The following is a 54842-nucleotide window of genomic DNA, read 5'->3' as shown; positions in this document are numbered from 1 at the left end:
ACTCGCGACCTCAACCTTGGCAAGGTTGCGCTCTACCAACTGAGCTACTCCCGCGCTGAGAGAAACAGAACTATACAGGCAGAATTTTTGCTTGTCAAATTAGGCCTTCAAAAAAATTTTTGCATATTTTGCGATCGTTGCAAAAATACGACATAAGTTAAGTTTCTTTTTATATTGTGATTAAGTAAGGAAGGTGTATATGTCTTTGTTTATTAAAGATTCTTTTAATGTTTTCCGATAACAAAAACTAATGCAAACTCAAGCCTAAAGACTTTCTCTAACTGTAAATTTTTGCAAAAACTCTTCAGAAATTTCTTCGTTAGACAGAGCAAAGAGAATATTGGCAGAAGACGAAATTTAGAAAATGCCGGGGCAGCGCAAAATGGAGCAGGTGTTCGCCTCCTTTTGATCTTCTGTGAAAAGATAACAAAAATGTATTGGGTGATAGCGGGGCAAAGAAACTGTCGAGATTTACCATTATGGTCTCTGGAATTGTGAAAGTTTTTCCCAAGAGCTGTCAGACGACAGGCTTCAAATTTGAATATGCCGCTTTTCCTGGTTAACATAACAAGCGGACTAACAAAAAGGAATTTGGATTGGCTTTAAAAGTATTTAACTTCAAATGCAAAAATGGGCATCTATTTGAAGCGATGATTCCAAGCGTTAAGGAGTTCGAAAAGCAACGGGACGCCGGTCTTTTCCTTTGTCCTTTTTGTGAGTGCAGAGAGGTAGAAAGAGTTCTTTCGGCCCCGCATGTTGCACGCAGCCGAAGCACTTCCGTCTCCGCCAGTGAAAAAGAAGCTCAAGAGCGTTTAGAAAGCTTGATTAAAGAAGTTGCCAAACAAATTGATTCGGCTGAGGATGTCGGAGAAAAGTTTGCCGCCGAAGCGAGAGCTATTCATTATGGTGACAGTCCCGAGCGCTCCATTAAGGGGACTGCGAAAACGGAAGAAGTCGTCGAATTGATTGAAGAAGGCGTTCCGATCGTCCCGTTGGGCGTAAAGAACGATCGGAAGGTTAATTGATAGTTTTGGTTTAAACGATGCTTTCAATTTGCTCGGATAAATCCAGCCACTGAAGTTCAAGTTCTTCCACTTCCGAGGCAAGCTCTCCTTGTTCTTTGATGGTTTTGCTGACAAGCGCGGAATCTTTTTGATAAAAATCTTCCTCAGCTAACTGGGCGTTGAGTTCTTTTAACTTCTTTGACTTTTTATCGAGAGCGGTTTCAACCTGTTTCAGCTGCTTTTGCAGAGGAGCTCTTAAAGCGGAAATGCGTGCTCTTTCTTCCGCTTCTAATTTTCGTTTCTCTTTTTTATTTACCGTAGGAGCTTCTTTGTCTTCGGAGGCGGATTCTTTGACTTTGTCCTTTTTGTCTTCAAGAACAATACGTGCGTAATCTTCCAAATCTCCTAAAAATTCACTGACCTGACCTTTATGAACAATCCATAAATCGTCACATACAGCTTTCAGAAGGTGCCGATCGTGAGAAACCAATAAGACCGCACCTTCGAAAGAGGACAAGGCTACGGTGAGAGCATCGCGAGTTTCCATATCCAAATGGTTGGTTGGCTCGTCAAGGACTAAAAGATTAGGTTTAGTCCACGCTATCAAGGCAAGGCAAAGACGGGCTTTTTCTCCTCCGGACATTGGACCGACAGGTCTGCAGGCCATCTCATTGCTGAACTTAAATCCCCCAAGATAGTTTCGCAGTTCTTGTTCTCTGACATTCGGTGCGATGCGGGTAAGATGCTGCAAAGGGGATTCTTCTTCTCTGAGCTGATCGAGCTGATGCTGTGCAAAGTACCCGATATTTAAGCCTGTTCCGTAGCGGATTTCTCCGGATATCGCCGCAAGTTCTCCGATAAGCGTTTTAATTAATGTAGATTTACCCGCTCCGTTGACGCCTAAAACGCCGATTCGGTCTTGAGGTTCAACCTTAACTTTGACATTAGTCAGAATTGGCTTGCCATCATAGCCGCAGTTCAACTCCTGTGCAAAGATGAGATGCTGAGGCATCTTCTCAGGTTCAGCAAAATTAAAGCGCCATTCATTGCTTCCTTTAATCGGCTCAATGGCTTGCAGCTTTTCCAGCATCTTGATACGGGATTGAGCCTGCTTGGCCTTGGTAGCCTTATAGCGGAAACGGTCGATAAACTTTTGCAGATGACTGGCGGTTTTTTCGTAAGCTTTGGCAGCCGCCGCTTGCTGTTTAATCTTTTCAGCTCTGATTCTCTCGTAATCGGAGAAGTTTCCCGAATAACGATGAATGGTGCCGTCTTCAATAGACCAAATTGTTTGGGAAATCCGATCTAAGAATTCTCTGTCATGGGAAATGACGACGATAGTGGTTTGTTGAGCCTTCAACCAACTTTCCAGCCAAATGACGGAGTCGATATCCAAGTGGTTGGTCGGTTCGTCAAGCAGCATTAACTCGGCCGGTGTAAGCAGAGCACGGGCTAAAGAAAGTCTGTTTCTCCAACCGCCTGAGAACTCTGACACCTTTCTTTCGGAGTCTTCGTCCTTGAATCCCAGACCGTGAAGAATTTCTTTTGCTCTGGCAACCACTGCTCCTTCGTTGATTTCAGTGTAAGCGGCTAGAGCTGAGGCGTAAGCTAAATCATCATGAGACTGTTCAGCCTTGGCTAAAGCACTTTTAGCTTCGATGAGAGGCTTATGTCCTTCAAGGACGTAATGCATGGCTTGCTGTTCAGGGTTTTCAATTCTCTGAGCAACGTGCGAAATGCGGTTGTATTCCGGAGTTGTGATGTCACCTGCTTCTGTGCCGATTTCTCCGAGAATGGCGGCAAATAATGTTGATTTGCCTGAACCGTTAGGTCCCACTAATCCGATTCTTTCTCCGGGGCTGCTGATGAGTGTTGCCCCGGAATAAAGGATTCTTGTTCCGCGGGCAACAGATACGTTTTGGAGTCTAAGCATTACGGAAGATCTTCCTTTCTGATCATGAATTCCTGATCATCGCCTCCGCTGGTGGGAAGCCATACAACATTTAATTCGGGCCATCTGTTTTCAAAAGCCTCTTTGCCGTCGCCGAGTTCTATGAACATTAAACCGCCGTCATTTAAATGTTCTTTAGCCTGCTCAAGGATAGTTTTAATTAAATCCATCCCGTCATCGCCCGCAACTAAAGCCAGCTCAGGTTCGTGTCGGTATTCACCGGGCAAATGCTCCATAGCTTCTGTGGTGACATAGGGAGGATTTGTGATGATAACGTCGTACTTTTTGCCGGCTAAGTTGGTAAATAAATCCGATTGAATAGGTCTTACAATACCTTCTAAACCGTAGTCGGCGATATTTTTTTCCGCAACTTCCAAAGCGCCTTCGCTGATATCAACCGCATCTACTTCAGCATTCGGGAAGCATTCGGAGGCGAGAATGGCAAGACATCCGGAGCCGGTGCACATATCTAATACGGAAGCAATTTCTTCAGGGTTCTGTACCCACGGCTGAAATTCTTCTTCAATTAATTCGGCAATAAAGCTTCTGGGAATTAGGACCCGATCATCTACAAAAAAACGATGGCCGGTCAGCCACCATTCTTTAGTTAGATAAGCGGTCGGTACCAGTTCATCGCATCTGCGGGATATCTGGTTGAGAATGAACTGCCTTTCGTCCTGAGTTAACGCTGCGTCTAAAAACTTATTTTCATATTCAAGTTCGATTCCCAAGGACCGGAGCACTAAAAAGCCTGCTTCGTCGTATGGATTGTCATATCCGTGAGCATAAGAGATGTTTGCTTTTGACAGTTGAGTTGCAGCGTACCTGACAAAATCTCTAATTGTTCTTAGAGGGGCAGTGTTTTCTAAATTCATTTTGAACTTACCGAAAAAAGATTGACAAGTGTTTGGTAATAGATTTCTGTCAGCTTCGGAATATCCTTTAAAGGAATGGATTCGTTCGCTTTATGGATGAGATTGTTGACAGGACCGAATTCAACGACTTCCGAACACCACCGACTGATGAAACGTGCGTCGCTGGTTCCTCCCGAAGTTGAAAGCGTTGGTTTTATGTCTTGAACCTTAGAGATGGCTTTTTCTAAGCATCCGGTTAATTTCTTTCCTTCCGTTTTAAAAGGAAAAGCGCTGTGTTCCCAAGAAATATCAGCGTTTTCTGTAAATTCTTTAATAATGCCATTAGCTTTATTTTCAATTTCTTGGCCGGAAGTTGCCGGGTTATAACGTAAATTAAAAACAAAACTGCAGGAACCGGGGACTATGTTGACGGCACCTGTTCCGGCAGTGATATTACTTACCTGGAAAGAAGTGGAGGGGAAGCCTTCGCAGCCCTGGTCCCACTGAGTTTGAGCAAGCTTGCTGATAATTTTGGACGCTGTATGAATTGAGTTTTCAACCTTTAACGGATAGGCGACGTGACCTTGTTCCCCATAAATAGTAACCCGGCAGTTGCAAGAGCCTCTGCGGCCGTTCTTAATGGTGTCGCCTAATTCTTTAGAGCAAGTCGGTTCTCCGACAATACAAAAGTCGGGCTGAATTCCTTCCTTCTTCAGTTCCTCGATGGCAAAAGCCGTTCCGTCTTTGCCGTCCCCTTCTTCATCACTTGTGAGAAGAAGGGCAATACGGCCTTCAAAGTTTGGAAAGTTTTTGACGAATTGCTTTGCAGCAGCTGCAAAGCAAACGTCAGAGGTTTTCATGTCCTGCGCGCCTCGAGCAACTAAGTTCCCGTCAACTTCTGTCGGAGCAAACGGGTCTGTATTCCAGCCGCAACCGGGAGGAACGACGTCAGTGTGACCGGCAAATAAAAACAATGGTCCGTCAGATCCATACCAACAGTAAAGATTGTCTGTTTTTCCACGGTGAATATTTTCTGATTCGAACCCGGCGTCACTAAGGAAACCGCTGATTAAGTTTTGACATCCTTTATCCTCCGGTGTGACGGAAGGACAAGAGAGGACTTCTTTCAAAAGCCGAAGGGTTAAGTTGTCTGAGGCGGCAGTCATGCTTAGTCTCTTAAAAGTTCGTTAATGCTGGTCTTGGCTCTTGTTTGGGCATCGACACGCTTAACGATGACGGCGCAGTTCAGGTTATATTTGCCGTCTTTGCTCGGGAGGCTTCCCGGGACAACAACGGAACCGGCAGGCACGCGGCCTCTGAAAATTTCGCCTGTAGTTCTGTCATAGATTTTCGTGCTTTGGCCGATAAACACACCCATAGAGATGACGGAGTTTTCTTCAACGATGACGCCTTCGACAATTTCACTGCGGGCACCGATGAAGCAGTTATCTTCAATAATAGTTGGGTTGGCCTGAAGAGGTTCCAGAACGCCGCCGATACCCACACCGCCGGAGAGATGGCAGTTTTTGCCGATTTGTGCACAAGAGCCTACGGTTGCCCAAGTGTCGACCATTGTGTTTTCACCGACGTATGCACCGATGTTGACATAAGACGGCATCAAAACAGCTCCCGGAGCAATGAAGCTGCCTTCGCGGGCGATAGCTCCCGGAACTACGCGGAAGCCGCCTTCCTTGAACATTCTTTCATTGTAAAGAGTAAATTTAAGAGGAACTTTGTCGAAATAAACAAACTCACCAGCTCTGGAAACACGGCTTGGATTCATTCTAAATTCAAGAAGAATGGCCTTTTTGATCCATTGGTTGACTTCCCACTTACCGTCAATCTTTTCGGCTACTCTTAATTTCCCCTTGTTCAAAGACTGAAGAACTTCATCTACAGCGTTGTGTACTTCGGGGCCTAAATGTTCCGGCTTGAGGTCAAAAGCGCGTTCGATAATGTCTTTTATATATTGCATTTTTACTCCTATATCTTAAATTCAGCGATTCGTTGCGTCGCTTCTTTCACTTCTTCAGTTGTCGCTACGAGTGCAATGCGCACGTATCCGGAGCCCGGATTGATGCCGTTTGCAAGTTCTCTTCCTAAAAAACTTCCCGGAAGAACCGTGATGCCTGCTTCCTCGTAGAGCCTCCTAGTAAAAACTTTATCATCTATTGGGGTCTTAGCCCAAAGATAAAATGAGGCATCCGGCATTTCTACTTCAAGGGTCTGCTGTACAAGCGGCAGACCGGCTTCAAATTTTTCACGGTAAAGACGTCTGTTTTCTTTAACGTGTTCTTCATCATTCCAAGCAATGATGCTTGCTTTTTGCAAAGGGCCGCTCATGGCGCAGCCGTGATAGGTTCGGTAAAGAAGATAGGGTTTCAAGAGCTTTGCATCCCCTGCCACGAATCCCGTTCTCATGCCCGGAATGTTTGAGCGCTTGGACAAACTTGAAAAAACCACCAACTTGTCAAAATCATCTCGGCCTAGAATCTTCGCGGCTTGTAGAGCTCCAAGCGGAGGATTATTTTCGTCAAAATAAATTTCCGAATAACATTCATCACTGGCGATAATGAAGTTGTATTTATCGGCCAATTCAAATAATTTTTTCCAATGAGCCAGGCCGAGGACTTTCCCAGTCGGGTTACTCGGGGAGCAAACAAAAACCAGTTGGGCGCTTTGGAGTTCTTCTTCAGAGGCAGAGGACTCTAAGTCCATCACAAAGTCGTTTTCAGCAGTTGTCGGGATATAAACGGGTTTGGCTCCTGCCATGATGGCCGCTCCCTCATAGATTTGATAGAAGGGGCACGGCATTAAAACCGTTGGGTTCTTGGAGGAGTCTATGGCTGCTTGAGTAAAAGAAAATAGAGCTTCTCGGGACCCGTTAACCGGCAGAATTTGAGTGGCCGGATTAAGTTTTACCCCATGCCGTCTCAAGTTCCAACTGGCAATTGCCTCCCGCAGTTCAGGCATTCCATTGGTGGAAGGATATTTTTCAAACAGTTCGAAGTTGTGGTAGAGCTCATTTAATACAGATGAAGGAGCCGGATGTTTTGGTTCTCCGATTGAAAGAGAAATATGTTTTTTGCCGGCAGGCAGCTGAGCTCCTTCCAATAATTTTTTTAATCGTGAAAAAGGATAAGGTCTGGTCAGCGCTAAATCTGGATTCATGGAAGTTCCTTGGGATTGAGAAATTGATTAACCTCTTGTCGGGTCGTTTGTTTCAAATTCAGGAAGTTCTACCATCGGTTGCGGGGCCCAACCGGGCTTGCGATGTTCAGCAACCACCGTGGTATAGATGCCGCCTCTGACCCACCATTTGGCTTTCAGTCTCATGTAGCGCGGCTGAAGAGCTTCAACTAAATCATCAAGAATTTTGTTGGTGATGGCTTCATGGAAAGCGCCTTCTTCACGGAAGCTCCAGATGTAAAGCTTAAGGGCTTTCAATTCAACGTTTTTCTTATCAGGAATGTAGTCAAGAAAAAGCGTTGCAAAATCAGGTTGCCCTGTCAAAGGACAGAGAGATGTAAATTCAGGAATCTCAATATGAATGAGGTAATCTCTGTTCGGCTGAGGGTTATCAAAAGTTTCTAGTGTTTTACTAGGTTGAGTAGGCATTAAAGGAACACTCCTATAAACAGCTCGGAGCCTTTCAAATAGAGAGGTTACAAGCAACAAACTATTAAACCTTTAAGTCTAAGCGAATTTTCTATTAGTGCCCAAAAGACTGAGAAAAATGAGTAAGAAGTTGGAAGAAGAAGTTCAATTGAGCAGGAATTCCTGATAGCCGACGTCAAAATCATTCGCCGCTTCAAACAAGGCTTTTTGAGACTTTCCAGACAATTAAAAATCTCGTATATGCTCATTTCCGGCCAACCCGCCAGTCGCTGTTTTTCTGCGGAAAGTCTGTATTTTCAGCCGGATACTGATAATTTTCTCGATATTAGGAAAATTTATCTAATTAATTCTGAAATTCATTACCACAACAGCACCTTTAAACAATAAAATATCCGATCCAGTAATGCATAAGATTTAAAGAGAAGGGAAATCGGATGAGCTTTGTTCTTGGGATGACATTGACCGCTATTTTGCTTATCGGCTGCGCGGGCGGTGGCATCTGGTATTGGTTGAAAATTAAAGAAGCCCCGAAAAAAATTAAGCAGGATAATTCACCTCTGGCGGGAAACAAAAAAGAGCCTTTCTTACGTTCTGAGAAAGAAAAAGAGATTCAGTCGGTACGCCAATCTCCGGAAGCGGCGAACCCTTCTTCCTCCCAGAGTCCCGTGAAAGATACTGTTCAGAAACCTACCGCTCCAGTGCAGGCTACTCCTTCTCCTGCGCCTGTTAAGCCGGCTAAACCTGAAGAAAAACCTACTGCGGATAAAGTCCCTGAGGTCTATTCTTTTGAAAAAACAGCCAAAGCTCTTGAAGAATCGAAAAAACAACAAATGCAGGCTCAGGCTGCAGCACGGGTTGACACTTCCGGTTCTGCGTTGGATTTTCAACAAAACAGTCTTCCGTTTGATGAGGTCTTAAGATTTGAAGAAGTTGAAAAAAACGGCTGTCCTTCTCATAATCCGATGCTTGAGGTTTCTTTCAAAATCCAGTTTAAGAACCCGGTTACCGGCAGTGCGCTTTTAAATGAGCTTCTTCCGCTGAAAAACCTCCAGCCGAAAGGCAATTATTGGGTTTACGGGTACGATTCTTACACCAAGAGCTGGTACGTCCCGGAAGCTATCGGCCTCTATTCTTCCATCATCATCTTTGTTCAGTTGGCTTCCTCCAGAGGCGTGGTAAGTGAAGTTTCCATTTCATCCGTTCTGCAGATTAAGCAGCGTTTGGAAATGATGTTTGACGGAAGCAGCGACGAAGTGGAACAGTCTTTGATTTCAAACAAATCAAAAAATCTTACTCATTTGCTTCAGCAATTTGGGGCTCAGATTTCCGTTACTTTACGCTCCCGCAACGAAGTCAGCTTGGATGAGTTTGAAAAAGTGGCAAGCGATTTAGGCATGAAACGTATTAATTCCAAACTATATGAAAAAGTTGGGGAGTTAGTGCAGACAGCTGACGGAAAGAGAAGCCATAACAGAAAAGGTGCGATTGCGGCAGCTTGGGTTTCACCGAACTACGTTGTTATTTCCTTATTCGTCGCTTTGATGACTCCGGAATCTCAGCCGCTTCGCTCTTTGATGATAGCTGCAAATGCTTTCGCTGCTCCTTTTGAAGCAGAAATCGTGGACAATCAGGGTTACCCAATAAACGGTCAGATTCTTACTACGGTCAAAAAAGAGATTGATAATTTCTACCAGCAAATGAGAGACAAGGGTCTAGAACCGGGAAGTCCGACTGCGCATAAATTACTGGCGTAGCGGAGTATTGGAAAAAACGTTAACCATAGAAGAAGCCTCACTCATTCGAAGTTGAAGGCTTCTTTTGTTAGGCAGATAGATTTTTGGGAATGAATATGAGCGCCAAAAAAGACTCAGCAAAAGATTTGGAAATTCAGAAGCGGATGGAGCAGCTGGCCGATGAAATTAATAAGCATAACCAGGCTTATTACGTCGATAACAACCCCACTATTTCTGATGAACTTTATGATTCTCTCTTTCAGGAATTAGTTAGGCTTGAACAGCAATATCCTCAATTTAAAACCTTATTTTCTCCGACGGAAAGAGTCGGAGCTGCCGTAAGAACTGAGGCAGTCAAGGTCAAACATAAGATACCTCTACTTTCCATTCACACGGAAACCGATTACACCGCCCAGGGTGCTTACGACTTTGACGGCCGCGTAAGAAGAGAGCTCGAATTGACGCCGCAAGATCCTCCTGTTGAATACGACTGCGAGCTTAAATTTGACGGTTTGGCTGTCAATATTCGTTATGAAAAGGGCATTTTGGTTCAAGCAACAACCCGCGGCGACGGATATGAGGGAGAAGATGTCACAGCCAATGTTCGTACCATCAAGACCCTTCCGCTGAAAGTTGAAAACTTCCCCGAAATTTTTGAGGTAAGAGGCGAAGTTATTCTCCATAAGTCAGAATTTAAGAGAATTAACGAAGAGCAGAAGGCAGAAGGGCAAAAGCTTTTTGCCAATCCTCGTAATGCGGCGGCAGGCTGCTTAAGACAGCTTGATCCTTCGGTTACCGCCAGAAGAAACCTATCTTTCTATGCCTATGGTTATGGAGAGGTTTCTGAAACGGTGGCCAATAAGCAATCAGAACTTTTGGACTACTTGAAATCTAAGGGATTCCCGGTTGCTGATACAAGAGTCCTAGCATATGGGCCGGAAGAACTTCAAAACTTTCATGTGAGAGTAGAAAAAATCAGAGATGATTTGCCTTTTGATATTGACGGAGTGGTTTACAAAGTCAACAGCTTTGCTTTGCAAAGATCTTTAGGCTTCGTATCTCGTGAACCTCGCTGGGCGTGTGCGCATAAGTATCCTCCCCAAGAGGTTCAAACAGTGGTTCAAGACATTACCATTCAAGTCGGCAGAACCGGCAAGCTCACGCCGGTTGCCCGTTTAAAACCGGTCTTTGTCGGAGGGACCACCATCAGCAACGCTTCTCTTCACAATGAAGAGTTCCTTCAAAACATGGGAGTGAAGATAGGAGATACGGTCGTCGTAAGACGCGCCGGCGATGTCATTCCGGAAATTGTCAGAGTCATTAAAGAGCTTCGTCCGGATAATGCCCGCGATTTTGTCATGCCTGAGTTCTGCCCGGTCTGTGGGTCTCATGCCTACAAAGAAGAAGGGGAAAAAGATAGGAAGTGTACGGGAGGTTTGTTCTGTCAAGCTCAACGTGTCCAGTCCATCCTTCACTTTGTCTCACGTAAAGCCATGGGTATAGACGGAATTGGAGAAAAACTGGCGGAACAATTAGTTGAGAAGGGCTGGGTAAAAAATATTTCCGATATTTACCGTTTGACTAAGGAGCAATTCGTCTCTTTAGACAGAATGGGAGAAAAGTCAGCAGATAATCTTCTAGCTTCCATTGAGAAATCGAAGAGTACTACCTTAGAAAAATTTCTATATGCCATCAGTATTCCTGATGTCGGAGAATCCACCGCGAGAACTTTAGCAAATCACTTTAGAACGTTAAAAGCTTGTGAAGACGCCGGATTGGAACAGCTTTTAGAAGTTGACGATGTCGGAATGTCCACCGCTGAGAAAATTCTCCACTTCTTTGCAGAGCCCAAAAACCTGCAGGTTATCCAAGAGCTTCAGGATCTTGGCGTTCATTGGGAAGAAAAAGGAGAAGTTGATGCTTCTGAATTGGTATTTGCCGGCATGACATTTGTGTTGACGGGAACATTGCCGACCCTTTCCAGAGATGAAGCCAGCGATATGATCCGCAAAGCCGGAGGGAAAGTCAGCGGCTCAGTTTCTAAAAAAACAAGTTATGTTCTTGCCGGGGAAGCCGCCGGAAGCAAACTTGCCAAAGCGCAGGCTTTATCCGTTCCGATTATTAGTGAAGAGCAGTTTATGGCCATGTTGGTCCAAGGAAAAGAAGAATAATGGAGAGGTTTGTGATTATTGGAGGAAGCGTAAAGCTTTCTCAAGAAGAGCTGAATATAACTCGAACTGAAGCTATTCCTACTCCGTGGGGCGAGCCTTCAGCGCCCTTTGAATTTGCTGAAGTAGAAGATAAAGAAATTATTTTCCTTCCCAGGCATGGCCGAGCCTGCCGGAAGCCTCCGCATCTAATCAACTATCGTGCAAATATGTGGGCGATCGCACAATTAGCTCCAAAAGCGGTTGTTGCTCTTTGTTCGGTTGGCGGGATTGTGGAAGAAGACAAGCCAGGTTCTATTGCTGTTCCGGACCAAATCATCGACTATACCTGGGGAAGAGAAACTTCATATAACAAAGGTGACTCAGAGACTATTACTTTTATCGATTTCACCGAACCTTTCAGCGGACAGCTTCGGGAAAAACTTTTAGATGCGGCAGATGATCTTTTAATACCGGTTATAGACGGCGGAACGTATGCGGTTCGACAAGGTCCGAGACTCGAAACTGCGGCGGAAATCAAGAAACTTGCTCAAGACGGTGCCCATTACGTCGGTATGACTTTGATGCCGGAAGCTTGTTTGGCCAGAGAGTTAGGACTCAATTACGCGGCTATCTGCCAAATCGTCAACCCTGCTGCCGGAATCGGCCTTTCGTCTTCTAAGATTGACATTAAGGCCTTTTCAGATGTGAGTGAAGAAGCGACCAAGAAGAGTCTCAAGATAGCACTAAAGGCTTTTGAAAGCTTTTAATGCTTTCAAAGTAGGCCTCTGCAGAAGAGGCCTCAAGGAGTTTTGCGCTTTCTGATAGTTCCCAAGAAGTACCGTGTCTTAAGACGGTCTCAGTTCTAAAATTTTTAGCAAAGCCGTTTCAAATTCTGCGGCAAACTGAGGATCAGCCAGCCGAGGATTTTCGATTACGAAAACGTCTTCGATTCTTTCTCCCAATGTAGCAATTCTTGCGGTGATGAGGTTAATCTTAAACTCGATAAAGACGCGGGCGATTGTGGCCAGAATGCCCAGTCTGTCTGTGGCTGCCACCGATAACAAATAGTGGCTTCCGCCGGCGTCGGCTCTAAGCTGAACCTCAGGCGTAATCGGGAAGTTTTTAGAGTGTCTCGACAGACGTCCTTTTATCGGAGGCTGCAGAGGCAGCTGATTATCAAGCCTATTAATTAAATCGGCTTTCAGCTCTTCAAATTTTTCCTCGCTTGAAGAGTTTAGGTTATTGTCAATGACCACGAAATGGTCTAAGACTCGTCCGGTCTTACCGGTATAAATTCTTGCTTCTAGAATTGAAAGGCGGTAGCTCTGGAAAGTGGAAACAATGCGGGCAAACAGCTCGTTCCGGTCTTCCGTCAAAACGACAACCTCATAGGCATTCGGAAGGCCTTTGACCGGTCTGTAAATTACATAGGAACTCTTTCTGTCCATGTGATCCAAAAGTTCTTTTGACTGCCAAAGAATGTTGTCGACGGAATGCCGCATGAAATAGCCGACGTCAAAGTCCTCCCAGAATTGCTCAAGCTTTTCTTTTTCTTTGGCGTTGAAGTTCCCGGCTTTGAGGACATCTTCCCGTCGGTTATTGACCAACATGGTCTTAGATAAGGATTTCCCTTGCAAGAAATTGGCGGTGGCGTAGAACAGTTCCTCCAACAATTTGGCTTTCCAGCTGTTCCAGACTTTCGGACCTGTTGCACGGATATCGGCAACGGTAATCAAGTAGAGCCCTGTGAGGCGGTCTAATGAAACGACTTTCTCAGCGAATTTTTTAATAACTTCGGGGTCAGAGATGTCTTGTTTTTGCGCAACTCTGCTCATTGTCAAATGTTCTCTAACGAGAAATTCAATATAGTCCGTTTCTTCCGGAGTTAAGTTATAGCTTTTAGCAAAAATCTTTACTTCTTCTGCACCTATGCGGCTATGGTCCCCGCCGCGGCCTTTGCCGATATCATGGAAGAGAAGGGCTGCTACGAGACGCCAATTGTCTTCCAATGACATCATCAGTTCAGTCATAAGCGGCATCTCATGAGCGTTCTCGCTTTTTGTAAAACGTCTCAAATAGCTAATGGCTAAAATCGTATGTTGGTCAACAGTGTAGGCATGGAATAGATCATGCTGAAGCTGGCCTACAATGCGGCCGAATGGAGGAATCAGTTTGGAAAGGATTCCGAGTTTGTTCATCTCCTTTAAGCAGTGGTAAACACCTTTTTTAGCTTTTAGAATTTTGAGAAAGCTGGACTTAACTTCATCAAGCGAAGCAAAGTTGTCGGGAATACGCTTGTCCAAGTTTCCGTATGCTCGATGAATAGTCGTAGAAAACTTGTTGATTTCTCGATGTTCGGTAGCCAAAACAAAAGGCATTAAGAGCATGGCCGGATCGTTTTGGTAGAAGTTTTCATTTTCAGTGTCAAGAACGTCGCCTTTAACTAGAAAGCCGTTGCCGATGCTGACTCCTTTTTGTTTCGTGACTGAGACGAAGTGTTCTTTTAGTGCCTGAAGGATGACGTCATTTAATAGTTCAATCGATGAAGCAACGGCGTAGTACTGCTGCATCAGTTTTTCGCTGGCTCTTCTGTCGGCGTCCGCTTTGAATCCAAGCTCTTTAGCTAAAGATTCTTGAATTTCAAAAAGCAGTCTGTCCTCATGACGATTTACAAGAAGATGCACATGAATTCGCAGCCAAAAGAGAGTTTTCATGTCTTCATGAATTTTTGTTTGCTCATAATTAGTGAGCAGACTCGGTATTTCTTTATTCTTTTTAGCGGCATCAAGGTAGGCGGCTTTAAGAATCCACGTTACGATGTGAAGATCGCGCAAACCTCCCGGAGATTCTTTGATATTCGGTTCGAGTGCATAGGTCGTTTCCTGGAAACGCAGATGCCTTTGCTGCTGCTCGATGAATTTGGCTCTGAAGAAGTCAACAAAATTCAGTTGGACTTCCATCCTTTCGGTGTATTTCTTGTATAGGCCGGCGTCGCCCATAAGAAAACGTGATTCCAACATGGCTGTCTGGGCGGTGATATCTTCTTCGGCTTGGGATATACATTCGTCGATAGTCCGGACGGAATGTCCAACCGTAAGTCCGAGTGACCATAGATCGTTTAAGACTTGTTCAATGACTTTTAGCTCTGAGTCTTTGATATCTTCCGGCAGGAGAAATAAAAGGTCTAAGTCAGAAAACGGAAACAGTTCACAACGGCCGTAACCGCCCACGGCAACAACCGCAATTCTGGGAGAAAGATTGTTGTCCGTGCAGATGGCCTCTATGGCTTCGTCCGCTGCATGGGTGTGCTTAAGAAGATACTCAAAGGGATCAGAATGTTCTTTGAATTCTTTGGCAAGAATTTGTCGTTCGTTAGTAAAGTCAGTGACGGCTTGTTGGTTCATTTTTTTGACTTCCAAAGTTTTCTTTCTTTGATTCTACATTTCCGGCTTTCTGTTTTAACTGAAAGATAGTTTTGCTTGTTGAGGTAAGAATCTTCCAGAAGAAAGAGAAAACTAGAAGGAGGAATGAACTGGGAAAAATCAGGCGAATCAGAAGACCTCAGAAAAGTCTTAGCAAAAGAAGCAAATCTGCCGATAGGAATCTTCTGAGTTTCTGAAAAAGGATTTCGCATTAAAACCATTTACCGACAATAGGCGTAATCCAGAGCCAGAAGGGAGCAGAAAAGGCAAACACCAATGTACTGACTGCCAAAGTAGATGCTCCGTCTTTGACGTAAATGTTGTATCTGCTGCTGATGATCAAACCTGAGAAGGCAGGAGGGAGGGCGCAGGCGAGAACCATCATAGAGAGGCTTTCGAGAGGAAGGTGATAGAAAGCTCCTGCAAGACAAACAACCAAAGGGCTTAAAAAGTTTCTGAAGAAAACATTCCAAATAATTTCAGGACCTACGCTGAATTTAACTGTCGCTAAGGCTAAACCGGCTGCAAACACCGCTACGCCTGAATTTGCTTTTGCTATCAAATCTAAAGAAGGATATAAAGCGTCGGGCATACGAATGCCGCATAGAACAATAGCGACGGCAAGCATAGGTGCCCAAACTACGGGCTGCTTAAGGGAGTTGATGATTGCCTTAATACTTGAGTTTGCTTGCTGACCGTTCGCACCTGCCGGTTGCCCCATATTCATTAGAAAGAATCCGATTGGAATCAACACAGCATTAGAAAGGATGGCTTCAATGGCTACGACTAAGCCCGTTTGAGTGGAGGTACCGAAGACCGGATCCAAAACGGCAAATCCTAGGAAACCAACCGTCGGAGCCCCGGTAATCAGCGCACATACCGCAGCTTGCTGGATGGAGTGTTTCCAAAACTTCCTGCAGATATAAAAGCACAGAAGAAACATTCCCACTTGACCTGCGAATGAGATGACTGTGAGAAGCAAATCTCCGAAAATTAATTCACGGTTAGCTTTAGTAATAGAGGCAAAAAGAGCGGCAGGTAAAGCAATATCAAGGACGACCTTGTTTAACGCCTGAGTTTGGTCCGGTGTAAAAGCATGAATTTTTGCCCCGGCGTATCCCAACATCATGATCACAAAAATCGGAGCTATATCGTTAACAATAATGTTGTAAAACATGTGTCGGGACCTCTGCGTTAAATGTTAGGTATTTTCAAAGTTTTTATCCTCTAGACCATTGTATTGACAACAATATTTAGCATTCTCACTAACATATGAAATCGGGTACAAAAAAGCCTCCGTTTTCGGAGGCTCGTGGAAAATTACTTAACCCAGCTAGGAGGCTGCGGACATCCCGGAGAAACAGTTAAGACTTCATAACCGGTTTCAGTAACCAAAACCGTGTGCTCCCATTGTGCGGAGAGGCTTCTGTCTTTGGTCACAGCGGTCCAGCCATTAGGCATAATTTTTAAAGCGTGTTTGCCGGCGTTGATCATTGGTTCAATGGTAAAAATCATTCCCGGCTTCATTTCCGGACCTTCTCCCATCTTCCCAACGTGTGCGACAAAAGGTTCTTCGTGGAAACCTCTTCCTACGCCGTGACCACCGAATTCTCTAACGATAGAGCAGCCGGTAGGGCCAACATACTGCTGAATAGCGTAGCCGATGTCGCCGAAATGAGCCCCGGGCTTAACCATGCAAATGCCTTTCCACATCGCATTGAATGTGATCTCGCAAAGGCGCGATGCGGCGATAGACACAGGTTCTACTTTGAACATTCTGCTCGTGTCGCCATGGAATCCGTTCTTGATTACGGTGACGTCGATATTGAGAATGTCGCCTTTTTTAAGAACTTTTTGGTCAGGAATTCCGTGGCAAATCTGATGATTGACAGAGATGCAGGTGGCTTTTGGATAAGGAGTCTCAGCGCCGGATGAATATCCAAGACAGGCAGAGATGTCCTTGAGTTCTTCGGTCATGTATTTGAGCATGAGATCGTCGAGCTCTTCAGTGGTGACACCCGCCTTAACATAAGGTTCAATGAAATCCAATACCAGAGCAGCGTCTCTGCAGGCAGCTCTCATTCCTTCAATTTCTTCAGGAGTTTTAATAACGATTTTTTTAAGTGACATTTTTAATTCCAAGTTTTCTGAATTCTAGTCATCCTAAGAAAGAAAAAAGTGATTCGTTTGCAAATTGTGCATAATTTTCTTAAGAGCTCGTAAATATTTATAACGGCGAAGGCCGAGGTCAGACGATGAAAGGCTCAAAAAGCTCATCCAAATCCAAAGAGAGTCAATTAATGAAGCCAGGTTCCGATAATTACAATTCTTTGTAAAACCTTCGATTCTAGTGTCTTGTTTCTGATAGAATTCTGCCCCAATTGGCATAAGCCAAGAATATTTTTAAATAGCGCACCTCCTCTACTAGGGTTCCGTTCGGACGAGGGAAGAGGTGTTGGAATTAAACCCTAAAGGAAAAAAAACATGACAACATTGAGCATGCGTGAACTTCTTGAAGCAGGCGCACACTTCGGCCATCAGACACGTTTCTGGTCTCCAAAAATGGCACAGTACATTTTCGGTTCCCGCAACAAGATTCACATCATCAATCTCGAAAAAACAGTTGAAGGCTTCAATGACGCCGCTAAGTTTTTGACAGATTTAGCTGCTAACGGCGGTACTATCCTTTTCGTAGGCACAAAGCGCACATCTCGCGAAGCTATCGTTGAAGAAGCTAAGCGTGCAGGTATGCCTTACGTTGATCAGCGCTGGTTGGGCGGCATGCTCACCAACTTCAAAACAGTTAAGGTTTCTTTGAAGCGTCTCAAAGAAATGGAACAGACTGTTGCTGATGGTGGTCTCGACAAGATGACTAAGAAAGAAGCTCTTGACTTCACTCGTGAACTTGAAAAGCTCAACAAAGCAATGGGCGGTATCAAGGAAATGACTGTTGTTCCTGACGCTTTGGTTATCGTTGATGTCGGCTATCACAAGATTGCTATTCAAGAAGCTAACAAGCTCGGTATTCCAGTTGTTGGTGTTGTTGATACAAACCACAACCCAGCTGGTGTTCAGTACATCATCCCTGGCAACGACGACAGCGCACGTGCTGTTAAGCTCTATGCCAAGGGTTTTGCAGACGCCATTTTGGAAGGCAAGAACAAGAGACTTGACGAAACAGTTAAGGCTGCCGGTAAAGACGAAGACTTCGTAGAAGAAGTTCAAGTTGAAGAAGCTCCTGCTCAGTAATCAATCTTAGCAATCTAACTAGGAGGGGGCGTATTCAGCCCCTTTCTTTTAAAACTTTTACTTAAAGGATAAACATAATGGCTGCTATTAGTGCCGCAATGGTTAAAGAACTCCGTGAAAAGACTGATGCCCCGATGATGGAGTGCAAAAAAGCTCTTACAGAGGCTGAAGGCGATATGGCCAGAGCTGAAGAAATTCTTCGCGTTAAGCTTGGCAACAAAGCTACTAAGGCTGCTTCCCGTGTAACAGCTGACGGCGTAGTTGCTATCTATATCGACGAGCCAAAGACTACCGGTGCTATCGTTGAACTGAACTCTGAAACAGACTTCGTTGCCAAGAACGCTGATTTCATCGCTTTCGCAAATGACATTGCTAAGTTGATTGCTGAAGCTAAGCCGGCTGATTTGGCTGCCTTGTCTGAACTCCCGCTCAACGGTTCTACAGTAGAAGCTATTCGTAAAGCTCTTATCGGCAAGATTGGCGAAAACATTTCTATCCGCCGCTTCCAGCTTCTCACAGCTAAGGGCAAACTCCACAACTACATCCACGGTGGTGCCAAGATCGGCGCTATCGTTGATATCGTTGGCGGTGACGACGAAGTTGCTCATGATGTTGCAATGCACATTGCTGCTTCCAAGCCAAAAGCATTAAATGCTGAAGGCGTTGATCCTGAATTGATTGAAAAAGAACGCCGCGTCGCTTCTGAAAAGGCCCGCGAAAACGGCAAGCCTGAAGAAATGATTGCACGTATTGCAGAAGGTTCTGTCAACAAGTTCCTCAAAGAAGTTACACTTATGTCTCAACCGTTCGTTAAGGACGACAAGAAGACTGTCAGCCAGCTTCTTAAGGAACACAAAGCTGAAGTTGCTGCATTCGCCTTGTTCGTTGTTGGCGAAGGTATGGAAAAGCGTTCTAACGACTTCGCTGCTGAAGTCGCTGCTCAGGCCGCCGCTGCACGTGCTTAATTTTTAGGAGACTATGATGGCTGAAAACGAAACACCTAAATATAAGAGAATCCTTCTCAAACTTTCCGGCGAGGCCTTGATGGGCAACGCGGCTTTCGGTATCAATCGCGATACGCTTAGAGCCATTGTCGGAGAGGTTAAGAGCATCGTTGATTTGGGTGTGGAATTAGCCATCGTCGTCGGCGGGGGCAACATCTTCCGCGGTGTTGCTCTCGGCAGTACCGGTATGGATCGCGCTACAGGCGACTACATGGGTATGCTGGCCACTTGCATGAATGCAATGGCTCTTCAAGACTGCCTCAGAAATGAAGGCGTTGAAACACGTGTTCAATGTGCTTTGGACATTGATCAGGTTGCCGAACCGTACATTCGCGGCAAAGCTCTCAGCCACTTAAGAAAGGGCAGAGTGGTGATTTTCGCGGCCGGAACCGGCAACCCGTTCTTCACAACCGATACCGCTGCTGCCTTGCGCAGTATTGAAATCGGTGCTGAAGTGGTTTTGAAAGCTACTCAGGTAGACGGCGTCTTTACCGCAGATCCGAAAAAAGATCCGACTGCTAAGATGTTTAAGAGCTTGACTTTTGATGAAGCTATTCAGAAGAAGTTAAAGATCTTAGACGCGACAGCATTTACTTTATGTCGCGACCAAAAGATGCCGATTAGAGTCTTCAATCTTCACAATCCGGGCGCATTAAAACGCGTTGTTCTCGGAGAAGATGAAGGAACTTTAGTTCACGTCTAAAAAACTTTAAGGCTTTGATTTTTTCAAGGCCTTTTTCAATTTCGGAGTTCTTTTTTCAATGCCTTGCACGCAGGAAAGAAGAGCTCCAAAATTTTTCCCCTTCCAAAACAGAGCTCCTTCGCTGGAAATTTTGATGAAGTGCTTCGAAAAAAGAAAGAACTGAGGATGGAATCTGCTGGTGAACAAAGCTTTTCTGCAAGGTGCCCGTAATCAAATGTTTTAGAGCAATTTTTCCGGAATGGTTATTTCTCTCTCGTGGTAAACTTAATAAATTAGCTTTCATTTTTTAAAACGCAGATTCCCTCAAGGGAAACAACAAGATTTTTAATGGGTTAACTATGTCCACAAAAGATATTTACTCTCAATCTGAACATCATATGCAGCGTACTATTGCTACGCTCAAAGAAAACTTCATGAAGATTCGCACCGGCCGTGCTCACACAGGTCTTCTTGAACATATCACTGTTGACTACTACGGTTCACCCACACCAATCTCTCAGGTGGCTCAGCTCGGTTTGGCCGATGCCAGAACAATTACCGTTCAGCCGTGGGAAAAGAAAATGGTTGCAGTGGTTGAAAAAGCTATTCGTAACTCCGATCTTGGCTTGAATCCTGCTACTTCCGGTGACATCATTCGAGTTCCGATGCCTCCTCTTACTGAAGAAAGAAGACGCGACCTTACAAAAGTCGTCCGCGGAGAAGGTGAAGAAGCGAAGGTTGCCGTTAGAAATCTTAGAAGAGACGCTAACAACAAGATTGCTGCCTTAGTTAAAGAAAAAGAAATCTCTGAAGATGAACAGAGAAGAGCCGAAACAGAAATTCAAAAGTTAACTGACAAATACATCACTGAAGTTGATAAGTTAGTTGCTGAAAAAGAAAAAGAAATTATGACTGTTTAATTTCTTTCGATTATGGATATAAAAGAATTATCCGCTCAGCCACGTGAAGCGATTCCACGCCACGTGGCTGTTGTCATGGATGGCAATGGAAGATGGGCAAAAAAACGTTTTCTTCCTCGCGTAGCAGGTCATAAAAAAGGTGTGGATTCTGTCCGAGCCGTTATTCAAGCGGCCGCTGAATCAGGTGTCCGGCATCTTTCTTTGTTTGCTTTTTCTAGTGAGAACTGGAATCGGCCAGCAGATGAGGTCTCTGCTCTCATGAACTTGTTTCTGACGTCTTTGGCAAAAGAAACCTCTGCTCTGCACAAGGCCAATGTCCGTATTCGTATGGTCGGCGACCTCTCTCGTTTTCCGGAAGAGCTGCAGAAAAAAATTGCAGAATCGCATAAGCTGACAGAAAACAATACGGGTTTGACGCTCAATATTTGCGTCAATTACGGCGGCAGGTGGGAAATCATTGAAGCTTGTAAAGCAATGATGAAGAAAGGCGTAGCTCCTGAAGATGTTACTGAAGAACTTTTTGCAAGAAATCTTCAAATCGGAGACTCAGGAGACGTAGACCTTTTTATCCGAACCAGTTCTGAAAGCCGCATTAGTAATTTTCTCTTGTGGGAGCTTGCCTATAGTGAGCTCTACTTTACCTCCGTTTTGTGGCCGGATTTTGGTAAAAAAGAATTTAAAGAAGCATTATTGTGGTACGCATCAAGAGAAAGACGCTTTGGTAAGACCTCAGAGCAAATCTCGGAGAAAAATGCCAATAAATAGGAGGTAATAACATGCTTAGGCAAAGAATAATTACGGCTGTTATTTTATTTATCGTCATCATCGCGGCCTTGTGGATGGGCCCATGGGCTTTTACGGCAGTTGCAGCTATCGCCATGGGAGCCTGTCTCTGGGAGTGGCTGCGCTTGGCAAAATGGAATAACGCTCTGTGCCTTCTGATCGGCTTCGTAGCAGCTGTATTTTTCTACTGGCTCGAAATGTTCCAGCCGATTGATGTGAATATGCTTCAGTCGGGAAACGGTCTGCTTATTATTTCTTCTGTCGGTACTGTCATTTGGACGGTTATAACCTGTGTAGTTTTCTTTAAGAGAATGTCCGGCTGGAACGTTCCGAATCCTTTGGCATGGCTTTCGGCTCTAATTTTTGTTCCTTGCGCTTGGTTCTCGTTAATGTTCTTATACCGCGAGTTCGGTGCCGTCTATATGATCTCCGTTTTGGCTATCGTCTGGGTTGCTGACATTACAGCATACTTTGGCGGACGCGCCTTACAAGGCCCTAAGATGGCTACCGGAATTAGTCCCAAGAAAACATGGTCGGGAGCTTTTACCGCAGTCATTTGTGTTCTTGTTCTGAGTTACGTTTTGTATGCCGTTGCTCCGCAAGCCCCGTTCTGGACAAACACTATTATTTCTAAGCTGACTGTGTTTGCTTCAGCTGCCATTTTGTTCATTACCGTTCTTTTCTCTATTGCCGGAGACCTTTTCGAAAGCGCAGTAAAACGTACTGCCGGAGTAAAAGATTCGAGCAATTTGCTTCCCGGACACGGAGGTGTTTACGACAGATTGGATGCCCAGTTTGCCGTACTTCCTTTAGCCGTCTTTATTTTGCTTTTTATCCAAGGTTTGTAATTAGATGAAAAAAGTCTCAATTCTTGGAGCAACCGGTTCCATAGGCACCAGCACCATTGATGTTTTAAATAGGTATCCCGAAAAGTTTGCTGTTAGAGCAGTTACAGCTTATTCCAATGTCCAGAAATTAGCCGATGCGGCTAAAAAAACAAATGCGGAAGTAGCTGTGATCGGTGACTCCCGACTATTTGGGGAGCTTCAAGAAGCCCTTAGGGCCCGTCAATTAAAGACCATAGCTAAAGCCGGAGAAAAAGCTATCGTAGAAGAGGCTGCCGATCCCAAAGCAGAAATCGTTGTCGGTGCAATTGTCGGGGCGGCAGGTATTGCCTCTACTTTCGCTTCTGCGAAGGCAGGGAAACGTCTTCTTTTAGCCAATAAAGAAAGCGTAGTGTGCGGAGGCCGGCTATTGATGGACACCATTAAAGCGTACGGAGCACAACTGCTTCCCGTTGACAGCGAACATAATGCGGTTTTTCAATGTTTGGAAAGCGCCTCTGAAAAAATGCGCCAAAGCCACCGTATTATTTTGACTGCTTCAGGAGGGCCGTTCCGCAAACGCATGGATCTTTCCACGGTGACAGTCGAAGAGGCAACCCATCATCCGAATTGGTCTATGGGCAAAAAGATTACCGTCGACAGTGCTACATTGATGAACAAGGGTTTAGAAGTTATTGAAGCAAGGTGGCTTTTTGATACTCCCGAAGATCGGATAGATGTCGTGGTTCATCCCCAAAGTATTATTCATTCCATGGTTCAGTACGAGGATGGGGTGGTTTTAGCTCAGTTGGGAGCGCCGGATATGCGTAATACTATTGCATATTGCCTCGGCTATCCGGAACGCTTAAATGCCGGCGTAAAGCCTCTGGATTTTTCCTCCATTCATGAGCTGACCTTTGAAAAACCCGATACCAAGAGATTCCCTCAATTAGCGTACGCCTATGAAGCGCTCAGACGTGGAGGCTGCAGCTGCATCATGCTCAATGCCGCAAATGAGATTGCCGTTGAGAATTTCTTGAAAGGGAAGATACGGTTTATAGATATTCCTAAAATCTGTGAAGTCATGATGCTCAGCGCTTCTGAACAAGCTCCGAAGTCATTAGAGGATGTTTTGGAGGCCGACAAAGAGGCAAGAATTCTGACTCAAGAATACATCAGTGGTTATACAGGAGAGTAGAAGTTGAATTTGTTGACAACGCTTCTTGCGTTTGCCGTTACTTTAGGAATTTTAGTTGTTATTCATGAGTTTGGTCATTATTGGGTCGCTCGAAAGTGCGGCGTAAAAGTCCTTAATTTCTCCATAGGTTTTGGAAAACCTCTTTTTGTTTGGAAGAATCCCAAAGACCCGGATCAAGTCGAGTGGAGAGTATCTGCCATACCTCTCGGCGGATATGTCCGCATGCTTGATGAGAGAGATGAGTCGTGCCTGCCTATCAAGCCTGAAGACGCTAAGAGAACTTTCAACTCAAAAAATGTGTGGCAGAAATTTGCCATTGTTGCCGCCGGGCCTGCATCTAACTTACTTTTAGCGATTCTCCTTTACTCGATCATTTTCTTTGTCGGTACTACCGATCTTCTTCCGGTTGTTAAGGCACCTTTGCAGGGAACTCCGGCTGCTTATGCCGCCATTGAGGACGGAGATAAAATTCTCGCTGTTGACGGAAAACCTGTCGGTACTTTCAGTGATATGCGCTTGGAAATGCTTAAGCATGCCGGGCAGGTAATTAATCTTGAGGTCGAATCTTCCGATGGAAACGTCCGTGAAAAAAGAATTGACCTTGCTGGATTGAAGCTCGAAGAAGAGGAACCGGGTAAAGATTCTTTTGCTGATTTAGGTGTTGAGTTAAAAGTCGGAGATCCTTACATTCGAGATTTCGTTTCCGGATCAGTTGCTGAAAAAGCTGGTTTAAAGAAGGGAGACACCGTTCTTGCCATTGATGGAAAAAAGATCACAGATATCAAACAGCTGGTAAATCTCATTAGAGAGTATCCGAATAGAGAAGCTACTTTTACTGTTTTGTCTGCGGACGGGAAGAAACACGATGTAACTTTCACTCCCTTGGCTGTTGAAGATGAAAACGGGAAACAAATCGGCAGGATCGGAGCGGTTTTCGGAGTGGATCTACCCAAGACTACCGTTTCGTACGGCCTTTTTAGAAGCGTTTGGGAAGGAGCTAAGAAAACTTGGGATACGGCGGTATTTTCCGTTGAAATGATTTGGAAAATGCTGACCGGTGAAGTATCCGTAAAAAATATTTCCGGCCCGGTTACCATTGCGGATTACGCGGGACAGACAGCCCGCCTAGGGTTGGAGCCGTTTATTTCGTTTTTGGCGCTTGTCTCTATTAGCTTAGGAATATTAAATCTGCTACCTATTCCTATGTTAGACGGCGGCCATCTCCTGTATTATTCCGTTGAAATAGTGACGGGGCGCCCGGTCTCTGAAAGAGTACAAATGGCGGCCCAGAAGGTTGGAATCGCGGTGTTATGCGGTTTAATGTTTTTAGCTTTATTCAACGACTTAAATCGTTTAATGCCTTGATTTACAAACTAAAAATTTAATAATTCTTTTAACATGATGAGAATACCTCAAAAAACAGTCTGCGCTTGTCTGGTCTCTCTGGCGATGTCTTCGCCTTTTGCTCAAGGACATGTGATTAAAGACATAAGACTAGAAGGAATTTCACGTACAGAAGCAGGTACCGTGTTTTCTCACTTGCCGATTAGAGTAGGCGATACCTACACACCGGAATTAGGTGCTGAGGCCTTGCGTTCTCTCTATGCTTCCGGGATGTTCCGCGACATCGAGCTGGATATGGACGGCAATGTGTTAGTTGTTCGTATTCAGGAACGTCCTACTGTTGCGGGTATTGCTACAACCGGCATTTCGGAATTCGATAAAAAAGGCGTTGAAAAATCGTTGAGAGACGTCGGACTTGCTGAAGGCATGATTTTTGACCGCTCCACTCTGGAGAGAGCCACTCAGGAATTGAGAAGACAATATTTGGCTCGCGGTCGTTATGCAGTTGAAATCAAGACTACCGTCACTCCGTTAGAAAGAAACAGGGTCCGTGTCAATATTGACGTTGATGAAGGAAACGTTTCGAAGATTCAGCAAATCCGCTTTTTCGGCAACACTGTTTACGACGAAGGCGATTTGCGTGACGAAATGCAGTTAGGCACGCCTAACTGGTTCTCTTGGTACACCAAACGCGATCAGTACTCCAGAGAAAAACTGCAGGCTGACTTAGACGCTATTCGAGCTTTGTATAACAACAACGGATACCTGGATTTCAGAATTGACTCTACTCAAGTTTCCGTCAGCCCGGATAAATCCAGTATTTATGTCACCATTAACGTTTCTGAAGGTAAAAAGTACAAAATCAAAGATATACGCTTGACAGGCGATATGCTTGGGTTGGAACCGGAATTTGAGTCTTTAATTGATATTAAGCCGGGAAGTGTTTACAACGCTTCTGAAGTTAATGAGCTGAGCAAAAAGTTTATCGACAAGCTTTCTACTTTAGGCTATGCCTTTGCGCGTGCCACTCCGGAGCCCTTAACAGAGGGTGCTAACAGCGATGAAGTTTCCTTGGTCTATACCATTGACCCGGGGCGCCGAGTGTACGTTCGTAAAGTCAACATTACCGGCAATACCAGAACTCGCGATGAAGTTATTCGCCGTGAAGTCAGACAGTATGAATCCAGCTGGTTTGACAGCGATAAGGTTGCAGTTTCAAGAGACAGAATCGACAGACTTGGTTTCTTCGAAACCGTTACAGCCGAGCCCCATCCTGTAACAGGATCTCCGGACGAAGTTGATTTGGAAGTGAAGGTTAAAGAAAGACCGACCGGTAATATCTCTTTAGGTGCCGGTTACTCCACTTCAGAAGGTATTATTTTGAGCGGTGGTTTTGCTCAAAACAATATTTTCGGTACCGGTAATTCTTTATCCGTTGAAGTCAATACGTCTAAGAGTACTCGCACTTATGCTGCGACCTTCACTCAGCCGTACATTACTACTTCCGGCATCAGCCAGTCTTTCGAAATTTACGACAGACGTATGGACCTGGATGAGCTCGAAATTACTGACGACGTTAAGTACGAGACCTATGGTGCCGGTGTTACCTACGGTATTCCAATTACCGAAAATGACCAAATCTTCTTAGGCGGCAAAGTTGAAATGACCGATGTTAAGGTCGGAAGCAGGGCTCCTCAAAGATATTGGGAATATGTGCGTGATTACGGCGACAAACCGAAATCTGTTGCTGCTACATTAGGATGGTCAAGGGATAGTCGAGACAATGTGTTGGCTCCGACAAGAGGCCGTTACCAGAGATTGTTCGGTGAAGTTTCTCTGCCGGTTTTAGACCTGAAGTACTACCGTGCGACTTATCAATTCCAGCAATTCGTTCCGGTTACTAAGTCCATTACTTTTGCCTTTAATACTGAAATCGGCTATGGAGACGGATATGCCGGCAAACCATATCCGTTCTTCAAGAACTTCTACGGCGGCGGTATCGGTTCTGTCAGAGGTTTTGAATCTTCTTCTCTCGGACCTAGAGATTCTGACGGTGATGCTTCCGGTGGTAATAGAAAGTTCAACTTCTCGCTCGAACTCTTGACGCCGATACCGGGTGCTGATAGAACTTTGAGAATGTTTACCTTCTTGGACGGCGGATGGGTTTGGGGCCGAAAAGCCGAGTATATTGGCTCAGGTGCTAACCGTACTGTTAGATACAAGAAAGATAAGCTAGACTTCGGTGATCTCAGATACTCCGTAGGTTTTGGTCTAGCTTGGATTTCACCGATGGGTCCGCTTAAGTTGAGTTTCGCAATACCTCTTAACAAGAAAGATAACGACGAACTTGAAAGATTCCAGTTCCAAATCGGAACAGGCTTCTAATATTTATGGCACAATTCAATAATTGTGTTGGAGATAATATTCATGCAAAAAAAATTGTTAACACTCGCATTGGTTTCTTCACTTTTTGCAGTTGGTGCAACAGCCGTCCAAGCTGCTGAAATGAAGATTGGTGTTGTAAATACAGAAGTTATTCTTCGTGACTCTCCTGCTGCCCAAGCAGCCAGCAAGAAGTTGGAGCAAGAATTCTCTAAACGCGACAAAGACATTAATGCAGCCGGTCAGAGACTTAAGAGCGACATCGAAAGATTCGAAAAGAACGCTTCCACAATGACCGAGCAGGAAAGAATCCGTAAGCAGAGAGACCTCGGCGAACGTGACAGAGACTTCCAGAGACGTCAAAGAGAGCTCAGAGAAGACTTTAATCAGAGACGCAACGAAGAACTCCAGAAGCTTTTGCGTCAAGCTAATACAGTCATTAAGAACATCGCTCAGCGTGAAAAATATGACTTAATTCTTCAAGAAGCCATCTACGTTAATCCGAAGATTGATATAACGGACGAAGTTCTTAAAGAACTCAAGTAATTCTCACCAATTGGCAGACTCTTGTCTGCCAATTGTGTATAAAGCCGGGGGCTTCCCTCGGCTTATGTCTTTCAGTAACGGATGTTTCAACTTTGCACGACATTAAGTTGAATGCAAAAGATTCTTTTTAGAGGTTCTAAATCATGATTCATAAAACAGGGCCAATTACTCTGATTGACTTAGTCGATCGTATTAAAGAGTTAAGCAACGATACGTTGCTTAGTACCATCTCTGCTAATGGCCAGAATGAAAAAATCAATATGATTGCTCCTTTGGAGACCGCAGGCCACGGAGACGTTGCTTTCTTGGCTTCTCCGAAGTACAGAGAAGAGGCAAAGAACTGCAAAGCTACGGCTCTTGTTCTGACTGAAGAAGACAAGCACGCTATTTGGGGCGATAAAGACCCGGAAAGAATCACCGTTATTACAAAAAATCCGTACGCTTGGTTTGCCTACGCTCTCCAAGTCATGCTTCCTGAAGTCAAGCCTGAACCGGGAATCAGCCCAAAAGCTACTATTGAAGACGGCGCTGTCGTTGATCCGACGGCTACCGTTGAGCCCGGTGTAGTTATCAAAGCCGGTGCAAAGATTGGTGCAAAAGCTTGGATCGGCGCAAATTCCGTCATTTCCGAAGGCGTTGAAATTGGTGAAGGAACACATCTTTATCCGAACGTCAACATCTACTACGGATGCAAGATTGGACGCAGAAACGTTATCCATTCCGGGGCAGTTATCGGGGCTGACGGATTTGGATTTGCTCCGTTGGATAAGATGTATGTAAAGATTCCGCAGGTTGGCACAGTTGTGACAGGAGACGATGTTGAAATCGGCGCTAACACTTGTATTGACCGCGGTGCTTTGAACAATACTACTATCGGAAACGGTACCAAGATTGATGACTTGGTTATGATTGGCCACAACTGTAAAGTCGGCAATAACGTTGTTCTTTCCGGAAGAGTAGGGATGGCAGGAAGCACTACGATTGGCGATAACTGTCAAGCCGGAGGCGGCGCCGGATTTGCAGGTCATTTGTCGGTTCCTGCAGGTACAATTATCGGAGGCGGTGCCGGAGTTCCAGGTACAATTGACACCCCGGGATACTACGCAGGATATATGCCTGCTTTGCCCCATAAAGAATTCTTTAACATTCTTTCTGTTATCAAACGTTTGCCGGAAATGAGAAGATCCCTCAAGCGAGTTGAAGCAAAGTTAGATTCATTAAATAAAACTGAGTAAGCAATGCAAGATATCAATGACATTATGAGGCTTCTGCCTCACCGTTATCCGTTCCTTCTGGTTGACAGAGTTTTAGAAACAAACGGTGTAGACAAGTTAATTGCAATTAAGAACGTTACTGTAAACGAACCCCAGTTTACCGGCCACTTCCCGGGCGTCCCTGTAATGCCTGGTGTCTTAATCATTGAAGCGATGGCTCAAGCCTGTGCAATGCTGGCTTTTGCACGCATGGGCGGCGAAAGAGATCCGAACAAGCTCTTCTATTTCGCAGCTATCGATAACGCCAGATTCAAACGTGTCGTCATCCCCGGCGATCAGCTCCGTTTTGAATGCACTTTCCTTAGAGAGAAAGCGGGTATGATCAAAATGCACTGCGATGCTACAGTTGACGGCGTTTTAGCAGCTTGTGCTGACATGATGTGCTCTTATAAGGCCTCAAGATAATTTTTTGGAAAATCTCTATGGCGCAAATTCATCCGACTTCTATTGTTGATCCGCGTGCAGAACTTGCAGATTCTGTCTATGTGGGTCCGTTTTGTACTATCGGTCCGGAAGTCAAAATCGGCGATGGCTGCTGGTTTCAGAGTCATATTGTCGTAACCGGCAAGACCACTATCGGCTCTAATAACAAGTTCTATGCATTTGCTGCTGTAGGCATTGAGCCCCAGGATAAAAAATACAAAGGCGAAGACACCTGCTTGGTAATTGGAGACAACAACGTTATCCGTGAACACTGCACACTTTCCGTTGGTACTGTCCAGGACAAAGGTCTGACGGAAGTTGGCAGCAACAATCTGCTGATGGCAAACGTGCATATTGCGCACGACTGCAGAGTCGGTAACAACACGATTATTGCTAATAACGTCGGTTTGGCCGGCCACGTAGTGGTATGTGACGATGCCATCATAGGCGGCCAGTCCGGTATTCATCAGTTCGTGCGCATCGGCCGCGGAGCGATGCTCAGCGGCGGCAGCATGATGAGACAAGACGTTTTGCCTTTCTGTAATTATCAAGGCTATCCCGGAGCTCCCTTCGGCGTCAATATTGAAGGCATGAAACGCCATGGTTACTCTCGCGATGCTATCCATACTGCGAGAGAGGTCTATAAATTGATTTTCAGAAGCAATTTGAATGTTTCAGAGGCATCAGAAGCTATCAAGACTTTATGCGCTGAAATAACAGACCCGCAGTCGGTCATGGTTGCTGACACAATGAGAGAATTTATGGAAACTTCTCCCAGAGGTTTGGCAAGGTAATGGAGAAACTGCCTGCACCCAACATTATTTGGTCAGCCGGGGAAAATAGCGGAGATTTCCTGGCATCCGAAGTACTGCCGTCCGTGATGCAGGAATTTCCTGAAATTGAAATGGACGGCATCGGCGGAGACCGGATGATTCAGTCCGGTCTTACTCCTTGGTTTCACGCAAAAGACCTTTCAGTTAGAGGTTATATCGAAGTCATCAAGCATCTGCCGAGAATCTTAAAGATTCGTTCTCAGATGTTGAAGCGTGTGACCAAAATGCCTCCTAACGCCTTTATTGGAGTAGATGCACCTGACTTTAATTTAGCTATTGAAGAAAGAGCTAAATCAAAGGGAGTTCCTGTAATTCATATGGTTGCGCCTGCAGTATGGGCATGGCGTCCTAATCGTATTCACCAAATCAAACGAGCTGTTGATCATCTTTTACTGATCTTCCCTTTTGAAAAAGAGATTTTTGATAAGGCAGACATTCCCAGTACTTATATCGGCCACCCTCTGGCACGTCTGATTCCGTTAGAGCCTAAGACGGAAGAAGCAAGAAGAGAGCTGGGGCTTCCTGTTCAGGGCCCTGTAGTGGCAGTTCTTCCCGGGAGCCGAAAGGATGAAATCAAATGGTGCGGTCCTCAATTTTTTGGCGCCTGCGATGTGATCCTGAAATCAGATCCGTCGGTTAAATTTATTGTTCCGGCCGCTGATGAGGCAAGAAAGGCGGAAATTTCCAAAATTTTGGATACTTTCCCGAAAGTCAAAGAGGCAACGGTATTGACCTTAGGAAATTCTCATAAGGCAATGGAATCATCTGACGCCATTCTAGTGGCAAGCGGTACGGCAACGCTGGAAGCCGCTCTCTACAAAAAGCCTTTAGTTGTCGGTTATGCCATGCCTGCTCTTTCGGCTATGCTTATTCTTTCAAAGGGCCAGACGAAGTGGATCAGCCTCCCAAATATTCTTGCGCAAAAGACTTTGGTTCCCGAGTGCGTGCAGATGTTCTGCAATCCTGATATCTTGGCGTCTCATATCTTGCATGCACTTGAGCCTACCAGAGCTGAAATGCTTCGTGATGTTTTTACTGAAATGCATCATTCTCTGCTTCGAGATACACCTAAACTTGCTTCCGAAGCTATTGCGAAAGTTTTGCACAAAAGCTAATGGGCTATCTTTTTGATTCTTTTGATGAAGATTTACTCTGCGGAGTAGACGAAGCGGGAAGGGGGCCTTTGGCCGGTCCCGTGGTAGCGGCGGCCGTCATCTTTCAAAAAGCTCATCCTGTAGAACATGTTCGAGACTCTAAAAAGTTGAACGAACATCAAAGAAATGATCTCGAAGCCAAAATTAAAAAAGGAGCTCTCTGCTGGGCAATCGGGACTGCTTCCGTAGAAGAAATCGACTCTCTCAACATTCTGCAAGCTACCTTCTTAGCTATGAAAAGGGCTGTTGAAGGATTGAATCCGCAGCCGGATTTCGTTCTTGTTGACGGAAACCGGCTTCCCCGCTGGAATTACCGAAGCGAACCGATTATCGGCGGAGATGACATTATTCCTGAAATTTCGGCCGCATCAATCTTGGCTAAGACTTATCGTGACCGGTTGATGCTTGAGTACGCAGAGAAATATCCGCAGTATGGTTTTGAGCATCATATGGGGTACGGAACAAAAGAACATTTAGAGGCTTTGGAAAAGTTCGGCGCCTGTGAGATTCATAGAAAGACGTTCCGTCCGGTAACCAATGTTCTAACCCGCTCAAATAGTAAAGGAGTGGAAGATGCAGTTAATCACATCTGAAAATAATGAATTAGTGAAACAGCTCAAAAGGCTTAATCAGTCAAATCGGTTTTGTAAGAAAGAAGGTTTGACGATTGCCGAGGGGGTCCATTTGGCTAAAGAACTAATTCATCGTCAAGATCTTATCAAGGCAGTAGTCATCAAAGAGGGGGCGCATGAGAAGAGCGAAATTTCAGAGATTTTGTCTCAATTGCATGATTCTTCTATAAAGCATTACGAGTTTAGTCAGGGCGTTTTTAATAAAGTCTGTCCTGTTGAAGAGAGCGCAGGGATTCTTTGTCTGATTCGAATTCCTTCTGAGCCGGAGATACCTCAGGACTCCGATTGGGTATTTCTTGATGACGTGCAGGATCCGGGCAACGTAGGAACAATTGCCAGAAGTTCTCTTGCCTCCGATGTTTCTAATTTGGCAGTAAGTAAAAACAGTGCCTATCCATGGTCGCCAAAAGTGCTGAGAGCGGGGATGGGCGCACATTTTCGAATGAGGATTTTTACCTCTCTATCCCTAGAAGATATCAAAGAACAGACGAAGAATGTTTGCTTAGTAGCAGATGCACGAGGCGGTCAGTCTTTGTTTAACAGCTTATGGGGTGAGAACGGTCAGAGAACCATTTGGGTATTTGGAAATGAAGGCCAAGGCGTCAGTGAGGAAACCCTAAAGCTCTCTGACAAACGTCTGATTATTCCTTTGAATCCGGCAGTGGAGTCTCTTAACGTTGCGATGGCTGCGACAGTGTGTCTTTTTGAACAAAAGAGACGACGTGAGGCTTAATTTTCCTAGACAAAACAAAAGAGCCTCGAAAATGAGGCTCGTCGAAAATTCTAAATTTACATTCCCATATGCGGGTCTGCTTTGATTTTAAGTTTCAATAGAATCGTGGCAGAGATTTCTTCAATAGACTTAGATGTAGAAGAAAGGAAAGGAATTCCTTCTCTCCACATCATTTGTTCCGCTTCTCTCGTTTCATATTGACAATTTTCCAGAGAGGCATATTTAGAGTCAGGTCTTCTTTCGTTTCTTATTTGAGACAATCTTTGCGGTGAAATTGATAATCCGAATACCTTGTTCTTGTGAGCCTCTAAAGCGGGAGGCAGGACGCCACGCTCAAAATCTTCAGGAATTAAAGGATAGTTTGCAGCTTTGATTCCGTATTGCATGGCCAGGTAAAGAGAAGTTGGAGTCTTACCGCTGCGAGAAACCCCGACTAAGATGACATCGGCTTGATCTAAGCCATTGTTTGTCTGGCCGTCGTCATGAGCTAAAGTGTAATTGATTGCATCAATTCTGCGGTTGTATCTTTCTTGGTCTCCAATTTCATGACTCTTTCCAACGGAATGGTCGCTTGGAATACCCAGTTCTCTTTCTAAAGGTCCAACGAAAGATCTAAATAATTCAATGACAAATGCATTGCAGTATTCGTTGAATGTGGAGGCCAATTCTCTGGCCACCAATGTAGAGAATACCAGAGGACGAATTCCGGTCTCTTTACCTACCTCATTGATTTTTAATGCAGCTTCTTTAGCTTTATCCACTGTATTGATAAAGGGCATGCGGTAACGGGAATATTTCAAACCGTGAAACTGAGCTAAGACGGAATTAGCTAAAGTTTCTGCCGTAATAGCCGTAGCGTCTGAAACAAAAAAGACGGTTCTAATGTGCTCACTATTTTGAGAAGGTGTTTCTTCGGTTGTCATTTTCAGCCCAATTTGTGTTTACAAGGAATTTCCACAAAGATAAGGAAATAAAGTTAAAATTTACCAAATTTTCCTAAACCTTTTAGAGGTAAAAATGCAACAAGGACGTTTTGTCATCCCCTTTAGCAAATTACGTATGTCCGACGTTGAAATCGTCGGCGGTAAGAATGCGTCTTTAGGCGAACTTTTAAGTCAGCTTACAGAAGCAGGTATTCGTGTTCCTGATGGTTTTGCTACCACAGCTGAGGCTTTCAGAGTATTTCTTAAAGAAGGCGGATTAGATAAGCGAATCGAAGAAAGATTAAAGACTTTAGATGTTGATGATGTCAAGGAATTGGCAAAAGCCGGCGCTGAAATCCGCCAATGGATTGAAGAGGCTCCTTTCCCTGCACAGTTAGAGAAAGAAATTCGTGAACATTATGAATGGCTCAAAGGCGATCAAGAACAGATTTCCGTTGCCGTTCGTTCCTCCGCTACAGCTGAGGACTTGCCGGATGCTTCTTTTGCCGGTCAGCAGGAAACATTCCTCAACGTCGTCGGAATCGACCAAGTTTTTGCCCGTATGAAAGAAGTTTTTGCTTCTCTTTATAACGACAGAGCTATTTCATACCGTGTTCACAAAGGTTTTGATCACTCCGTAGTTGCATTGTCCGCAGGCGTTCAAAGAATGGTTCGCTCTGACAAAGGCTGCGCCGGCGTTATGTTCACAATGGATACAGAAAGCGGCTTTGATCAGGTTGTCTTTATTACCGCTAGCTACGGTTTAGGCGAAACAGTTGTTCAGGGTGCCGTTAATCCGGACGAATACTTTGTTCATAAGCCAATGCTTGAGCAAGGCAATTTCCCAATCATCCGTAAGGTACTTGGAAGCAAGAAGATCGAAATGGTCTTCGATACTGACAAAGCCTCCGGAAGATCCGTTAAGGTCGTTGACGTTCCGGAAGCTGAACGCAAGAAGTTTGCTTTGAATGACAACGAAATCATTGAACTTGCTAAGTACGCAAGAATCATTGAAAAGCATTATGGTCGCCCGATGGATATTGAATGGGGCAAAGACGGTATCGACGGCAAACTCTATATTCTCCAGGCTCGCCCGGAAACAGTTAAGTCTCGTCAGAAATCCCAAGACGTTCAGGAAAAATTCGTTCTCCTTGGAAAGGGCGAAGTTTTAGTAACCGGCCGTGCTATCGGTCAGAAGATTGGCTCCGGTAAGGTCAAGATTGTTGACGGTCCTGAACAGATGCATTTGGTTCAAGAGGGAGATATCCTTGTTACTGACATGACAGACCCTAACTGGGAACCGGTCATGAAGAAGGCTTCTGCTATCGTTACAAACCGCGGCGGCCGTACTTGCCACGCAGCTATTATTGCTCGTGAATTGGGTATCGCAGCCGTAGTCGGATGCGGCAACGCCACAGAAATTCTGAAAGACGACCAAGAAGTTACCGTTTCTTGCGCAGAAGGCGATACAGGTTACATTTACAACGGTTTAGTTCCGTACGAAATTAAAGAAGTTAAGCAAGGTGAACTTCCGGAATGCCCGGTCAAGATCATGATGAACGTGGGCAATCCTCAGCTTGCTTTCGAATTCCAGAGCATTCCTAACAAGGGTGTTGGTTTGGCTCGTTTAGAGTTCATCATCAACAACAATATCGGAATTCACCCGAAGGCCTGCTTAGATTATCCGAATCTTCCTGAAGACTTGAAGAAAGCAGTAGAAGAAGCCAGCGCAGGCTATGCAAGTCCGCGTGAATTCTTTAAAGAAAAACTTGCTGAGGGTGTTGCTACTATCGGTGCCGCATTCTGGCCGAAGAAAGTTATCGTCAGAATGTCTGACTTCAAGAGCAACGAGTACCGTAAGTTAGTCGGCGGCAAGCAGTATGAACCGGAAGAAGAGAACCCAATGCTTGGCTTCCGCGGTGCAAGCCGTTATGTTTCTGACGACTTTAAAGAATGTTTCGCAATGGAATGCGAAGCATTGAAGAAGGTTCGCGATGAAATGGGTCTGACTAATGTTGAAATCATGATTCCGTTTGTCAGAACTCTCAGAGAAGCTAAAGAAGTCAACGACAGATTGGAAGAACACGGACTTAAGCGCGGTAAGAACGGTTTGCGTCTGAACATGATGTGTGAAATCCCAAGCAACGCCGTTTTGGCTGAACAGTTCTTGGAATACTTCGATGGATTCTCCATCGGCTCCAACGACTTGACTCAGCTTACACTTGGATTGGACCGCGACTCTGGCTTGATTGCTCACTTCTTTGATGAGCGCGATCCTGCTGTTAAGAAGCTTCTTTCGATGGCAATCAAAGCTTGCCGTGAAAAAGGTGCTTACGTTGGTATTTGCGGTCAAGGTCCTTCCGACCATCCGGATCTGGCTCAGTGGCTTATGGAAGAAGGCATTGAATCCATCTCCTTGAACCCTGACACAGTGGTCAATACTTGGAGAAAGTTAGCCGCCGCTAAGAAATAATATTTCTAGTTAAGCTAATTTAGATATACTTAAACGGCTGTCAGCGAATGCTCGACAGCCGTTTAGCATATGAGAAGAAATTTATGAGTCTGACATTTTTTTGGTTTGTTGCAGCAGCGATTATTGGAATGTTGGATCTCTATTTCGTTAACATCCTGTTTTTAATTATTTCTGCTTCCTGTTTCATTGCAGGTTTCTCAAGTCTGTTTTTTACCTCCGTCTTCGTTCAATTGGCCATTCTGATTTTGTCCTCAGGTCTTTTCTTTGCAATTCTGCTGACAGTTAACTCCTTAGATAGAAATGAGGTCCCGGCCTCAGAACGATTAAAGCGGCAGATTGGCAAGAAAGTTGTGGTTCACGAATGGATGGACAACCGCTTTGCTAAAGTTCAATTTGACGGCAAAGTTTGGGAAGCAGAAATTGCATATACCTCGGGAGAATCTCTGACTCCCGGTCAATACAAGATTTGGAAAATATTACCTAACCGTCTTGTCCTAATTAGAGCGTAGCTATGGAAGAAAAACTTTCTCCCGAGCAGGCGAGCTTGCCTAGCTTGGATGACTCAAAGACATTAAAAGCCCTTTTTCAATCACAGGCTCATGCAATTGCCAATAGATTGAGTGAAGCGCAGAGAAAAAACGTTGCGCGCAGTGAGGTTGTAGAAACAGATAAGAAGGCAGCGGCATTAATGGCCTCAACATTATTGGGGCTGAACCCCGCGTTTGAAAAGCCTGTCGTCAATACTCCTGAAAAGTTTGAAAGAAATATTCGTTCCGGATTGGCGGAGGAACTTAAAAAGACCGGATTTAGTGAGAAAGACCTGGAAGATAGGACAGCTTTGTTCCAAATTGCCAGTTATATCTTCACTAATGAAGTACATCAATTAATCAATGAATTGTCCAAAGATCCGGACAATATCGAAACCAATGGAGCTAAAGCTCTGAATGATCTTTTAGAACGCTGGAGTTCTATTTTGGAGAGACAATAAATGGCAGGATGCGGCACATGCGGATCATGCAGACCCGACCATAGTTCAAAGGCTCCTCAAAGTCCTTCTTTAGTGAACCTGGAGGTTGTCAGATCAATTTTCAGCCAAGCCGTTATTAACATGATGAGACGGCATATTTCCAATGCCCAGGGAGAACTGGATACTGAGAAAATGCTGGAAAAAGATGCTTTTTTAGCACAGTGGCTCGGAGATACATTTACCGGAAAGAACCCTCACTTTGAAGTCGGTCCTGAAAATTGGAATCCGAATGGTCTGGCGGCCTTTTTAAGAGAAAACTTAGCACACCTTCCTCAAGCCAAGGACTTGCTCATCGGAGATGATGAAGAAGTTATCTACAGCATTTCCAAATTATTTAAAGATCAAGCTCAAGGCGCCATTTCCGGCTTTTTAGCCGAAGGAAATTTTTCTACCTATCCCGAGGAGCTCCCGCCTTATGCCTCTCAGTTTATTGAGGCATGGGCAATGCTTTACACCGGCGCTCCTTTATAACTTTTAAAGAGAAGAAAATGGAAAATTTTGAGTTCTATAACCCAACAAAATTGTTTTTCGGCCGTGGTCAAGAAACAAGAATCGGTTCTCTTTTAGTTGAAAAAGTTGGAACTGATTCACAGGTTTTAGTTGTTTACGGCGGTCAAAGCGCAAAGAAGAGCGGCCTTCTTGACAAAGTCACTTCCAGTTTAAAAGCGAGTGGAATCAACTTTGTTGAGCTCGGCGGCGTGCGTCCTAATCCAACTTATGAAAAAGTAAAAGAAGGCGTAGTTTTGGCCCGTGAAAAGAACATTCAAGCAATCGTGGCCGTCGGAGGAGGCAGCGTTATTGATACAGCTAAAGCTATCGCAATTTGCGTTCCGTACGAAGGCGAAGGCTGGGATTTCTTTGAAAAAGGAGTTGTGCCTAAAAAAGCACTTCCAGTGGCTTGTGTCTTGACACTTCCTGCAGCCGGCAGCGAACAGAGCAAGCGCATTGTTATTTCTCATCAAGGTAGAAAGCTCGGAACCGGCAGCGACATTGTCAGACCTTTCGCCAGCATTATTAATCCTGAGCTTTTCTTTACACTGCCTCCAAAACAGGTTAGAGCCGGTGTTATAGACATGATGAGCCACATCATGGAAAGATACTTCACTCAAACTCCTAATACGGATTTTATTTCCGGACAAGCAGAAGCTGCCTTAAGAAGCATCATGAAGAACGGCCTTATTTTGAGAAAAGACTCTCAAAATTACGAGGCCTGGAGTCAGATCGGTTTGGCCGGCTCCTTTGCACATAATGGTTTCTACGGCTTGGGACAGAAGGAAGACTGGGCATGCCACGGCATGGAGCATGAGATCAGTGCTTGGGACGAAACAATTACACATGGTGAAGGACTGGCTGTAGTGACTCCGGCTTGGATGACTTATGTTTGGAAGGAGAATCCGGCCCGCTTTGTCCAGTTCGCTCAGAACGTGATGGGAGTGAAAGAAGATACTGAAGAAAAGACAGTATTAGCCGGCATTGCAGCGTTAAAGAATTTCTTTAAAGAAATGGGAGCTCCGGTTACATTAGCAGAGCTCCATGCTGAAAATCTGGATCCTAAAGAATTAGCTGAGAAAGCAGTCAAGATTCCCGGAACCTTAGGTAACTTCAAGAAACTTCACTCCGAAGACATTGTCAAGATTTTTGAGTTAATGCGTTAATTTCTGAAATCTTGAAGGAAGGCCTGCGTAGTTCAAAGCTCGCAGGCTCTTAATTTCTCATCTTCTTTTTCATTAATCTTTGTTGTTCGCGCTTCCAGTCGCGTTTGCTTTCCTCAGCTCTTTTCTCGAACTTTCTCTTGCCCTTGGCCAGCCCGATAGTTAATTTAACTTTACCGCCCTTGAAGTGCATGTCTAAAGGAACCAAGGTATAGCCGGCTCTTTCAATCAAGCCGATAATTCGCATGATTTCTTTTTTATGCATCAGCAGTTTTCTTGTGCGTGTCGGCTGGGGTTTTTCATGTGTGCTGGCGGTACCAAGAGGAACTACCTGAGCATTTAAAAGAAAAAGTTCACCTTCGCGAACGAAGATATGTGCTTCTGTGATTTGTGCTCGACCCTCTCTAATGGATTTGACTTCCCAACCTTGAAGCACAAGTCCTGCTTCATACTTATCTTCAATGGTGTAATCAAAGCGAGCTTTTTTATTTTGAATAAGTGCCACTTTTAAACCTCTTATGAATCCATGACGGCGCAAAATTGTGCCTCATGTCGAAAAATTACAGTCGAATTTTAACAAAATCGAGAACTTATCCTAGGCTAATTAGCAAAGGTGGGCAGTGGCGGTGTAATAAATCAACTTGAAAATGTTTAAATCGCCGGCAGAATCGTATGCTCACCTCTAGTTCATAGTAATCAGATCGGAACACACTTTCGAAAGGCAACTACATTTGGCCGTTCTTTTGGGCGGAGGCTTTTCGGAGAATGAGCTAAAATCCAAAGCGACTATTGGAAATATCAAAAGTTTTGCACAAGATATTTCTTCCAATTACTTTTCTTTCCGAGGTATTCGTGCGCATTTTCTTAGTTAATCAATCAGACAACGGATTAATAAAAAAAGAAATTGTTTGTCCGGACAGACTTCATCTTTCCGAATTCAAGGATCAGTTCATTTCTCCATTAAAGGAAGGATGGAATGTCAGCGTCTGGGACGAAAACCGCAGTGACGGTTACGAGTTAAAGGACGGCGATAGGGTAGAAGTCTGCGGCCCGCTTCTTGTGGATCCAAAGATTGCAAGAATGAAGAGGGCTGAAATCAAAAGACAGTCCCATGTCAGTAAAAGAAGGCATGCCGGTAATCGTAAACCATAACTTGTTAGAAAAGTGAATTTCGATTTTGAGTTCTCTGTCTAGGTATAATCGCTTTTTGTGTTTAGAGGTATAGTATGCGACTCCTTCAAAAGGCACTCACTTTTGATGACGTGCTTCTCGTTCCGGCTTACTCAAACGTTCTTCCAAGAGAAACCGTCCTTTCTACTCAGTTCACACGTAATATCCGATTAAATCTTCCGCTTTGCTCTGCTGCTATGGATACAGTTACTGAATCCAAGTTGGCTATCGCACTTGCTCAAGAAGGCGGTATCGGTATTATTCACAAAAACATGACCGCTAAGGCACAAGCTGCTGAAGTTGCCAAGGTCAAGAGACATGAAGCAGGCATGGTTGCTGATCCAATTACAATCGGCCCTGACATGATTGTTGCAGACGTTCTCAGACTGACAAGAGAACATCACATTTCCGGCCTTCCAGTCGTCTTAGAAGGTAAAGTTTTAGGTATGGTTACCAACCGTGACTTAAGATTTGAAGAAAGACTGGACGCCAAGATCAGTGAAATCATGACTCCTGCTGAGAGACTTGTCACCATCAAAGAAGGCGGCACTCTCGAAGAAGCCAAAAACCTCATGCACAAACACAGACTGGAAAGAGTTTTAGTTGTTGACGACGACTTTAACCTTAAAGGTTTGATGACAGTTAAAGACATTACCAAAGCTACAGAACATCCATACGCAGCCAAAGATTCTCACGGCAAACTTTTAGTCGGTGCTGCTGTTGGTGTTGGGGCAGGTACAGAAGAAAGAGTCGAGCTTCTAGTTGAAGCCGGTGTGGACGTTATCTGTGTTGATACAGCTCACGGACATTCTCAGGGAGTTTTGGACAGAGTTGCTTGGGTGAAGAAGCACTATCCGCAGATTCAGGTTATCGGCGGCAACGTTGCAACAGCCGCTGCTGCGTTGGCTCTCGTTGAATACGGTGCAGATGCTGTTAAAGTCGGTATTGGCCCAGGCTCTATTTGTACAACTCGCGTTGTTGCCGGTGTTGGTGTTCCTCAAATCACCGCTATTTCCAACGTTGCCGAAGCTCTTGCAAATTCCGGCGTTCCATTAATTGCGGACGGCGGTATCCGTTTCTCAGGCGACCTTGCTAAAGCCATTGCTGCCGGTGCTAACTGCGTAATGATGGGCGGTATGTTTGCAGGTACTGACGAAGCTCCGGGCGAAATCATTCTTTACCAGGGCCGTTCTTACAAGAGCTACCGTGGCATGGGTTCCCTCGGTGCTATGAAGAGAGGTTCAGCCGACCGTTACTTCCAGGACAATAACAACGGAAACGTTGACAAATTTGTACCAGAAGGTATCGAAGGTATGGTTCCTTATAAAGGCAGCGTCTTAGCCATCATCTACCAAATGGCTGGGGGTCTGAGATCTTCCATGGGCTACTGCGGATGCGCAACAATCGATGAAATGAGAACAAGAGCTCAGTTCGTTGAAATTACTTCAGCAGGTATGAGAGAATCTCATGTCCACGATGTGAAGATTACAAAAGAAGCTCCAAACTATCGTTTAGAGCATTAAACTCACATGAGGTAGACGAAGGACCGTGGCGGATTACCAAAACGGTCCCTTTTGTTATTTGAAGAGTAAAGCTAATGAAACACGATCGAATTTTAATTCTGGATTTTGGAAGCCAGGTCACTCAGCTGATCGCCCGCAGAGTGCGTGAAGCTCATGTTTACTGCGAAGTACATTCCTGTGAGGTGACTAATGACTTCATCAGAGATTTCAATCCGAAAGGCATCATTCTTTCCGGATCTCATATGAGTGCCTATGAAGAATCTACTGATGTTGCACCAGCAGCCGTTTTTGAACTCGGAGTTCCTGTTCTCGGCATCTGTTACGGTATGCAGACCATGGCAGAACAGCTCGGAGGTAAGGTTGAAAGCGGAGCCCAGAGAGAATTTGGTTACGCTGAAGTCCGTGAACATGGCCATACAAAATTGTTAGAGAAAATCTCTGATTTTACAAATGAGGAAGGTCAGAGCTTCTTAAAAGTTTGGATGAGCCATGGTGACAAGGTCACCAAGATGCCTGAAGGCTTCAAACTCATGTGCTCTACACCGAGCTGCCCGATCGCCGGTATGGCGGACGAAAAGAGAGGCTTCTATGCCGTTCAGTTCCACCCGGAAGTTACTCATACAGTGAAGGGTAAAGAAATCCTCAATACTTTTGTGTTGGACATCTGTAAAGCCAAACCTGACTGGATTATGGGCAACTTTGCTGAGGAATCCGTTCAGAAGATTAGAGAACAAGTCGGCAAAGATGAAGTTATCCTCGGACTTTCCGGCGGTGTTGATTCCTCTGTAGCTGCTGCTTTGATTCATAAAGCTATCGGTGACCAGCTGACATGTGTTTTCGTTGACAACGGCCTTTTGCGTTTGCATGAACGCAAGCAAGTTGAAGAAACTTTCCGCAAGAATATGGGAATGAAGCTTGTTGTCGTTGATGCAAGCGAACGCTTTATGCACGAGCTCAAAGGCGTTACAGATCCTGAAGCTAAGAGAAAGATTATCGGCCGTTTGTTTGTTGAAGTTTTCCAAGAAGAAGCCGCCAAGCTTCCTAATGCAAAGTGGCTTGCTCAGGGAACGATTTATCCTGACGTTATCGAAAGTGCTGCCGCTAACACAAAGAAGGCTAAGACAATTAAGTCTCATCATAACGTTGGAGGACTGCCTGAAACGCTTCACCTTAAACTCTTGGAACCGCTTCGTGAACTCTTCAAGGATGAAGTAAGAGAGCTTGGATGTGAATTAGGTTTGCCGGCTGAAATGGTTTACAGACATCCGTTCCCAGGTCCAGGTTTGGGCGTCAGAATTCTTGGGGAAGTTAAGAAAGAATATGCTGATCTTCTTCGTCAAGCGGATGCAATCTTTATCGAAGAACTTAGAAATGCTGATTGGTACGATAAAGTCAGTCAGGCTTTCGTTGTATTCCTTCCTGTTAAGAGCGTAGGCGTAATGGGCGATGGCAGAACTTATGACTGGGTTGTTTCTTTAAGAGCGGTTCAGACATCTGACTTTATGACTGCTAAGTGGGCTCACTTACCGTATGAGCTTCTTGGTAAGGTTTCCAACCGTATCATTAATGAAGTCAAGGGTATTAATAGGGTCTGCTACGATGTGTCCGGTAAGCCACCAGCAACAATCGAGTGGGAATAGAAATATAGTGTTTTAATACGTTTCTCAATGTTCTAGGGTGTTTCAAAAAACACCCTTTTTTAACATTAAAAATCAATAAATTAAACGTACTTAGAGTTTCTAAACGTTTGCTGATGTTTCCCACTGTTTAGCTATGTACCACATTCAATTTCATGGTTTATTTCATGGTTTCTGTAGTTAAAATTTTATGAACCATGATTTTTTAGGTCATGGTTCTTGTTCTTATCATGGTTCCAATTTTTCCATGAAGGCTAAACTGTTAGGCATCACACATGCAAAAATAAAGTTTTTAAAATCACTCAATTAAGCAGTACTAACAAGCTGGATTGGTTTTAGAGATTTGAAATATTTCTTTTTAAAGTTTAAAGCTGCTTTTCCCGGGGAGGGTATCGACACTTGAAACTACCTGAGCGATGAGATGGAGATTTTGTCTGGGAGAGGTCGGATTTTTGCTATTCAAGAAAGATTCGTTTCCTCTGAATAATCCTCAGTCACCACCACGCAATTTAAAGAAGACCCTCATTTTCATTCTTGGTGACTAATGGGCAACGTTTAAGGCAGTTAAAGAATTCTTGAAGACAAGAGGTTTCGGTTGAACATTGATTCGTAAAAATACCTATCCTCTTAAATTGCCACTCTTATTCATAAATCGTAATATTTAGGGGTGGGAAATTTTCTCACTTTCTAAAACCAAGGTAAACATATGAAGATAAAAAATAAAGTTTTACTGGCGACATTGTCGTCTGCATTCATGATCCTCGGCACAGCAAATGCTGAATCCATCATTATTGAGTCAAATACAACAAAAGACATCCCCGATGTTGTGATCGCAAACGGTGAGATGCTCAATAATGCTGCGGGGGGGGGTATTAAATTCTGACAGCGTGGTGATTAATGGCGGAGACATTTTTAACGATGGAACCATTAACACCAAGACAATGGACATTACTTTTAATCATATTCCGAATGATCGTCTCTCAGGAGTGATTAACGCTTCTGAATCCATTGTTTACAAGGGACGCCCAACTAATCAACTCGAATTTCCTGTTAAGGCAATTCTTTCAACACCTCTTCTAAAAATAGAAAACACAGCATTTTCGGTAGAAACAGGACTTTTGATTGAAAGCTCTGAAGTGCTTAAAAATGTGAAGCAAATTAAAATTGTCAGCGGAGGAACCAGAACAGGCCTTGTTTTCAGGTCAAAAGATCCTATAACTGTTTTGGCTCCCATAGAATTGACAGGAGGAGATGCTCGTATTGAAGCTAGTTATGGAACGACACTCAATTTAGATAAGGTTTATTCGACTTATACCGGAGCTGGGAAGAACAAACCTTTGATTCAAGGCACTACAAACGATCAGAATCAAGTAACAACCATCAGCATTAAAGAACTTGCTGCCAACGAAAATGGATATTTTTGTCTTACTTCCTGGTCTGCCCCAGAAAATAAAGGTGAGGTTATTTACAACTTAGATACCATAAATCTTGAAAATAATTCAAAATTAGAAGTTAAGAGCGGAGGTACACATAATCTTCCTCCAATCACTATTAATGGTAAGGGTGAGAATCAAGCTTTAACCATTAATATTACAGGCTCAGCTGTGGCTGATTTCGCAGGGATAAAAATCTCCGAAGAGGATCTGGCGGCCGATCCTAACCCTTCAAATGTTGCTGTGAATGCCGACCAGCTTCTTGTAAACATCTCCTCTTCAGATCCAAGTGCTTCCAAAGTTTATTTACCGGGCCAGACAGACCTTTCCAAAACGAAGATTGTCGTGAAAGCAGATGGGACCTCTGCAACTGGAAAAGCCGAAGAGGATTTAACGAAATTAAGTTCAGTAGTTCAAATCGTATCCAAATCGGATGATAAAACCCATCTGATTCAAAATGGTTTGAACGGCGTTGAACTTGTTCAATTGCCGGGTGATATTACGGACGGCGCAAAGGGAACGTCCAACGCCGACGGCACCGTCTCAGACGTTGCAGTGGATGTTAACCCAAACAAGCCTACTACCCCGGACACTCCCGATACCCCGGATACTCCCTCAGATATAGTAATCATTGGAAACCCGGTTGTGAAAGGAGTCGCTGAAATGTCAGCGCTCAACTACATGATTTGGCGTAATGAGATCAATGACATGACCAAACGCCTTGGTGATGTTCGAGACAACCTGGATCTGAGCAACGGATTGTGGGCCAAGGTCTACAACGGCCGCAGTAAATACGGCTCATTGAGCGTTAAAAATAAATACACAGGTTTGCAGTTTGGCGCGGACCGCAAATTTGATGTAACTGATTCGTCCAAGTTGATTGTCGGCGCGGCCTTCTCTTATACGGATGGCAATAACTCATTTAATCTTGGCTCCGGTGACAATAAGCTCTACAGTTTCAATATTTATGGAAGCATGATTTGGGATAACGGCATCTATGTAGATGTTACGGGTAAGTACGGTCGATTACACAATGATTTTAAGATCAACAATTACGGAGACCTTACGAAGACTTCTTATCACAACAACGCGTTTTCTCTTTCAGCAGAAGCCGGTTGGAGAATCTTCCCGATTAATAACATTGTCTATGTTGAGCCTCAAGCAGAACTTATGTTCGGCAGAGTCAATGGTGCCTCTTTTAGAACTTCATCAGACGTCAGTGTTCATCAAGACGCGATTAGTTCTGTAATAGGCCGTGCAGGCGTGGCTTTCGGAGCAAAATGCCCAAGCGGTAGAGGCGGAGCCTTTATCAAAGCCTCTGTTCTTCACGACTGGAAAGGAGATGCGAAGTATTCTTTTAACAAAGGTACGACTCGCCACGAGAAGTTATCTTTAGGAGACACTTGGGCAGAATTTAAAGTTGGCGGAAATGTTAATTTCGGAAAGAACTTGCAAGCATTTGGTGAAGTTGAGACCGATGCGGGCGGAAAGGTTCGCACGGAATACCGCGTGCAATTGGGCGTTCGTTATTCTTTCTAGTTCAAGCTTAGTATAGAAGTTCACAACTCCAGACCTCCGGCATTGTCGGAGGTCTCCTCGGCATTTAAGACCGCAATTTTTAATCCTAGACAAACATGAAGTAGCGTTATATCAACATAAAGAACATGGGAGAAGGCAGCCCAAAAAGCTCGAGTACTTTTGGACTATTTTCGCCAGAGAATCAACCACCCGGGTAACCCATGTCTGAGCTCCTATTCTCTTGAATAAGCTGTTAGAAATTTTGTTCCCTGGTTCTTACCGCGCCCCATCAGTACCATTCTTATTAACCGATCAATAACGTGAGCTCCAAGCTTGCCTCAGTAGATAGAGTCAGCAGCGACAAGGAGGCATCCCCCATTCGAGGTTTAAACTGTTTAAAAGAAACTTCCAGTTTCTTCTGCAATAGGTTGTTAATGTTTCGGAAAGGTTTCCTTAAATAATCAGAGCGGATAACAAAGACCGAACTGCGTTTTGTCATTGGGTCAAATGCACTGATGTCCTATCTTTATTTACTCGATTTTCTTATTGAGGATAATTTATTTTTAATCCGAGGCTCCAATCCTCCGGTCTTTATTCTCATTTTTCAGATTGTCATCGATCTTCTTTTAAAGAATTGTTGTTTGTTTAGTAGCTATCTTTGGGAAAGATAGAGGTGCTGGAAAGAGTCGAAGAAGTAACTGTCTCCCAGCAGTTTCTGCTCTGCTTTTGGTTAATGTCCAGCCATGACATCTTCATGACGGTAAAAAAAATCGATCTTAGAATGCGAGCTTTGACAGTTTTCGATAATTTCCTCTCTCCTTTGTTCAACCATAAGAACGCTGCTCACGAAAATGATTTCGGGGTCGATGAGGCCCAGCAGATTGAGCGAAGAGGGGAAATCTGGATCGGCCAGTAGAACATTTTCTGACAGGACAGAACCGTATCCAGCATTTCTCTTTGATGAGGGGTATTTGAGTTTTTACTCATACGTGGGAATCGCTCCGACTGCTAATTCACCATTCTGATGAAGCTAAACGTATGAGAACTGAGCGAGTGTTTTTCCTCTTTTCCTGAATGTAATAGTTTGTTAATTTCTATGCTACGTTTTTTTCATCAAGATGAGGATGGAAGGAAGATTGCTAATTTTTAGTGCAACCTCGGAAAAACGAAGTGCAAAGGATTAAACGATTAGAGTTTTCATGTAGTGAGAGTCAAAGTTGAGAGCGCTGACAACGTGTTAGCAAAAAGTTTTTCGAGGATCTCCCTGACCGAGAAATGTAAGAAGGAAGTATCCCAAGAGTAAGGAATGAAAGAATGGATAAAGTTTATAAAACCATTTGGAGCAAGACTCGTAAAACGTTCGTAGTCGTCTCCGAGACAGCAAAATTCCATTCCTCAGAAAATTCGAAAGCCATCTCAACCTTTGCCTCCTTGGCTTCATTTTTCGTACTTCTGAGTCCGATAATTGCGGCAGCTGCAGATGTGAGTGTAGATGAAGCAAAGTCGCTATCTGCTAGAACGATTTTATCTAATGACACTTTAGTTAATACAAGTACTTCTGTTCCTGATGCTAAGGCTCTAGTTATCGGTGTTAATGAGAAAGCACAACAAATTGTTCCTTTGCCTGATTCTCCGACCAATGTTCTTGATTCTGAACTTGGATTCATGAATGTTAAGAACGTGGCTGGAGGCTTGTTCATCAATAATGGTAAACATTTTGTTCTAGTCGGAAGGTCTGTTGATGATTCAAATCCGGATCCGATTGAACTAGCAGACGGTGCGGTGTGGGTCGGATCTAGTGATGGAAAAGGTACCCAGTCTCAACTGATATTGGGCGATTCAAGCTCAGCAAAAATAATGAAAGGGCACCTGAAGGAACTCAATGTTGGTATTAATCCGTCCTCTCCGAATCAGGGCGGAGCTGGGGGCATCGTTGTCGTCAGAAACGGCGAGTTCTCGGTTGACACGCTCAAAAACGGAACTGCCAGTCAAGATGCAAACTATAACGGTATTGAGATTGGCTCGGAAACTGATCGTGAAACAACGTTAAATGTTCTTACTTACGAATCCTACGATTGTGGCTCTCTCGTTAATTACGGTAATTTCAATGTCGATAGCATCACAAGCATAAACAGCGGTAATCGAATTGACAATCGTAATGTTCTGACGGCTAAGTCTGCAAACTTTACCGGAGTGATGACGAATTCCGGAAATGCACAGATTGGCTCTCTCACGCTTAATTCGTCTGGAAATTTAAACAATATCAATTCAACATTAACTGTAGACAATTTTTATCTAGAAGGTGACAGTAGGGATGGAAACTACCGCGGCGGACTGAAAAATCTTGGAAATCTGACTATCTCTGTACGAGGAGGAACTGCAGGTGATTTTGAGAATGCTCAAGGAGGTACAGTTTCTGTCAAGGAGGATTTCTATCTCACAGCCAACGGAACTCTTGTTAATAAGGGAGGGATGGAAGTTTCGTTTTTGACAGCCGTATCTACGACCGAAACCGCTAAATTTATAAACACTGGAAACTTTACCATCCTCTCTGATAAAGGGAACAGCTCTCTTGGCTTTAATATAGAAAATACTTCGGGGGCCTCTTTCACGATCAAAGGGCCGCGGAGCAGTCAAGCTTCAACCACATTCACGGTCGGTACTTTCACCAACGAAGGTTCCTTTAGTTCTGAGTCTGAGCTTCTTTATCTGGGAACAGGAGCCACTCTTAAGAACAGCGGAACCATCCATCTGCACAGTATCTATATTAACGGAGACGGTCTGTTTGAAAATACAAATAAAGGCAATTTCGCAGATACTGGGACAGTTCAATTGGACATGAGTTCAGGCACTCATGTAGGCTTGTCCAACGCTGGAACGATTGAATTAAACAACCTGAAACTCAATACAGGGAAGCTGTCCAATGCAGGGACTCTTTCCGTGACCAATGCCGAAATAAAGCCTAGCGGTTTCGTCGAAGGGGGCGTTTTGATTTCCGGATATCTTAAGAATCAGGGATTCATTTCGGGGATAACTATAAAGGTCGCTAACGGTTCGAGTTCTGGAAATCTTATAGCCAATGACACTTTTTGGGTCGAACAAGGCGGCCAATTTACTAATGAAGAAAACGGTACCATTGAAGCTTCCAACGGAATAATTGTAAAAGGTGAGTTGGTCAACAACGGTGGGTTGTTCTCCGAAGGTACTTCATCAGTTGTCGAAAACACAGGCAAATTTACAGCACAATCGGATACGAAGTTTAATAATCTCACCCTTAAACAAGGTGCAACTTTGAAAGTTGAGAAGGGTGAAGTCATTGTTACGTATTTGACGGCTGAAGGAACGACCTACACTCAGACAGAAGGAACATTCAAAGCCGAAAACGGATGGTTTAGCAATTCCATACTCAACATCCAAGGAGGAGTTTTGGATGTAACTAAATCCAATAAAGAAGGAACTCTTGGAAACAATACAGTCAATATTTCCGGGAATAACGTTACTCCATCCATAGATAACAACGCACCTCCTGACGACAAAATTAAATACAAAGATGGTCTTACTCAGGTTGTAATCAGCTCTCTTACTTCCGACTCTGTTGTGAACATCAAAGCCGGAGGTCTTTTAGTAGTTGAGAGTATTGACTTAACTGAAAACAAAAAGACATTAACACTTGACGGCGGTGCTATCCAGACATCTGCTGATCAGATCTTCTATCAGACGAAGAAAGAAGTCCTTCCTTTGGATGATAAGGAACCAGTTCAATCAGTTGAGCTCCCGGGAAATTTAGTGACTTCTTCCGTGGGCGCGGTTAAGGACAGTGTAAAAGCCGGTCTTACTTTGAAGAGTGGCAATCTAGTTTTAGACGATAAAACCTTTTCAACCTCTCTTGTGTCGGAAGTTACCGAGTCTCTTGCGAGCGCATTCGGTTCCGCTACTAAGCTTACCGTAAACTTCTTAGGGGTTGCTTCGACGACTATCTTTAATATCGAAGAAGCAGAGAAGATGGCTTCAAATTTACAAGCAAACGTCGTGCTGAACGGGGTGACCCTTTACAACGGAAAAAACGAAAACGATGATCCTGACTGGTTGAATGTTGGTCAGACTAGCCCGGACTTGCATCCGGGGAAGGTCTTAGAGGCAAGTATGGGTTTCAAGAATATTGCATTGGCAACTGGGGTAACGATTGCCGATGGCAGAGAGCTTGCACTGGTAGGTAATATTGCTGGAACTCTTTCCGATTCTGACTTTTCCTCGAACTTGAATAAGCTGCTTACGAGTGCCGATAATGGCGGGACAATTTTCGTAGTCAAGGGCACGCTTACGCTTGGTACCAATGGGGCGCCCGAGTCTTCTGTTGGATGGGTCAATGCTTCTACAGTGGATCAAGAGGGCCATATCAATGTCAAGAACGGACAGTTTGCGATTTGGGATTTAAATAATGAAGAAGGCAATGTATTTATAGCTTCCAATGCCGCTCTGCATGTAAACAGGTTAAGAGGTGAGGGAACGACAATTAATCAAGGTCAGTTTCTTCTAAAGGATTACATAGACGATAAAGCAAAATTTGAACTTAACGGTGTTTTTACTAATTCTGGTGCCAATTCTGTATTGGATGCTTCTTCGGTTGAAAATTCCGTTGTGAATAATAAGCTGACCAACGAAGGTACAATCATTTTCAAGAATCTGACTGTCTTGGGCAGTCTTATTAATGACGGAACAGAGCAGGGTGAGAGCTTGACGGTAAATGGTTCTTATGAAGGATCTGGATCCTCCGTTTGGAACAGCGTTTCAGTAGAAGAGAAGGGTTCCGTGGAATTTAGCGGAAACTTCACTGTGACTGAGGATTTGACTGTTGAAGGCGAATTAGAGAATGCTGGAACACTGTCTTATAAGGACGCTATTGTTGTAGAAAATGCGACTATGACTAACGGCGGAATTGAATCCGGAGAGTCACTTACGTTGGCTGCCGGTGCGGAACGTATCAACAAGGGATCGAGTTCTTTTCAGAAGATCCAGGTTGATAAAGGTGCCATTTATGAGAACAAAGGAACTGAATCCGGCCAGAACATGACCCTTAACGAAGGATCTGTTTACTCTTCAACCGGGCAAGCCCAATGGAAGCTTGTTACGATACAAAATGCTGACTTTAATTCGAGCGGCACATTTGCAGCAGAAAACTTTGCTTTAAGTGCAGGAGCCGTGTCCTTAACAGGCGGAGAGTTCAAAACAGCAAATGCGGTACTCGATGGCGGAATAATTACTGTGGGAGATGCCTTAGGTGTAGCTTCAGCGAGCGTTGAAATGGGTTCGAGCGCTTTTATCAAATCGATGATTTCCGTCCTTAACGGCTCAGAACTCGGTTTTGGTGTCGGTGCTTTGGCTTACGCGGAAACGCTTAATGCTCCCAAAGGCTCTGCCAATCTCGCCATGACGCAAAAGGTGATTCTTGCAGAAGGCTCAGGCCTTACTGTAGGAGAAAATACCCATCCTGCTGCGCAAGAGGCATCCGGTACAACAAGCCTCGTTTTCGGGGATGGAACAACGACATTGGTAGATTGTTCACTTCTCAAAGATGGTACGGGCGTCTTCTCTAGTAATGGGCAAGCCGCATCACTGACGGTTGCCCCGACGGCAACTCTTATTCTTGGCAATATCGAGGAAGCCGGTGACTATACCGTTGTGAGCGGCTTTGATACTGCAGACAACGTTTCCGGCAATGGCTGGACGGGTGGATGGAGAGGAGACAAGCTCTATGCTTTAGCCCAAGACGGAACTGGCATTAATTGGGAACTGGAACTGCATAACGATGCATCCAGGGTGTGGGTAAGTGCCATCCTTAATGATGTTCTTTCTATGTATCCGGATATTGCGGTTCCAAACATTGCCAATGATGAACTTCGTCATGCTCAGAAAGATGCTTTCACATACGGCGTTTTAAGGCGCAAGGACTTGTCTGCAGCTGAAAAGACAGCAATTGTTAATTCTGCGGCAAATATAAGTTTTGCGAGTGGCGCTCTTTCTGCAGGCTTCAATGACCTTACAACTGCTTTGGATTCCGTAGAGAATCGAGTATCAATGAAAGGAGAATCCTTTACAGACGAAGGCTTGATGCGTGATTGGACGCTTGGAAACAATCTCTGGATTGATCTGACTGCCGGAAAGCAAAAATATAAAAGGTTTGCGGCAACAGGAATCGGTGAGGCTGGTTATAAGACTGATGCATTCGGTTTTACGCTGGGCTTTGACCGCAAAGTGACATCGGCTTCGATTTTGGGTGCGGCTTTCAGCTACAACCGAGGTTCGCTGGATTCAACCGGAGATGTGTCTAAAACGAAAAATAAATACAATTCCTACGGAATTCACGCCTACGGTGTTTACAGTCCTAGTTCCCGCTTAAACGTTGTCGGAACGTTAACCTATCTTAGAAGTTCCTCTGATATTACCCAGTATATAAATGCCGCAGGTTTCGGAAACGCCGATGCTGATGTAAAGACCAATTTGTTTGCTGCGGGAATTCGTGTGGAAACAACCTTGAAAGCTAGAAGTTCAAGTGTTGTTCCTCATGCAGGAATCCGCTATTTGTACGCTAAGAGCGAGAAGTACGATACCAAGGTTGATGAAAAGAAGATCTGGTCAAACAAGACCAAAGCAAATAACGCCGTTCAATTTCCGATTGGTGTTGCACTTCGCGGCGATATATCGGCTGCTCACGGCTGGAATATTCGTCCGCAAGCTGACCTCACTTTCATACCGCAGGTTGGAAGCACTAATCAGCGGACAACATTGACAGATGTAAACGGCATTTCTGACAGCATAAGCGGTGAATTTGCAGGAAACTTCGGGACGAATATGAATTTGGGTGTTCAAGCTGATAAAGGTGGTACCACATTCGGATTGCTGTACGGTTTTACAGGAGGTTCTAAAGGTAAGGCTGACCATACCTTACGGCTTGAAGCTCGCTGGCGCTTTTAGCCGGTAAAGAGGAGAAGTTTCGTTGAATATTCAGATTGAGCAACGAGATTCCTGATGATTTGTATGATTGCAATCACGACGAGTACTAGCTATCTTGCACTCGTGCCCAGAAAATTCTCTATGACTCGATTTCAATTGGCTAGTGAAAACTTTTCTGGGCAGATTTTCATATTACTGTCGCTGCGTACACCTCTCAGTTCACTTAGTCTTCGTAAGAGCCGCGATCTGTAGATTTCTAGTGCAGCAAAAGAGGCGCCTTCGTTAGAAGTGCGCCTCAAAAAACCTAATTGAAAGATGATTTTCAGCTTATTAAAGATGAATCATTTCAGCCGTTGGTTTATTAGAAACTGTGGCTAATACCGCTGCACAGAGTCCATGAGTTAAATGTTGAGCGATAAGAGCCGGTGTTGAGAAGTTTGTTGGCTTTGCCGTAACCGCCGTAAAGATAAACTAAGGTGCGGTTGCTCAAAGGATACTCATATGCTGTTCCGGCGGACCAAATGTTGTATTTCTCGTTTGTGGAATTAGACTTCCCGTGGGCGTAGTTGCCTTCAAGTTTCCACTCGCCTCCGGCAATCTTATAGCCAATAGCTGCAGTGACAGCGTGCTGAGATACGCCTTTATTTCCTTGTTCGGCATAATTCCATCCGGGAAGCATCTGGCTGTTGTGGGCATACTGGTAGGCAGCCCAAACCGTCCAATTGCCAAAGCCTTGCTGACCGCCCAAGGTGAAGAGCTGAGTTGATTTTGCATCAAGGTCTTTGTTGTCGAGCATTTCCCACATTGCACTAAACACAGTGTCGTTATGGGCGTAATCTAGGCCGATGCCGTAGTAGTGGGAATTCTTAGACCATTTCTTATCGTCTTCTCCCGTGCTGTTTAAGCCGGTGCCGTTGGAGTACATAGCAGTGATTGTTGCGCCGCTAAAGGACGGGCTCTTGTAGATAACAAGATTGTCCATGCGGTCTGTGTTGATAAAAGCACTTGCCATATTGCCGTCTGTGTAGTAAGACGTCCAAAGAGCACCGCCGTGCAGAATAGTGTAGGTGCCGCAGTCAGAAGACAAACCGCCGGCTCGGCCAAAAGCGAATTCGCCCCAGTTGCCTTTAACCTGCAAAAGAGCTTCGCGGCTGAATGCTTTTCCACCATAGGCTTCGCTTCCGTCATCAGCGTTGAATCCTTGTTCGAGAATAAAGCCGACGGAATTGCCGTTGCCCAGATCCTCGACGCCTCTCAAGCCGAATCTGCTTCCGGCGTAAATACCGTTATCTAATTTCACAACGGCACTTTCACCTTTGTGTTTGGTGACGGTGACTGCTTCGTCAATTACTCCGTAGAGTGTGACATTAGAGGCTGCCATTGCATTGAACGACAATGCGGCCAGAAGGGCGGCAGGAAGAATTTTTTTGATCATTGCAAAATCTCCTTAGTTTGAGTTGCAGAGGTTTATAAGAGTACTTGAGAAGGACATTTAGACGCTTTGGTAAAGCGTTAGCCAAGTTAGCTATGCGCGTTTTCCTTGTGGAGATTTGCTGACAACACATCAAGAGCGCAGTAAGTAACTAGCATTTTCTTTCTCATAAACTATACCGTCTAGCCGGTTTAGTTAATATGCAAATATTAATCTCATAATTGCTTTTAATTAATCAGGATTTTTCCTAATAAAATGAAAAAGTTCCGGCAGAGAAGTTCTGTAATTGGAATTGTCAAGAATTCATCCGGCTCCAAACAGAGTTTCATAGGTCCTCTAAAAAGTACAAGGATCTGTCTTTTCATAGTTGCCGGCGGCTTTAAATAATGA

Annotated in this window: 44 protein-coding genes; 32 read left to right on the top strand and 12 right to left on the bottom strand. The window is 44.4% G+C overall.

The window, feature by feature from the left end; genetic code table 11:
- The first annotated feature begins 596 nt into the window (after positions 1-596).
- Positions 597-1025: a DUF1178 family protein gene (locus RDK53_RS02485; RefSeq protein WP_308513130.1), complete on the top strand. Its 429-nt coding sequence runs from the start codon at positions 597-599 to the stop codon at positions 1023-1025.
- A 10-nt stretch (positions 1026-1035) separates the two neighbouring features.
- Here RDK53_RS02485 and RDK53_RS02480 read toward each other — a convergent pair whose 3' ends face one another.
- The 6 genes from RDK53_RS02480 to queF are packed head-to-tail and all read right to left on the bottom strand — an operon-like array spanning position 1036 to position 7427.
- The gene (locus tag RDK53_RS02480) at positions 1036-2937 is read right to left on the bottom strand and encodes an ATP-binding cassette domain-containing protein (RefSeq protein WP_308513129.1); all 1902 of its coding nucleotides are present in this window, start codon (positions 2935-2937) and stop codon (positions 1036-1038) included.
- Positions 2937-3830, bottom strand: coding sequence for a 50S ribosomal protein L3 N(5)-glutamine methyltransferase (prmB, locus tag RDK53_RS02475; RefSeq protein WP_308513127.1), 894 nt, complete (start codon positions 3828-3830; stop codon positions 2937-2939). Before prmB ends, RDK53_RS02480 begins: the two co-directional genes overlap by 1 nt.
- The gene (dapE, locus tag RDK53_RS02470) at positions 3827-4975 is read right to left on the bottom strand and encodes a succinyl-diaminopimelate desuccinylase (protein WP_308513126.1); all 1149 of its coding nucleotides are present in this window, start codon (positions 4973-4975) and stop codon (positions 3827-3829) included. Before dapE ends, prmB begins: the two co-directional genes overlap by 4 nt.
- 2 nt (positions 4976-4977) lie before the next feature.
- Positions 4978-5784: a 2,3,4,5-tetrahydropyridine-2,6-dicarboxylate N-succinyltransferase gene (dapD, locus tag RDK53_RS02465; protein ID WP_066593028.1), complete on the bottom strand. Its 807-nt coding sequence runs from the start codon at positions 5782-5784 to the stop codon at positions 4978-4980.
- Positions 5785-5792: 8 nt separating this feature from the next.
- A complete protein-coding gene (gene dapC / locus RDK53_RS02460; protein ID WP_308513125.1) occupies positions 5793-6980 on the bottom strand; it encodes a succinyldiaminopimelate transaminase in 1188 nt (395 codons plus the stop codon).
- 27 nt (positions 6981-7007) lie between these two features.
- On the bottom strand, positions 7008-7427 hold the full coding sequence (gene queF, locus RDK53_RS02455; protein WP_066593018.1) for a preQ(1) synthase: 420 nt from the start codon (positions 7425-7427) through the stop codon (positions 7008-7010).
- Positions 7428-7861: 434 nt separating this feature from the next.
- On the opposite strand from queF, the gene RDK53_RS02450 reads away from it, so the two are divergent.
- The 3 genes from RDK53_RS02450 (at position 7862) to RDK53_RS02440 (ending at position 12077) form a co-directional block, all read left to right on the top strand.
- Positions 7862-9181, top strand: a complete 1320-nt coding sequence (locus RDK53_RS02450; protein ID WP_308513124.1) for a hypothetical protein — start codon at positions 7862-7864, stop codon at positions 9179-9181.
- A gap of 95 nt (positions 9182-9276) precedes the next feature.
- Positions 9277-11331 carry an NAD-dependent DNA ligase LigA gene (ligA, locus tag RDK53_RS02445; RefSeq protein ID WP_308513123.1) on the top strand — a complete coding sequence of 685 codons (2055 nt, stop codon included), beginning with the start codon at positions 9277-9279 and terminating at the stop codon, positions 11329-11331.
- 11 nt (positions 11332-11342) lie between these two features.
- Positions 11343-12077 carry an S-methyl-5'-thioinosine phosphorylase gene (locus RDK53_RS02440; RefSeq protein ID WP_308513122.1) on the top strand — a complete coding sequence of 245 codons (735 nt, stop codon included), beginning with the start codon at positions 11343-11345 and terminating at the stop codon, positions 12075-12077.
- Between the two features lie 78 nt (positions 12078-12155).
- Here the strand turns inward: RDK53_RS02440 and glnD are convergent, their stop codons facing one another.
- The 3 genes from glnD to map all read right to left on the bottom strand — a co-directional run bounded on the left by glnD (position 12156) and on the right by map (position 16862).
- Positions 12156-14714: a [protein-PII] uridylyltransferase gene (gene glnD / locus RDK53_RS02435; RefSeq protein WP_308513121.1), complete on the bottom strand. Its 2559-nt coding sequence runs from the start codon at positions 14712-14714 to the stop codon at positions 12156-12158.
- A 229-nt stretch (positions 14715-14943) separates the two neighbouring features.
- A complete protein-coding gene (locus tag RDK53_RS02430; protein WP_308513120.1) occupies positions 14944-15909 on the bottom strand; it encodes an AEC family transporter in 966 nt (321 codons plus the stop codon).
- A 143-nt stretch (positions 15910-16052) separates the two neighbouring features.
- Positions 16053-16862: a type I methionyl aminopeptidase gene (gene map / locus RDK53_RS02425; RefSeq protein ID WP_308513119.1), complete on the bottom strand. Its 810-nt coding sequence runs from the start codon at positions 16860-16862 to the stop codon at positions 16053-16055.
- 354 nt (positions 16863-17216) lie between these two features.
- Here map and rpsB point away from each other — a divergent pair, with 354 nt between their 5' ends.
- The 16 genes from rpsB to RDK53_RS02345 all read left to right on the top strand — a co-directional run bounded on the left by rpsB (position 17217) and on the right by RDK53_RS02345 (position 32713).
- Positions 17217-17981, top strand: a complete 765-nt coding sequence (gene rpsB, locus RDK53_RS02420; protein ID WP_066592994.1) for a 30S ribosomal protein S2 — start codon at positions 17217-17219, stop codon at positions 17979-17981.
- A gap of 77 nt (positions 17982-18058) precedes the next feature.
- Positions 18059-18946, top strand: coding sequence for a translation elongation factor Ts (tsf, locus tag RDK53_RS02415; protein ID WP_066592992.1), 888 nt, complete (start codon positions 18059-18061; stop codon positions 18944-18946).
- 16 nt (positions 18947-18962) lie between these two features.
- Positions 18963-19688, top strand: coding sequence for a UMP kinase (gene pyrH / locus RDK53_RS02410; RefSeq protein WP_066592990.1), 726 nt, complete (start codon positions 18963-18965; stop codon positions 19686-19688).
- A gap of 338 nt (positions 19689-20026) precedes the next feature.
- Positions 20027-20587: a ribosome recycling factor gene (gene frr / locus RDK53_RS02405; protein WP_308513118.1), complete on the top strand. Its 561-nt coding sequence runs from the start codon at positions 20027-20029 to the stop codon at positions 20585-20587.
- A gap of 12 nt (positions 20588-20599) precedes the next feature.
- On the top strand, positions 20600-21352 hold the full coding sequence (uppS, locus tag RDK53_RS02400) for a polyprenyl diphosphate synthase (RefSeq protein WP_308513117.1): 753 nt from the start codon (positions 20600-20602) through the stop codon (positions 21350-21352).
- An 11-nt stretch (positions 21353-21363) separates the two neighbouring features.
- Positions 21364-22218 (top strand): phosphatidate cytidylyltransferase, encoded by an 855-nt coding sequence (locus tag RDK53_RS02395; protein WP_308513116.1) that lies wholly within the window; start codon positions 21364-21366, stop codon positions 22216-22218.
- A gap of 4 nt (positions 22219-22222) precedes the next feature.
- A complete protein-coding gene (locus tag RDK53_RS02390) occupies positions 22223-23392 on the top strand; it encodes a 1-deoxy-D-xylulose-5-phosphate reductoisomerase (protein WP_308513115.1) in 1170 nt (389 codons plus the stop codon).
- A 3-nt stretch (positions 23393-23395) separates the two neighbouring features.
- Positions 23396-24757 (top strand): RIP metalloprotease RseP, encoded by a 1362-nt coding sequence (rseP, locus tag RDK53_RS02385; protein ID WP_308513114.1) that lies wholly within the window; start codon positions 23396-23398, stop codon positions 24755-24757.
- A gap of 84 nt (positions 24758-24841) precedes the next feature.
- The gene (gene bamA / locus RDK53_RS02380) at positions 24842-27121 is read left to right on the top strand and encodes an outer membrane protein assembly factor BamA (RefSeq protein ID WP_308513113.1); all 2280 of its coding nucleotides are present in this window, start codon (positions 24842-24844) and stop codon (positions 27119-27121) included.
- Between the two features lie 42 nt (positions 27122-27163).
- Positions 27164-27664, top strand: a complete 501-nt coding sequence (locus RDK53_RS02375) for an OmpH family outer membrane protein (protein ID WP_066592972.1) — start codon at positions 27164-27166, stop codon at positions 27662-27664.
- Between the two features lie 143 nt (positions 27665-27807).
- A complete protein-coding gene (gene lpxD / locus RDK53_RS02370) occupies positions 27808-28899 on the top strand; it encodes a UDP-3-O-(3-hydroxymyristoyl)glucosamine N-acyltransferase (RefSeq protein WP_277037611.1) in 1092 nt (363 codons plus the stop codon).
- 3 nt (positions 28900-28902) lie between these two features.
- A complete protein-coding gene (gene fabZ / locus RDK53_RS02365; RefSeq protein WP_066592968.1) occupies positions 28903-29343 on the top strand; it encodes a 3-hydroxyacyl-ACP dehydratase FabZ in 441 nt (146 codons plus the stop codon).
- A gap of 17 nt (positions 29344-29360) precedes the next feature.
- A complete protein-coding gene (lpxA, locus tag RDK53_RS02360; protein WP_308513112.1) occupies positions 29361-30155 on the top strand; it encodes an acyl-ACP--UDP-N-acetylglucosamine O-acyltransferase in 795 nt (264 codons plus the stop codon).
- The gene (gene lpxB, locus RDK53_RS02355) at positions 30155-31309 is read left to right on the top strand and encodes a lipid-A-disaccharide synthase (protein ID WP_308513111.1); all 1155 of its coding nucleotides are present in this window, start codon (positions 30155-30157) and stop codon (positions 31307-31309) included. The genes lpxA and lpxB overlap by 1 nt, the downstream gene beginning before the upstream one ends.
- Entirely contained in the window at positions 31309-31941 is a 633-nt protein-coding gene (gene rnhB / locus RDK53_RS02350; protein ID WP_308513110.1) for a ribonuclease HII, read from the top strand. The genes lpxB and rnhB overlap by 1 nt, the downstream gene beginning before the upstream one ends.
- Complete coding sequence (locus tag RDK53_RS02345) at positions 31922-32713, top strand: RNA methyltransferase (RefSeq protein WP_308513109.1); 792 nt, start codon at positions 31922-31924, stop codon at positions 32711-32713. Before rnhB ends, RDK53_RS02345 begins: the two co-directional genes overlap by 20 nt.
- Positions 32714-32769: 56 nt before the next feature.
- On the opposite strand, the gene RDK53_RS02340 is transcribed toward RDK53_RS02345, so the two are convergent.
- Complete coding sequence (locus RDK53_RS02340) at positions 32770-33636, bottom strand: pyruvate, water dikinase regulatory protein (protein ID WP_066592953.1); 867 nt, start codon at positions 33634-33636, stop codon at positions 32770-32772.
- A 94-nt stretch (positions 33637-33730) separates the two neighbouring features.
- Here RDK53_RS02340 and ppsA point away from each other — a divergent pair, with 94 nt between their 5' ends.
- The 5 genes from ppsA (at position 33731) to RDK53_RS02315 (ending at position 38791) form a co-directional block, all read left to right on the top strand.
- Positions 33731-36109: a phosphoenolpyruvate synthase gene (gene ppsA / locus RDK53_RS02335; protein WP_308513108.1), complete on the top strand. Its 2379-nt coding sequence runs from the start codon at positions 33731-33733 to the stop codon at positions 36107-36109.
- An 83-nt stretch (positions 36110-36192) separates the two neighbouring features.
- Positions 36193-36618 (top strand): NfeD family protein, encoded by a 426-nt coding sequence (locus RDK53_RS02330; protein WP_066592946.1) that lies wholly within the window; start codon positions 36193-36195, stop codon positions 36616-36618.
- A gap of 2 nt (positions 36619-36620) precedes the next feature.
- Entirely contained in the window at positions 36621-37097 is a 477-nt protein-coding gene (locus tag RDK53_RS02325) for a hypothetical protein (protein ID WP_289640103.1), read from the top strand.
- Positions 37098-37607, top strand: a complete 510-nt coding sequence (locus RDK53_RS02320) for a hypothetical protein (RefSeq protein ID WP_308513107.1) — start codon at positions 37098-37100, stop codon at positions 37605-37607.
- 17 nt (positions 37608-37624) lie between these two features.
- Positions 37625-38791, top strand: coding sequence for an iron-containing alcohol dehydrogenase (locus RDK53_RS02315; protein ID WP_308513106.1), 1167 nt, complete (start codon positions 37625-37627; stop codon positions 38789-38791).
- 49 nt (positions 38792-38840) lie between these two features.
- On the opposite strand, the gene smpB is transcribed toward RDK53_RS02315, so the two are convergent.
- Positions 38841-39293: an SsrA-binding protein SmpB gene (gene smpB, locus RDK53_RS02310; RefSeq protein ID WP_308513105.1), complete on the bottom strand. Its 453-nt coding sequence runs from the start codon at positions 39291-39293 to the stop codon at positions 38841-38843.
- A 347-nt stretch (positions 39294-39640) separates the two neighbouring features.
- Between smpB and RDK53_RS02305 the strand changes: the two genes are divergently transcribed.
- From RDK53_RS02305 to RDK53_RS02275, 7 genes are all read left to right on the top strand, one after another.
- Entirely contained in the window at positions 39641-39940 is a 300-nt protein-coding gene (locus tag RDK53_RS02305) for an RnfH family protein (RefSeq protein WP_308513104.1), read from the top strand.
- A 74-nt stretch (positions 39941-40014) separates the two neighbouring features.
- On the top strand, positions 40015-41481 hold the full coding sequence (gene guaB / locus RDK53_RS02300) for an IMP dehydrogenase (protein ID WP_066592932.1): 1467 nt from the start codon (positions 40015-40017) through the stop codon (positions 41479-41481).
- Positions 41482-41555: 74 nt separating this feature from the next.
- Positions 41556-43121, top strand: coding sequence for a glutamine-hydrolyzing GMP synthase (gene guaA / locus RDK53_RS02295; RefSeq protein WP_308513103.1), 1566 nt, complete (start codon positions 41556-41558; stop codon positions 43119-43121).
- Between the two features lie 703 nt (positions 43122-43824).
- Positions 43825-44001 (top strand): hypothetical protein, encoded by a 177-nt coding sequence (locus RDK53_RS02290; protein ID WP_308513102.1) that lies wholly within the window; start codon positions 43825-43827, stop codon positions 43999-44001.
- Positions 43973-46090 (top strand): autotransporter outer membrane beta-barrel domain-containing protein, encoded by a 2118-nt coding sequence (locus tag RDK53_RS02285; protein ID WP_308513101.1) that lies wholly within the window; start codon positions 43973-43975, stop codon positions 46088-46090. The genes RDK53_RS02290 and RDK53_RS02285 overlap by 29 nt, the downstream gene beginning before the upstream one ends.
- A gap of 637 nt (positions 46091-46727) precedes the next feature.
- Positions 46728-46985, top strand: coding sequence for a hypothetical protein (locus tag RDK53_RS02280; protein ID WP_308513100.1), 258 nt, complete (start codon positions 46728-46730; stop codon positions 46983-46985).
- A 398-nt stretch (positions 46986-47383) separates the two neighbouring features.
- On the top strand, positions 47384-53041 hold the full coding sequence (locus RDK53_RS02275) for an autotransporter domain-containing protein (RefSeq protein WP_308513099.1): 5658 nt from the start codon (positions 47384-47386) through the stop codon (positions 53039-53041).
- Positions 53042-53381: 340 nt separating this feature from the next.
- On the opposite strand, the gene RDK53_RS02270 is transcribed toward RDK53_RS02275, so the two are convergent.
- The gene (locus tag RDK53_RS02270) at positions 53382-54455 is read right to left on the bottom strand and encodes a porin (RefSeq protein WP_308513098.1); all 1074 of its coding nucleotides are present in this window, start codon (positions 54453-54455) and stop codon (positions 53382-53384) included.
- Between the last annotated feature and the right edge of the window lie 387 nt (positions 54456-54842).

This window comes from uncultured Turicimonas sp., from assembly GCF_902477955.1.
GTDB lineage: Bacteria > Pseudomonadota > Gammaproteobacteria > Burkholderiales > Burkholderiaceae_F > Turicimonas.
Note: the sequence above shows the minus strand (reverse complement) of the source record. Positions and strands in the feature narration are given on the sequence as shown.

Bases quoted from the DNA above. Each gene is read 5' to 3' on its own strand.
- RDK53_RS02480 (WP_308513129.1), bottom strand. From the start codon at position 2,937: ATGCTTAGACTCCAAAACGTATCTGTTGCCCGCGGAACAAGAATCCTT.
- prmB (WP_308513127.1), bottom strand. From the start codon at position 3,830: ATGAATTTAGAAAACACTGCCCCTCTAAGAACAATTAGAGATTTTGTC.
- dapE (WP_308513126.1), bottom strand. From the start codon at position 4,975: ATGACTGCCGCCTCAGACAACTTAACCCTTCGGCTTTTGAAAGAAGTC.
- dapD (WP_066593028.1), bottom strand. From the start codon at position 5,784: ATGCAATATATAAAAGACATTATCGAACGCGCTTTTGACCTCAAGCCG.
- dapC (WP_308513125.1), bottom strand. From the start codon at position 6,980: ATGAATCCAGATTTAGCGCTGACCAGACCTTATCCTTTTTCACGATTA.
- queF (WP_066593018.1), bottom strand. From the start codon at position 7,427: ATGCCTACTCAACCTAGTAAAACACTAGAAACTTTTGATAACCCTCAG.
- RDK53_RS02450 (WP_308513124.1), top strand. From the start codon at position 7,862: ATGAGCTTTGTTCTTGGGATGACATTGACCGCTATTTTGCTTATCGGC.
- ligA (WP_308513123.1), top strand. From the start codon at position 9,277: ATGAGCGCCAAAAAAGACTCAGCAAAAGATTTGGAAATTCAGAAGCGG.
- glnD (WP_308513121.1), bottom strand. From the start codon at position 14,714: ATGAACCAACAAGCCGTCACTGACTTTACTAACGAACGACAAATTCTT.
- RDK53_RS02430 (WP_308513120.1), bottom strand. From the start codon at position 15,909: ATGTTTTACAACATTATTGTTAACGATATAGCTCCGATTTTTGTGATC.
- map (WP_308513119.1), bottom strand. From the start codon at position 16,862: ATGTCACTTAAAAAAATCGTTATTAAAACTCCTGAAGAAATTGAAGGA.
- rpsB (WP_066592994.1), top strand. From the start codon at position 17,217: ATGACAACATTGAGCATGCGTGAACTTCTTGAAGCAGGCGCACACTTC.
- tsf (WP_066592992.1), top strand. From the start codon at position 18,059: ATGGCTGCTATTAGTGCCGCAATGGTTAAAGAACTCCGTGAAAAGACT.
- pyrH (WP_066592990.1), top strand. From the start codon at position 18,963: ATGGCTGAAAACGAAACACCTAAATATAAGAGAATCCTTCTCAAACTT.
- frr (WP_308513118.1), top strand. From the start codon at position 20,027: ATGTCCACAAAAGATATTTACTCTCAATCTGAACATCATATGCAGCGT.
- uppS (WP_308513117.1), top strand. From the start codon at position 20,600: ATGGATATAAAAGAATTATCCGCTCAGCCACGTGAAGCGATTCCACGC.
- RDK53_RS02395 (WP_308513116.1), top strand. From the start codon at position 21,364: ATGCTTAGGCAAAGAATAATTACGGCTGTTATTTTATTTATCGTCATC.
- RDK53_RS02390 (WP_308513115.1), top strand. From the start codon at position 22,223: ATGAAAAAAGTCTCAATTCTTGGAGCAACCGGTTCCATAGGCACCAGC.
- bamA (WP_308513113.1), top strand. From the start codon at position 24,842: ATGTCTTCGCCTTTTGCTCAAGGACATGTGATTAAAGACATAAGACTA.
- RDK53_RS02375 (WP_066592972.1), top strand. From the start codon at position 27,164: ATGCAAAAAAAATTGTTAACACTCGCATTGGTTTCTTCACTTTTTGCA.
- lpxD (WP_277037611.1), top strand. From the start codon at position 27,808: ATGATTCATAAAACAGGGCCAATTACTCTGATTGACTTAGTCGATCGT.
- fabZ (WP_066592968.1), top strand. From the start codon at position 28,903: ATGCAAGATATCAATGACATTATGAGGCTTCTGCCTCACCGTTATCCG.
- lpxA (WP_308513112.1), top strand. From the start codon at position 29,361: ATGGCGCAAATTCATCCGACTTCTATTGTTGATCCGCGTGCAGAACTT.
- lpxB (WP_308513111.1), top strand. From the start codon at position 30,155: ATGGAGAAACTGCCTGCACCCAACATTATTTGGTCAGCCGGGGAAAAT.
- rnhB (WP_308513110.1), top strand. From the start codon at position 31,309: ATGGGCTATCTTTTTGATTCTTTTGATGAAGATTTACTCTGCGGAGTA.
- RDK53_RS02345 (WP_308513109.1), top strand. From the start codon at position 31,922: ATGCAGTTAATCACATCTGAAAATAATGAATTAGTGAAACAGCTCAAA.
- RDK53_RS02340 (WP_066592953.1), bottom strand. From the start codon at position 33,636: ATGACAACCGAAGAAACACCTTCTCAAAATAGTGAGCACATTAGAACC.
- ppsA (WP_308513108.1), top strand. From the start codon at position 33,731: ATGCAACAAGGACGTTTTGTCATCCCCTTTAGCAAATTACGTATGTCC.
- RDK53_RS02330 (WP_066592946.1), top strand. From the start codon at position 36,193: ATGAGTCTGACATTTTTTTGGTTTGTTGCAGCAGCGATTATTGGAATG.
- RDK53_RS02325 (WP_289640103.1), top strand. From the start codon at position 36,621: ATGGAAGAAAAACTTTCTCCCGAGCAGGCGAGCTTGCCTAGCTTGGAT.
- RDK53_RS02320 (WP_308513107.1), top strand. From the start codon at position 37,098: ATGGCAGGATGCGGCACATGCGGATCATGCAGACCCGACCATAGTTCA.
- RDK53_RS02315 (WP_308513106.1), top strand. From the start codon at position 37,625: ATGGAAAATTTTGAGTTCTATAACCCAACAAAATTGTTTTTCGGCCGT.
- guaB (WP_066592932.1), top strand. From the start codon at position 40,015: ATGCGACTCCTTCAAAAGGCACTCACTTTTGATGACGTGCTTCTCGTT.
- guaA (WP_308513103.1), top strand. From the start codon at position 41,556: ATGAAACACGATCGAATTTTAATTCTGGATTTTGGAAGCCAGGTCACT.
- RDK53_RS02290 (WP_308513102.1), top strand. From the start codon at position 43,825: ATGAAGATAAAAAATAAAGTTTTACTGGCGACATTGTCGTCTGCATTC.
- RDK53_RS02285 (WP_308513101.1), top strand. From the start codon at position 43,973: ATGCTGCGGGGGGGGGTATTAAATTCTGACAGCGTGGTGATTAATGGC.
- RDK53_RS02275 (WP_308513099.1), top strand. From the start codon at position 47,384: ATGGATAAAGTTTATAAAACCATTTGGAGCAAGACTCGTAAAACGTTC.
- RDK53_RS02270 (WP_308513098.1), bottom strand. From the start codon at position 54,455: ATGATCAAAAAAATTCTTCCTGCCGCCCTTCTGGCCGCATTGTCGTTC.